Here is a 55,655-nt window from a genome sequence, read left to right on the forward strand (position 1 = left end):
ACGACCTCCGAGCCGGAAACGCCCAGCCCGTTGACCCGCGCGCTGATGATCTGCTGCGCCTGCGCCAGCGCCTCCCGCGTGGGCGGCGAGCCGTCGGGGGTGCGCGCGGTCAACGTGACCCGGGTACCGCCCTGAAGGTCGATACCGAGCTTGGGATCGGCGCGCTTGTCACCGGTCAAAAACACCAGCAGGTAAACGCCGATCAGCAGGGCCGCGAACACCGACAGATAGCGGGTGGGATGCGCGGCCGAAGGCGATGCCACGGTGTCTCAGTCTCCTCCCTCATGCGCTCCGCCGGCGGCGGTTGGTGTGCCATCCCCGGTGCGTCCGGCGCCGGGCACCCTGCACCCGCGCACCCGGGCACCCGCAAAGATTACGTGCCCGGGGGCGGCCCCCGCCCGGCTTAAGTCTCCGGTTCGACCTCGGTGGTCCCGGAATCGCCGTCGGCGAGGTCGACGCCGGGGGCCCCATCCGCAGCCGGCTCGGCGGTTTCCGGCTCGATGCGCTCCTTGATGGCCAGCTTCATCCAGGTGGTCACCACACCCGGCGCGATCTCCAGGTCCACCGTCTCATCGGTGACCGCGGTGATGACCCCCTGCAATCCCGAGGTGGTGAGCACCCGGTCGCCGACATCCAGCGATGCCTGCAGGTTCAGGGTGGCCTGCATCGCCCGCTTTTGCCGCCGCGACGCGTACATGATGGACGCGATCACGATGAGCAGCAGGACTAAGAAGACAATTGGGTCCATGGCGACGGTGATCTTTCCTAATGGGTCACGGGTTTTTCTCGGTCTTTCGGTGGGTCTCTTGCGGGACGGGGGTGTCACCGGACCAGCTCAGGTCGGAAGTTTCGTAGCTGTCAGTCTGCCATTGCCGCGCCGGTAAGCCCGCGGCGCGTCCGGCCGGCGGGTTGGGCGGCAAGCCGCGACACCCGGGAACACCGGGCCCGGGCACGGCCGCGCGCCGTAAGGTGATCAACGTGCCCGCTCTCGAACAGCGCCGACACCTGGTCACCGACATCCCCGGGCCCGCATCACGGGAGCTGGCCAACCGGCGGGCGGCCGCGGTGGCCCGCGGTGTCGCCAGTGCTATGCCCGTGTACGCCGCGCGCGCCGAAGGCGGCATCGTCGAGGACGTGGACGGCAACCGGCTCATCGACCTGGCTTCGGGCATTGCGGTCACCACGATCGGCAACGCCGCGCCGCGGGTGATCGACGCCGTGCGCGCCCAAGTGGCGTGTTTCACCCACACCTGCTTCATGGTGACGCCCTACGAGGGCTATGTCGCGGTTGCCGAGCAGCTCAACCGCATCACCCCGGGCGGCGGGGACAAGCGTTCGGTGTTGTTCAACTCCGGTGCCGAGGCGGTGGAGAACGCCATCAAGATCGCCCGCTCGTACACCCGCAGGACCGCGGTGGTCGCGTTCGGCCACGCCTACCACGGCCGCACCAACCTGACGATGGCGCTGACCGCCCAGTCGATGCCCTACAAGAGCGGCTTCGGTCCGTTTGCCCCGGAGATCTACCGGGCGCCGCTGTCCTACCCATATCGCGACGCGCTGGTCGACAAGCGGCTCGCCACCGACGGCCGGTTGGCGGCCGAACGCGCGCTGGAGGTCATCGACAAGCAGGTCGGCGCCACCAACCTGGCGGCGCTGGTCATCGAACCGATCCAGGGGGAAGGCGGGTTCATCGTCCCCGCCGACGGGTTTCTGCCCGCACTGCGGGCGTGGTGCGCCGACAACGACGTGGTGTTCGTCGCCGACGAGGTGCAGACCGGTTTCGCTCGCACCGGCGCGATGTTCGCCTGCGAACACGAGGGCGTCGAACCCGACCTGATCTGCACCGCCAAAGGGATCGCCGACGGTCTGCCGCTCTCGGCGGTGACGGGGCGCGCCGAGGTCATCGACGCCGTGCACGTCGGGGGTCTGGGCGGCACGTTCGGCGGCAACCCGATCGCGTGCGCGGCCGCGCTGGCCACCATCGAGACCATTGAACGTGACGGGCTGATCGAGCGGGCCCGCCAGATTGAAACGCTGATGAAAGACCGGCTGGGCCGGCTGCAGGAGGCCGACGAGCGCATCGGCGACATCCGCGGCCGCGGTGCCATGATCGCCGTCGAGCTGGTGCGGCCCCCGACCGCCGACCCGGACCCCGAGCTCACCGCGGCGCTGGCCCACGCCGCCCGTGCCGCCGGGGTCATCGTGTTGACCGCGGGCACGTTCCGCAACGTGCTGCGGTTCCTGCCGCCGCTGACCATCAGCGATGAGCTGCTCACCGAGGGCCTCGACGTGCTGGCCTCGATCCTGGCGCAGCTGTAGCGACCCCGGCCACCCCATACCGTTTAGTCGAACAGGCCGGGTTGTCCCAGGCCGCCGACCCCGGCGGGAGGCACCATGCCCAGGTGGGTCCAGGCCTGCGGGGTCGCCACCCGGCCTCGCGGAGTTCGCGCGATCATGCCGGTGCGCACCAAAAACGGCTCGCACACCTCCTCCACGGTGGCGGCCTCCTCTCCCACCGCGACCGCCAGGGTCGACACCCCGACCGGCCCGCCGCCGAAGCTGCGGGTCAGCGCCGAGAGCACGGCGCGGTCCAGCCGGTCCAGGCCGAGTTCGTCAACGTCGTAGACCTCCAAGGCGGACTTGGCGACGTCACGGGTGATGACGCCGTCGGCCCGCACCTCCGCGAAGTCACGCACCCGGCGCAGCAGCCGGTTGGCGATCCGCGGGGTGCCCCGCGAGCGCCGGGCGATCTCCTCGCCGGCCTCGGCGCCCAGCTCGATGCCCAGGATTCCCGCCGAGCGGGCCAGCACCCGCTCCAGTTCGGCCGGCTCATAGAAATCCAGGTGGGCGGTGAAGCCGAACCGGTCGCGCAGCGGGCCGGTCAGCGCGCCGGAGCGGGTGGTGGCGCCGACCAGGGTGAACGGGGCAACCTCCAGCGGAATCGAGGTCGCCCCGGGGCCCTTGCCCACGACGACGTCGACCCGGAAATCCTCCATCGCCAAATAGAGCATCTCTTCGGCCGGCCGCGCGATGCGATGGATTTCGTCGATGAACAGCACATCGTGCTCGGCAAGGTTGGACAACATGGCGGCGAGATCGCCGGCGCGTTCCAGCGCGGGCCCCGAGGTGACCCGCAGCGATGATCCGAGTTCGGCGGCGATGATCATCGCCAGCGACGTCTTGCCCAGCCCGGGCGGCCCGGAGAGCAGAATGTGATCCGGTGCGCTGCCCCGATTCTTGGCGCCCTCGATGACCAGTTGCAGCTGCTCCCGCACCCGTGCCTGGCCGATGAACTCCCGCAGCGAGCGCGGCCGCAGCCCGGCGTCGGCGTCGGTTTCCCCGACCCGCAGCGCCGCCGACACCTCCCGCTCGGTGGCCTGCGGCTCCCCGAGGCGACTCACTTCGTCTTCCCCAGCAGCGACAGCGCCGCCCGCAGTGCGCTCGACGTGCTGACCCCCTCGTGGTGACCGCTGAGGGAAGCCAGCACCCGGTCGGTGGCCTCCTCCGCCTGCTTGGCCGCAAACCCAAGTCCCACAAGGGCGTCCACGACGGGTCCGCGCACCGCGTGACCGTTGACCGTCGCTGTTGCCGTGGCCGAGGGTGCCACCTTGTCACGCAACTCCAACACCATCCGCTCGGCGCCGCGCCTGCCGATCCCGGGTACCCGGGTCAGTGCCGTCACATCGCCGTCGGCGAGCGCCTGGCGCAACGCCGGCGTGTCGTAGACCGCCAGTGCGGCCAGTGCGGTCTTCGGCCCGACACCGGAGACCCCGAGCAAGGTCAGAAACAGGTCCCGGGTGTCGGTGTCGGTGAAGCCATACAGCGTCATCGAATCTTCGCGGACGACCATCGCGGTGATAAGCCGGGCCTCGCTGCCCCGGCGCAGCGTTGCCAGCGTGGCCGGCGTGGCCATGATCGTGTAACCCACACCGGCGGCTTCGATGACGGCGTGATCCAGCGCGACATCGAGCACTTCCCCGCGAACCGAGGCGATCATCGGGCGGCCCGGGCTTTCGCGGTGAACTTCGCGCGCTGCTCGGCCGCCAGCGCCTCGGCGGCCGCCATCCGGGCGAGCATCGGCGCGCGCCAGCAGTGACAAATCGCCAAAGCCAGGGCGTCAGCCGCATCGGGTGGCGTCGGTTTAGCTTGCAGCGCAAGGATTTTGGTAACCATCGTGGTGACTTGCCCCTTGCCGGCCGCACCGTTTCCGGTGACCGCGGCTTTGACCTCGCTGGGGGTGTGGAAGTGCACGTCGATGCCGCGTTTGGCGGCCGCCAACGCGATCACGCCGCCGGCCTGGGCGGTGCCCATCACCGTGGACACGTTTAGCTGGGAAAACACCCGCTCGATAGCGAGCACGTCGGGATGATGGGTGTCCAGCCAGTGCTCGACGGCGTCGCTGATGACCATCAGCCGCCGTGACACCGGCACGTCTGCGGGCGTGTAGACCACGTCGACGTCCAGGGCGATGACCTGGCGGCCGCGCCCGGACTCGACCACCGACAGCCCGCAGCGTGTCAAGCCGGGGTCGACTCCCATCACCCGCACGTCAACCTCCCATGATGCCGAACTCTTGTTCGAGAGCCTAGCGTGCGGGGCCGACGCCGGCCGGCAGGACACGCGCCGGTGTTCACATTCGATGGTGTGTCGAGCCGGTGCGCTCAGTCCTCCTCCAGCGCGGCCAGCACCTCGTCGGACACCTCGACATTGGTCCACACGTTTTGCACGTCGTCGCTGTCTTCGAGCGCTTCGACGAGCCGGAACACCTTTCGGGCTCCCTCGAGGTCCACGGGCACACTGACCGACGGCTGAAAGCTCGCCTCCGCCGACTCGTAGTCGATCCCGGCGTTTTGCAGCGCGGTCCGCACGGCGACCAGATCACCCGGCTCGGAAATGATTTCGAAGCTGTCCCCCAGATCGTTGACTTCCTCGGCACCGGCATCCAGCACCGCTGCCAGCACGTCGTCCTCGGTCAGGCCGTTCTTTTCCAAGACGACCACGCCCTTGCGGGCGAACAGGTACGACACCGACCCGGGATCGGCCATCGTGCCGCCGTTGCGGGTCATCGCCACCCGCACCTCGCTTGCGGCCCGGTTGCGGTTGTCGGTCAGGCACTCGATGAGCACCGCCACCCCGTTGGGGGCGTAGCCCTCGTAGATGATGGTCTGATAGTCGGCGCCGCCGGCCTCTTCGCCGGCGCCCCGCCGACGGGCCCGCTCGATGTTCTCGTTGGGCACCGAACTCTTCTTGGCCTTTTGGATGGCGTCGTACAGTGTCGGGTTGCCCGCCGGGTCACCGCCACCGACACGGGCCGCGACCTCGATGTTCTTGATCAGCCGGGCGAACATCTTCCCGCGGCGAGCGTCGATGACGGCCTTCTTGTGCTTGGTGGTGGCCCACTTGGAATGGCCGCTCATCGCCGTCCTATCTCACATCCCTGTGCGTATCCCTGGCCAGACGAGTCTACGTGGGGGGCAGGGCAGCGGTTGTCGGGCCGTGAGCCGGGCGCGCCGCTACGCCTTGCCGGTGACGATGTCGACGAACAGCCGGTGAATGCGCCGATCACCGGTCATCTCCGGGTGAAAGGCGGTGGCCAGCATCGGGCCCTGCCGCACCGCAACGATGTGCCCGCCGGCACGGGCCAGCACCCGTACCTGTGGGCCGACGCGTTCGACCCATGGTGCGCGGATGAACACCGCCCGCACCGGGGCCGATAGCCCCGCGAACGTGATATCGCCTTCAAACGAGTCGACCTGCCGTCCGAAGGCGTTGCGCCGCACCGTCATGTCGATGGCGTGCAGCGGCACCGCCTCCCGGCCGGCCGCGCCCGCGTCGAGGATCTCGTCGGCCAGCAGGATCATCCCGGCGCACACCCCGAACGCGGGTAACCCGTCGGCCAGCCGGTCCCGCAGCGGCTCCAGCAGGCCGAGCTCTCGCAGCAGATGGCTCATCGTCGTCGACTCCCCACCGGGGATCACCAGCGCATCCACGGTGTCGATCTCACCGCGGCGGCGCACCGGCGTCGGCTGCGCACCGGCTTCCCCGAGTGCCGCCAGATGCTCCCGGGTGTCCCCCTGCAGGGCCAGCACCCCGATCCGCGGTGTGCTCACGGCGCGCTCACCGCGTCGGGGGCCGGTAATCCCGCGGGTAGCGGGTCAGGCCCTCCTGCATCACCGCCGCGACCAGCTGGCCGTGCGGGTTGAAGATCGTGCCCTGGGTGAGCGCACGGCCACCGCAGGCCGACGGCGAAGACTGGTCGTAGAGCAGCCATTCGTCGGCCCGGAACGGGCGCATGAACCACATCGCGTGATCCAGCGACGCCACCTGCAGGTGGTGTCGCTCCTCCAGGTGGTTGACCTGCGCCGATCCCAGCAATGTCAGGTCGCTCATGTAGGCGAGCGCGCAGATGTGCAGCACCGGGTCGTCGGGCAAGCGATCGCGGTGCCGGAACCACACCTGCTGCTGGGAGGCTTTTCCGGGCAACCTCACCAGGCGCGGCTGCGGCACGATCCGGACATCCCATTCGTCGAACTGGCTCAAGCCCGCGCCGTTGAACACCTTCATAGAACTCAATCCCGGCAGGTCGTCCGGTGGTGGCGCCGCGGGCATCGCATCCTGGTGCTCGATGCCGCGCTGTTCGGTCTGAAACGACGCCGACATCGAGAAAACGCTCTGCCCGTGCTGGATCGCATTGACCCGCCGAGTGCAAAACGACGCGCCGTCGCGGATGCGTTCGATAAGAAAAACCGTGGGCGCCTTGGCATCTCCGGGGCGCAGAAAGTAACCGTGCAGCGAGTGGACGTGATAGCGAGGATCAACGGTGCGAACCGCGGAGACCAGCGCCTGGCCGGCGACGTGCCCGCCGAAGGTGCGTTGCCAATTATCCGACTCCGGGCTGAACACCCGCCCGCGGTAGATGTTGACCTCGAGTTGCTCGAGATCAAGAATCTCCTCGATCGACATGCAGGGTGTCTACCAGCCACGCTCGGCGAGCCGCTGGCCCGTGGCGATCTCGGCCACGTTCGTGCCCACCATGGGCTCGCCCAGCCCGCGCGACACCTTCGCCAGCACCTCCGGGTCGTCGTAGAAGGTGGTGGCCTTGACGATGGCGGCGGCCCGCGCCGCCGGATCGCCGGACTTGAAGATTCCGGAGCCGACGAAGACACCCTCGGCGCCCAGTTGCATCATCATGGCAGCGTCGGCGGGAGTGGCGATGCCGCCCGCGCAGAACAGCGTGACCGGCAGCTTCCCGGCCCGGGCCACTTCGACGACCAGCTCATGGGGGGCTTGCAATTCCTTAGCGGCCGCGAACAACTCGTCTTCGGATAGCGAGGTCAGGCGGCGGATTTCACCGCTGATGGCCCGCATGTGCCTGGTCGCGTTGGAGATGTCGCCGGTTCCGGCCTCACCCTTGGAGCGAATCATCGCCGCACCCTCGCTGATCCGGCGCAGCGCCTCACCGAGGTTGGTCGCGCCGCAGACGAACGGCACCGTGAACTTCCACTTGTCGATGTGATGCGTGTAGTCGGCGGGAGTCAGCACCTCGGATTCGTCGATGTAGTCCACGCCCAGGGTTTGCAGAATCTGCGCCTCAACGAAGTGACCGATACGCACCTTGGCCATCACCGGGATGGTGACGGCGTTGATGATGCCTTCGATCAGATCCGGGTCGCTCATCCGGGCGACGCCCCCCTGGGCGCGGATATCGGCGGGTACCCGTTCCAGCGCCATCACCGCCACCGCGCCGGCGCCCTCGGCGATGCGGGCCTGCTCGGGGGTGACGACGTCCATGATCACGCCGCCCTTGAGCATTTCGGCCATGCCACGCTTGACCCGCGCGGTTCCTATTTGCCCGGCGCCGGTTGCGGAAGCGGCGGTGTCCACTGCTGGCTCTCCTTCAATTTGGTCCCGATCAAGTTTAGTGGTGAGCGGGAAAACGAGTTTTCCGGCCGCTCCCGAAGCGATGGTGGCGCACTCGCGCCGCGGCTCGCACCGGGCAGCCGGGCCGGTCCCGGAACCCCGCTGTCTTTGCCGATTTCGGTGAAAGCCGGGCTGGTGTGGTGCTAAATCTCTATTGGGCTGTCTTGGGCTCTATTGGGCTGAGCGGCAGCCCGGGGTGTCGGTGTGCGCCGTCGGGTGACCACCCAAGCCGCGAAGCGGCGGGACCAACCCGGTTGAGGAGGGATCGGGATGTTGGCGGATTTCGCGCTGTTGCCGCCGGAGATCAACTCCGGCCTGATGTACACCGGTCCGGGTGCCGGTCCGATGCTGGCCGCCGCGGCCGCCTGGCAGGGGTTGGCCGCCGAGCTGGGGTGGGCGGCGTCCTCGTTTGCCGCGGTGGTCGCGGGACTGACCGGCGGTCCGTGGCTGGGTCCGGCGTCGGTAGCGATGGCGGCCGCGGCCAGCCCCTACGTGACGTGGTTGACGACGACCGCGATCCAGGCCGAGCAGGCATCCGCCCAGATCATGGCCGCGGCGGCCGCCTACGAGGCGGCGTTCGCGATGACGGTTCCCCCGGCGGTGATCGCGGCCAACCGCGCGCAATTGCTGGCGCTGACCGCCACCAACTTTTTCGGCCAGAACACCCCGGCGATAATGGCCACCGAGGCCCAGTACCTGCAGATGTGGGCCCAGGACGCCGCCGCGATGTCGGGCTACAACGCCGGCACGTTGGCGGCGACCGCCCGGTTGACGCCGTTCGATGAGCCTCCCGACGGGCCGGCCGGGACGGCGGCCCGCGGCGCCGCGCAGGCCGCGGCGGCGGTGGCATCGACCCGGGCGCAATCCGTCCTGTCAACCGCGTCGCAGCCGCTCAGCGCGGTGCCCCAGCCGCTGGAGTTCGCCTCGTCACCGACGTCCGGGCTGTCCTCACTGGGCATGCTCTCGACGCCCGCCGAGTTTGCGATGTCCCCGATGAGCATGCTCATGAGCCCGCTGGCAAGCGGTTCCAACCCGCTGACGAGCGCCGCCGGCGCCGGTGTCCCCGGCATTGGCGCGGCCCTGGCCTCCGAGACCGGCCCGAGTTGGAGCGCATTGGGCCCGACGCGGCTGGGCGCCCCCGCGGTGTCGGCGGGTCTGGGTCGGGCGGGCTCGATCGGAGCGCTGTCGGTGCCACCGAGTTGGACCGGCGCCCCCGCACCCGCGGCGACGCCGGCTCCCCCGGCCGCCGGGCCGCCCGGTGCCGGGGTGGGCCAGGTTGCCACCGGCTTGCCGAGAATGCCGCTTCAGCCCCCGACCGGTCCGGCCGCCCGGGGGGCCCCGGCGGTCGCGGCCCCCCGGGGTCCGGGTGTGATACCGCGGGTGGTGGTCGGCTAGTCAAGCGGAGCAGGCGATGTCGTTCGTTCTCACCACCCCGGAGTTGCTCACCGCGGCCGCCGGTGATGTGCAGGGGATCGGCGCGGCGATCGCCGCCGCGAACGCGGCCGCGGCCGCCCCCACAACCGGGGTGCTGCCCCCGGCTGCGGATCCGGTGTCGGCGCGCACCGCGGCGCTGTTTTCCGCCTACGCCCAGCGTTATCAGGCGCTCAGCGCCCGCGCGGCGGCGTTTCATCATCGGTTCGCGCAAACCTTGGCCGCCGGAGGGGAGTCGTACGCGGAATCCGAGGCCGCCAACACGGCCGCGACCCGACTGACGTCTCCACTCCCGTCGCAGCACCTCGCTTCCCCGGGATCGTTGGGTCATCCGGGCAGCGGCACCCCCACCACCGCAACCTTGGGCAACAGCACCGGGGCCAATCAAATCCTGGCCCGCGCCACCGTCGGCGGTCAAAATCCCGGGACGGCAAACCCCGCCGGGCGACCCGTCACCGGCGGCGTTCCCGGCGGCCAGAACATCGGCGTCCAGGCGGCTCACCCGGGTACCCTCGCGGGCCGGGTGCACGGGTTCAATTCGGCCGCCGGCAACGGAAGCACCCCAGACCCTGGAACCGCCCACGCCGCGGCCCGGACCACGGCGACCTCGACAACCTCGACTGCCTCGACGGGGACCTCGACGTCACCGGACGACGTTGCGCTGATCATGGGCGGCACCGGTAACCCGCAACCCAGCCCCGGCTACGTCAACGCCGTCTACGTGCGCTACATCCAACCCTATTATCCCGGCTACACCCCGGAGGGGCTGTACACCCCCGAGCAGTTCTGGCCGGTTACCGGCCTCACCAGCGAGACCTTCGGTCAGTCGGTCCGCCAGGGCGTCCAGCTGCTGAACAACGCGATCATGACGCAGATCGGCGAGGGCCATCACGTCATCGTGGTGGGCTATTCCCAGAGCGCCACGATAGCCACCATCGAGATGCGTCATCTCGACGCCCTGCCGGCCAACCTGCGGCCGAGTCCCAGCATGCTGCGATTTGTGTTGCTGGCCGACCCGAACAATCCCAATGGCGGCGTCCTCGAACGTTTCCATGGCCTCTACATCCCGGTCCTCAATGTGCATTTCAATGGCGCTACGCCGCCGAATACGCCTTATCCGACAACAATCTACACATTCCAATACGATCCTTTCGCCGACTTCCCGCAGTACCCGATCGATATCCCGGCGGACCTGAACGCACTTTTAGGCGTCTATTCTGTGCACACCGCATATCCGAGCCTTTCTCCCGCAGAAATTGCTTCCGCCATTAAAGAAACTTTCGATATGACTACCTATTACCTGATTCCCAACCCGAACCCGCCGCTGGTACAGCTGCTGCGCCAGATCGGTGTGCCCTCACCGATCGTCGACCTGATCCAGCCCTTCCTTCGGGGGATCATCGACCTGGGCTACGGGACCGGGCCCGCCTATGTTCCCACCCCGGCCCAGTTGTTCCCGTTGCCCCCGCACCTCGGCCTGTTCAATGCGGCCGGCGGTCTCAGCGTTGGCGCCGCGGTGGGAATACCGGACCCGCTGGCCGCGGGATTGTCCCCGTCGGCCGAACTTCCGCACGTCCTGGAGCCGGGTTTGGTGTAGCTCAGGTTTACCTCCGGTCCTGGCGGGCGGCGGCGTCAGCGGATGGACTGCAACTCGCGCGGCGGACCGGGTATCTCCCGATCGGCCAGCGCGTTCGCGTCGGCAAGCAGTTCGGAGAGCTGCAGCGGATACACGGTTTCCCCGGCAGCGACCAGTTCGGCGATGTCGGCGGCGTGGCACCAGCGCGAGCCGTGGATGTAGTGGCGCTCCAGATCGGTGCGCCCCGCCGGCGACGGCTCGAACCGCCGGGTGCGGTACACGAAGAAGAACTCCCGGCTGTCCAGCACCGAGCCGTTGAACTCGAAGACCGCGTCGCGCCGCCAGATCGGCCCGATCATCTCGGTGGGCTCGACCCGTAAACCGGTCTCTTCGGCCAACTCTCGCGCAGCGGCTTGGGCCAGCCGCTCGCCGGGCCGCACCCGCCCGCCGACGGTGAACCACCATCTGGGCGCGGCGCCATCGGTCACCGAGGGATCCGAACCGCACAGCAACAGCACCGCGCCCGTCTCGTCGAGCAACACCACGCGCGCAGAGGTGCGCTGGCTGGACACGCCATGGTCCGCGTGCGCCAGCGCATATGATCGTTCGGCGATCTCGAAATAGCTTGGCAGCGCGGCGGTTCCACCCAACCGCAAGAGGCGCACCAGGGGTCGTTCGCGCAGGGCCAGGGTGTCGCGGACGGCGTCGTTGTGGAATCGGCGGGCCAGCAGCACCCGCGCTTCGGCGTCGGCCAGCTCGGCGACCAGCGCCGACGGCAGCGTCGCCGGGTCGATCATCGCCAGGGCGCCCGACAGCTCGTTTTCCGCCGCCTCCCGCGCCTGCCGGGGGGCGCGCTCGGCGGCGTCGGCCAGCGCCACCAACCGTCTGCCTTGCGGGCTGGAGTGTCCGGTGCCGTAGACATCGGCCGCTATCGCCCGGGCCACGACGGCGCGCCGCGCCAGCGCGGCGTCCAGCGCCTGCCAGGACAGGTCATAGCGAACGTGCAGCCGGTCCAGGCGGTTGGCCGTCTGATACACCCAGGCGACCATCACCGCCAGCACGGCGACCAGCACGATGATCCCGAAGACGGCGAGGTCCAGCCACGTCATCAGCCCGCCACCCGCACCTTGCTGCCCGACCGGGCGACGGTCTCATACACCCGGATGATCTGGCCGGCCACCACCGACCAGTCGTAGTGGCGCACCGCGACGGCACCGGCCCGGACGTAACGCTCCCGCAGGATGTCGTTTTCCAGCACCTCGATCAGCCCGGCGGCCAACGCGGCGCTGTCGTCGACCGCTACCAGCTTTCCCGCCGCGCCGTCACACAACACCCGCCGGAAGGCGTGCAGATCGCTGGCCACCACGGCGGTTCCGGCCGCCATCGCCTCGACCAGCACGATGCCGAAGCTCTCCCCGCCGGTGTTGGGCGCACAGTAGACGTCGGCGCTGCGCATCGCCGACGCCTTGCCGGCATCGTCGATTTGCCCGAGGAAGCGCAGGTGGCCCCTCAATCGTCCGGCCTGGCTGCGTAATTGATCCTGGTCGCCACGACCGACGATCAGCAGTTCCAGATCGGGAAAACGCTCTACCACGCGGGGCAGGGCGGCCAGCAGCACGGCCATGCCTTTGCGGGGCTCATCGTAGCGGCCCAAAAACAGCACCGTCTTGCCCGGCCGGGGGTATCCGGCCAGCCGGGGGGCCGAGGAGAAAAAGGCGACGTCGACCCCGTTGGGTATCTCCACCGCGTCGGAGCCCAGGGCCTCCATCTGCCAGCGCCGGGCCAAGTCGGACACCGCGATCCGGCCGACGATCTTTTCATGCCAGGGCCGCAGCACCCCCTGGAACACCGACAGCGTCAGCGATTTGGTGGTCGAGGTGTGAAATGTCGCCACGATCGGACCCTCGGCCACCCGCAGGGCCCACATGGACAGGCTGGGAGCATTCGGCTCATGCAGGTGCAGCACGTCGAAATCGCCGTCGGCCAGCCAGCGCCTCACCTTGCGGTGGACCGCCGGGCTGAACTGCAGCCGGGCCACCGAGCCGTTGTAGGGAATCGGGACGGCCTTGCCCGCCGAGACGACGTAGTCGGGGAGCTTCACATGCGGCGACGAGGGTGCCAGCACGCTGACGCTGTGCCCGCGAGCGCGCATCACCTCGGCCAACTGCAGCACGTGCGACTGCACCCCGCCCGGCACGTCGAACGAGTACGGACACACCATGCCGATGCGCATCAGCCGTCCCCTAACCCGGCCCGCCCCTCATCCGGCCCGCTCGCCCCATCCCTTCCCGGGCCGTTGCCGCCCGCGTCGTCGCGCGGCTGGGCTAGATCGGCCAGCCACTGCGGCTGCAGCATATGCCAGTCGGCCGGGTGGGCGGCGATGTTCTTCGCGAACCGGTCCGCCAGCGCCTGCGTGATGACGGCGACGTCACCGCTGGCGCAGTCCAGCGCCGGAAACACCTCGAACCCCCAGCCCTCGTGGTGCCGCGAATCCTCGAACCAGCAATGCACCGGGAGCAACGCCGCCCCGGTTTCGATCGCCAGTTTCGCCGGCCCAGCCGGCATCCTGGTGGGCTCGCCGAAGAAATCGACTCGCACCCCGCTGCGGGTGAGGTCGCGCTCGGCCATCAGGCAGACCACCCGGTTCTCGCGCAGTCGCTCGCTCAGCAGCTCGAACGGCGGTCGCTTGCCGCCGGAGAGCGGTAACACCTCGAAACCCAGGCCCTCACGGTAGGCGATGAAACGCCGGTACAGCGACTCGGGTTTGAGCCGCTCGGCGACGGTGGTCGTGGGGCCGTGGGTCTGCACCAGCCACACCCCGGCCATATCCCAGTTGCCGCTGTGCGGCAATGCCAGCACCGCGCCGCGGCCGGCCGCCAGCGCGCCATCCAGGTGCTCCTTCCCGGCGACCGAGTCGTGCAGCTGCCGGGCCAGCTTGCGGTGGTCCATCGCCGGCAACCGGAACACCTCCCGCCAGTAGCGGGCGTAGGAGGCCAGCGAGGCCCGGATCAGCGTGTCGGGCACCTCCGTCGGTGCCACGCCGAGGACCCGGGCGAGGTTCTTGCGCAGCTGAATCGGGCCGCCGTTGCGGGCCGCGTAGCGGGCACCGGCGTTAAAGACACCGCGGGCAACGGATTCCGGCATGGCGCGCACCAGCATCCAGCCGGCCGCATACCCCCAATCGGTCACCGTGCCGCGCCACCGGAAGCCGCCGGCAGCGGGCATGGTCAGACCCGCCGGCATCGAGATCACCGCTCGGCCTTTCGCTGTTGCGCCCGATCGCCGTCCCGGCAGAGGGGATCGGCGGCCCCGGGTGAGATCCGCACGGTGTGCAGCCGCTGGATGACGGTGATCACGCTGGTCACCGCGAGCAGCCACATCGCCACGGGCAGCGCCCACGGCAGCGGAACGACCGGCAGATCCGACACCCCGGCACCGACCAGCACGATAATCAACCGTTCCGGGCGTTCGATCAGGCCGCGGTCGCCGGCGAGCCCGCTGGCTTCCGCCCGGGCCTTGATGTAGGAGATCACCTGCGAGGTGACCAGGCAGATCAACGTCGCCGCCACCAGCGAGGTGTGGTGCAGCCCGAACGCCGCCCACCACGCCAGTCCGCTGAACACCGCGCCGTCGCTGATGCGGTCGCAAGTGGCGTCCAGCACCGCGCCGAAACGGCTGCCGCCACCGCTTTCCCGGGCCATCGCCCCGTCGAGCATGTCGAAATGCACAAAAAACCACACCACCAGCGTGCCGGCGAACAGCCGGCCGGTCGGAAACAGCGTCAGCGCGGCCAGCACGCCCGCCGCGGTGCCGACGATGGTGACACCGTCCGCGGTGAAGCCGGCCCGCAGCAACGCCCGCGCCACCGGTGCGGTGACACCGCTGAAGGCGGTCCGGGCCAGCCGCAGCTTGCTCACGGTTGCCGCTCCCATTCGGCGGCCAGCAGCCGGCGGGTGTCCCGCAGCAACTGCGGCAGGACCTTGGAGTCGCCGATGATGGTGATGAAGTTGGCGTCGCCACCCCACCGCGGGACGACGTGCACGTGCAGGTGTTCGGCCAGCGAACCGCCCGCCGACGTCCCCAGGTTCAGGCCGACGTTGAAGCCGTGCGGCCGCGACACCGCCTTGATCACGCGGATCGCCTTCTGGATGAACGCCATCAGCTCGGCACTCTCCTTGTCGGTGAGATCCTCTAGTTCGGATACCCGCCGGTACGGCACGATCATCAGGTGGCCGGGGTTATACGGATAAAGGTTGAGCACCGCGTAGACCTGCTCGCCCCGGGCCACCACCAGACCGTCCTCGTCGGGGAGCTGCGGGATGTCGGTGAACGGCTGTGCGGGGGAGGCGTTGTCGCGCCGCAACGGGGCCTCGGCCAGATAGCTCATTCGATACGGTGTCCACAGTCGCTGCAGGTGATCGGGTTCGCCGACACCCCGGTCGATGATGCTCGCCGACTCTCCGGCGGCGCATTGCCCGTGCCGGCGCTGCCCGCCGCCACCGCTGCCGGAGTCCGTGATCGTCTCCGGGTTGCGATCCGCGGCTGCGAGTTCCTCGTCATTCACGACTGGCTACTTTCACCAGATCGGCTGTGGGGGCTGCATTTTGGCGCTCGGCTATCCACTTCACGATGGCTGCGACCGCCTCATCGCAGGCCACGCCGTTGATCTGGGTACGGTCGGGAAACCTAAAGCTCACCGCGCCGGCACGGATGTCGCGGTCACCGGCCAGCAGCATGAACGGCACCTTCTGGTTGGTATGGTGCACGATCTTTTTGGCCATCCGATCGTCGCTGGTGTCGACCTCGACCCGCACACCGTGCGACTTCAGCTGTGCGGCTACGTTTTCCAGATACGGCACGTGATCATCGGCGACCGGAATACCGACCACCTGCACCGGCGCTAACCACGCGGGGAACGCTCCGGCGTAATGCTCGGTGAGGATGCCGAAGAACCGCTCGATCGAGCCGAACAGCGCGCGGTGGATCATCACCGGCCGCCGCCGGCTGCCGTCGGCGGCGGTGTACTCCAGCTCGAAACGCTCCGGGGTGTTGAAGTCCAACTGGATGGTCGACATCTGCCAGTTGCGCCCCAGCGCGTCGCGGGTCTGCACGGAGATCTTCGGGCCGTAGAACGCCGCCCCGCCCGGATCGGAAACCAGCTCCAGCCCGGACGCCTGCGCGACTTCCGCCAGGGTGCTGGTGGCCGCGTCCCAAACCTCTTCGGACCCCACGAACTTCTGCGGGTCCCTCGTGGAAAGCTCCAGATAAAAGTCGGTGAGCCCGTAGTCGCCGAGCAACTCGAGCACGAACCGCAGCAGTGACGCCAGCTCGTCGCGCATCTGTTCGCGGGTGCAGAAAATGTGCGAGTCGTCCATGGTGAACCCGCGGGCCCTGGTCAATCCGTGCACCACGCCGGATTTCTCGTAGCGGTAGACGGTGCCGAACTCGAAGAGCCGCAGCGGAAGCTCCCGATAGGACCGACCGCGGGCCCGATAGATCAGGCAGTGCATCGGGCAGTTCATCGGCTTGAGGTAGTAGTCCTGCCCGGGTTTGCGCAGGCTGCCGTCGTCGTTGTATTCGGCATCGAGGTGCATCGGGGGGAACATGCCCTCGGCGTACCAGCTCAGGTGCCCGGAGGTGCGGAACAGCCGCGCCTTGGTGATGTGCGGGGTGTTGACGAATTCGTAGCCCGCCTCGATGTGCTTGCGCCGCGAGTACTCCTCCAGTTCCCGCCGGATGATACCGCCCTTCGGATGGAAAACCGGTAGACCGGAACCGATTTCATCCGGAAAGCTGAACAGGTCCAGCTCCAGGCCCAGTTTGCGATGGTCGCGGCGCTGGGCTTCTTCGATCAGCTTCAGGTGACGCTCGAGCGCCTCCTGCGACTCCCAGGCTGTGCCGTAAATGCGTTGCAGGCTGGGATTGTTCTGATCCCCCCGCCAGTAGGCGGCGGAACTGCGGGTGAGCTTGAAGGCCGGAATATAGCGGGTTGTGGGGATGTGCGGTCCGCGACACAAGTCGCTCCACACCCGTTCGCGGGTGCGGGGATTGAGGTTGTCGTAAGCGGTGAGCACGTCACCGCCGACCTCCATGATCTCGGCGTCACCGGACTTGTCGTCGATCAGCTGCAGCTTGTACGGCTCGTTGGCCAGCTCGGCACGGGCCTGCTCTGTGGATTGGTAAACCCGCCGGGAGAACAGCTGACCCTCCTTGACGATCTGGCGCATCCGCTTTTCCAGCGCCGCCAAGTCCTCCTCGGTGAACGGCTCCGCCACGTCGAAGTCGTAGTAGAACCCGTCGGTGATCGGCGGGCCGATCCCCAGCTTGGCCCCCGGGAACAGGTCCTGGACGGCCTGGGCCAGCACGTGCGCGCACGAGTGCCGGATGACGCTGCGGCCCTCCTCGGTGTTGGCGGCCACCGGGGCGACCTCGACGTCGCGCTCGGGCGCCCAGCTCAAGTCGTGCAACGCACCGTGAGCGTCACGCACCACGACGACCGCGTCGGGCGCTCCCCGGCCCGGCAACCCCGCCGCCCGCACCGCCTCGGCCGCGGTGGTACCCGCGGGCACCCGGATCAGGGCTGCGGCGGCGGGTTGTGCGGGGGCACTCATCGGGATCGTCTCCAACGCGTCGGGGGCATCTGGTCAGTGTCTTGGGCTGCGTCTTCCGGTATCCGGGAATTTGCGTCAACCGTTGTCATGCTATCGGTGCCGGGCGGCTCCGGGCCCGGGCACCGGCGGCCGCCGGGCGAAGGCGACGGCCGCGCCGCCGGCAAGACTCACCTGCCGTCTTGCCGATCGGTGCGCCGCGCGCGGCGCGTCAGGCGTTCTGCTCTCCGATCGCCGCTAGCATCTCGATCTCTTCGTCGGAGAGCGTGATCTCGGCGGCGGCGACGTTCTCCTCCAGATGCTCCACCTTGGAGGTTCCCGGAATCGGCAGCATCACCGGCGATCGGTGCAACAGCCACGCCAGGGCCATTTGCGCGGGGGTCGCATCGTGCTCGGCGGCAATCCGCCGCAGCGGGCCGTCCGTCGCCGCCAGTGACCCGGCGGCCAGCGGGAACCATGGGATGAAGCCGATGCCCTGCTCGGCACAGGCGTTCAACACCGGCTCGGCGCGGCGGTTGGTCAGGTGGTAGAGGTTTTGCACCGAGGCGATCGGCGCGATCTGCTGAGCGGCTCGAAGCTGCTCGACGGTGACCTCCGACAGGCCGATGTGGCGGATTTTGCCCTCCTCCTTGAACTTGAGCAATTCACCGACCTGGTCCGCCAGCGGGAAGTCGGGGTCGATGCGGTGCAGCTGAAACAGGTCGATGGTGTCGACGCCCAAGCGGCGCAGGCTCATCTCGACTTCCTGGCGCAGATAGCTCGGATTGCCCAACGGGATCCACACATCCGGCCCGGTGCGCAGCAGCCCGGCCTTGGTCGCGATCACCAATCCCGGATAGGGGTGCAGCGCCTCCCGGATGATCTCCTCGGAGATGTAGGGGCCGTACGAGTCGGCGGTGTCAATGAAATTGACGCCGAGTTCTACCGCCCGGCGCAACACCCGAACGGCCTGGTCGCGGTCGGCGGGCGGCCCCCAAACCCCCGGCCCGGTCAGGCGCATCGCGCCGAAACCGAGCCGGTTGACCGTCAGGTCACCACCGAGGGGGAAGGTGCCGGATGCCTGGGCGATGCGATATGCGGTCACGGCTATGACGGTACGCCAAGGCTGCGGCGCCCCGCACGCGACTCGGCCGTCGAACCGGTGCTTCCTTCCCCGGTGCCGGCCCGGCTATCACCGCGTGCACCAAGCCAATTCCCAAACCGTTGCTACCCGCTGCGACCTCAGCCGGATAGCAGCAGAGCCCCGGCCACCAGCAAAGCGATCACCTTGATCACCTCCAGCCCGACGTAGACGTGGTGGCTGCGAGAGCGGCGCGTGCCCAGCCCGGCCAGCACCGTGTCGGAGCGGCGGTTCAAAAAGGGCCGCACCGCCCCCAACTGGAGGGCCAGCGCGGCGAACGCGACAATGAACGCCGCCGTGGCGCCCGCAGGTGGCATCCGGGCCACGCTGGCCAGCAGGATGACGATGACGAACCCGACCTCCACGCCGTTGAGCGCACGGAAAACCAGACGGCCGATGCCAAGGCCGATCTGCACTGTCACGTTGGGCGCCCGGAATTTGAGCGGCGCCTCCAGAAACGAGATGGCCAGCACCATGCCCAGCCAGACAAAGGTGATAGCCACCGTAACCGCCGATGACGCGCTCATGCCGTGGCTCCGTGCAATCTTTTCTGCGATCTTTCCTGCGATCTGAGGTGCGCCACACACAGATCGGGTTCGGCGAACGCGTCCAGCCGATCAACCAGGATTGGTGCCTTCCAGGTTTCCAGGGCGCCCTGCATGAGCCCGAGGTGAACCGGGCAGATCACGGTCCCCCGGGTTTCGGCGAGCTCAAGGAACGGGCAGTGCCGCAGGCCAATCTGTTTCTCCCCGTCGGCGTCGCGGCGCTCGGGAGCGAAACCGAGCTCGTCAAGGACCGCGATCAGCCGAGTGATTGAGCCCTCCACGCCGATCCGTCTCGCGCGCCGACCCGGTGCTTCCAGCCGCCGGCCCCAGGCTCGGCCCGCGGCCACCGCTTTGGCCCGTGGATTCGGGTCGGCGGCGAACCCGTTCGCCAGGATCTCGGCGAGCAGCCGGTAGCGGCGCGGTCCGCCACGATCCATCTGCCGGATCGCCTGAAACAGCAGCGCCGGGCGTCCCGGACCTCCCCGACCGGGCGGCACGCGCTCCACCTGTCCGTCACCGACCAGGGTGTCCAAATGGAAGCGGACGGTGTTGGGATGCACACCCAGCTCATCGGCGATCGCGGCGATGCTCATGGGCGTGCCGGCCGCCTTCAGCACGCGGAGCACCTCACGACGACGGCCGGCAGGCTCCCCGGATGACCTGGAGATGACGTTCACGCTCCCTGGGACTCGCTTACCCTCGGCAGGCTAGCCACCAACGGAGCGTCGACGCCCAGTGGGCCGAGTTTGGCGGCTCCGCCCGGTGATCCGAGCGGCCCGTCGCGGCCCGGCAGGGTCTGGTAGAAAAACGCCGCGTTGTCCGCTTGGTAGGGCTGCAGCTCTTCCGGCAGGTCGTCCTCATAGTAGATCGCCTGAACCGGACACACCGGTTCGCAGGCTCCGCAATCCACGCACTCATCCGGGTGGATGTAGAGCGCGCGAGCGCCCTCATAGATGCAGTCCACCGGGCACTCCTCCACGCAGGCCCGGTCCATCACGTCCACACAGGGCTCCCCGATCACATACGTCATGTCCGCGGAGTTTACACAACCTGGTTTGTGAAAACTAGGAAGGCTAGGTTACCCTTTTCAAAACCATAGGAAGGCACCCGAATCCATGGCCGACACCGAACTCGACGTCCGGCAGCTGCGCAAGCCCGACAAACACCCGAAGATCTTCGCCGCCTACGCGGCGCTATCGGCCGGTCAGTCCTTGGTGCTAGTCACCAACCACGACCCCAAGCACCTGCGCCAGGAATTCGCCGCCGGCCATGCCGGCAGTTACCGCTGGGAGTACCTGGAGAGCGGCCCCACGGTCTGGCGGTGCCGCATCACCAAGCTCACCGCCACCCCACTACCCCGGATCCTGGTGAACACCGCCGAGGCCACCGCCATGGAGCCGGACCGGCGAGGCGCGGTGTGGAAGCTCGACGTCCCGGACCGAGACCTGGACTGCAACATCATCGCGCTGCCACCCGGTGGCGGGATCGACACCCACGCCGGTGCCGAGGTCGACGTCGTAATCCACGTGCTGGCCGGCAGCGGGCAACTCGTCACCGAGGGGGGAACGATCGACCTGGCCCCTGGCGCGCTGTTGTGGCTGCCTCGACGCTCCCAGCGGCAGTTCCGCGCCGGCCGCGACGGGCTGCGCTACCTGACGGTGCACCGCAAGCGCGAGATCGTGCCGCTGACCCCCGCGGTGCGGGAGGCGGGCTGATGATCGGTCGACGAGACGCCTCGCGAGCGGCACTGCCGGCCGCACGCCGCGCCGATACCACCGTGCAAGGGCATTGGCTGTTGGCACGGTTGGGCAAACGGGTGCTCCGACCGGGGGGTCGTGGGCTCACCCGCACCCTGCTGGCCCACGCCGGGGTGTCCGGGGCCGACGTGCTCGAGCTGGCCCCGGGGCTGGGCCGCACGGCCACCGAGATCCTGGCCCATCACCCCCGTTCCTATCTGGGTGCCGAGCAGGATCCCGACGCCGCGCATTCGGTCCGCGGCCTGGTCGCCGGGCACGGCGATGTGCGGGTCACCGACGCGGCCGATACCGGCCTGCCCGACGGCAGCGCCGACGTCGTCATCGGCGAGGCGATGCTCACCATGCAGGGCGACCCGGCAAAGCACGCCATCGTCGCCGAGGCGGTGCGGGTGCTGCGCCCACAGGGCCGTTACGCCATCCACGAACTCGCGCTGACACCGGACACCGTCGCCGAGACCGTCAAGACCGACGTCCGGCAGTCGCTGGCCCGCGCGATCAAGGTCAACGCCCGCCCGCTGACCATCGCCGAGTGGCGGCGGCTGTTGACCGATCACGGGCTGGTCGTCGACCACGTCGCCACCGCCCCGATGGCGTTGCTTGAATGGCGGCGGCTCATCGCCGACGAGGGTCTCCTCGGTGCACTGCGGTTCACCAAGAACCTGCTCACCCACCACGACGCCCGTCGGCGCGTGCTTCAGATGCGCCGCACCTTCCGCAACCACCGGGAACGGTTGACCGCCGTGGCGATCGTTGCCCACAAGCCCGGCCCGCCGGTCCGATGATCGCTGCGCCGGGCGGAGCCGCCCGGCCGCGTGGGGCGCGCCGGGCGGCGCCGATCGCGCCTGAAGGTCACTCGTCGGCGAACACTGTGACCACACACACTTCGGGCTCGACGAACGGCTCGAGTTCGACCCGTGGCACCGGCCGCGATCTCACCGTCGAGGAGCCTTCGGCCCTAGCGGTATTGGCGAGCATCCCCTGCAACAAGCCCCGGTGCAGCGCACAGCCAACCTCCGGATAGGCGCGAGCCAACTCTCGCACCGGACAGGCGTGCAGCCGAATGTTACGCCGCATGGTGCCGTCCGGTGGCTCGGCGGCCGGGGTCAACTCGGGGCAAAACCCCATCCGTTGCAGCAGGTCCGCCGTCATTGCGGCCCGGCGATCGAGGGCTGTGCGCGCCGAGGAAGAATTCGATTCACCTTGTGTCGCACCATCTTCCCCCAGTGCACCCGCAAGCCGAGCGGCCCATCGCCACCCCGCCCGCTCAGCGCGTCGCCGGCGTGTTTCCGCGGTGTCGCCCAGCTCGAGCGCCAGCAGCTCGGCGAAACTCCGATAGTCAAGGCGTCCGTGCACCGCCAGGTAGCCGGTGCGGGGGCGACCGACCCCGGTCCGCTTCATGCGGGTTCGCGTGATAAACCCTTGGTCGCACAAGGTGTCCAGGTGAAACCGCGCGGTGGAGACATGCAGCCCCAGCCGCGCCGCCAGCTGGGCCGCGTCGACCGGACCGTATTCACGGACCAGTTGCAGCACCCGGTCGCGTTGCCGTGGCACCGGTTGCGGCGGCCGGTCCCCGCGCCTGGGCTGAACCGCCATCCCGGTGCCCCCTCCGTCGGTCTACCACTCGTGACATTTAGCGGATATTATTCGTTGATATTAGCGGAGCTTTGCCGTTCGTCACTATAGGAGACGAACAGATGGGTGCCGGAGCCGACCAACCGTGTGCGGCCGGTGCGACACGAGGCGGCGGGGACATAGCGGCGGCAGGCCGCGCGATGAGAGCCTGAAACGCGATGGCCGACGCATCCGTTCAGCCGCACCCGGGATCGGCAAGCCCCGCTCCCAGGCCGGGCAGCCGGGTGAGGCCCCCAACGTTCCCGCTGGGCGAGCTTGAGGCCCGCCGGCCGTTTCCGCCACGGCTGGGACCGAAGGGCACCCTGCTCTACCGGCTGATCAGCACCACCGATCACAAGACGATCGGCATCATGTACTGCGTCGCCTGCTTTGCGTTCTTTTTCATCGGCGGGCTGCTGGCGCTGCTGATGCGCACGGAGTTGGCCGCGCCGGGACTGCAGTTCCTGTCGACCGAGCAGTACAACCAGCTGTTCACCATGCACGGCACCATCATGCTGCTGTTTTATGCCACCCCGATCGTGTTCGGCTTCGCCAACCTGGTGCTGCCGCTGCAGATCGGCGCCCCCGACGTGGCGTTTCCCCGGCTGAATGCGCTGTCGTTCTGGCTGTTCGTGTTCGGCGCGCTGATTGCCATCGCCGGGTTCATCACCCCCGGCGGGGCCGCCGACTTCGGCTGGACCGCCTACACCCCGCTGTCCGACGCCGTCCATAACCCGGGCGCTGGTGCTGACCTGTGGATCATGGGGCTCGCGGTCGCGGGTTTGGGCACCATTTTGGGTGCGGTCAACATGATCACCACCGTGGTGTGCCTGCGCGCACCCGGGATGACGATGTTTCGGATGCCGATCTTCACCTGGAACATCCTGATCACCTCGATCATGGTGTTGATCGTGTTCCCGGTGCTGACCGCCGCGCTGTTCGGGCTGGCCGCCGACCGACACCTGGGTGCCCACATCTACGACCCGGCCAACGGCGGCCCGATCCTCTGGCAGCACCTGTTCTGGTATTTCGGGCATCCCGAGGTCTACATCGTGGCGCTGCCGTTCTTCGGCATCATCACCGAAGTTATCCCGGTGTTTTCCCGCAAGCCCATCTTCGGCTACACCACCATGGTCTACGCCACCATGAGCATCGCCGGCCTGTCGACGGCGGTATGGGCGCACCACATGTTCGCCACCGGCGCGGTGCTGCTGCCGTTCTTCTCGTTCATGTCGTATCTGATCGCGGTGCCCACCGGGATCAAGTTCTTCAACTGGATCGGCACCATGTGGAAGGGCCAGCTGACCTTCGAGACACCGATGCTGTTTTCGGTCGGCTTCCTGGTCACCTTCCTGCTGGGCGGTCTGACCGGGGTGCTGCTGGCCAGCCCGCCGCTGGACTTTCACGTCACCGACAGCTATTTCGTGGTCGCGCACTTTCACTACACCCTGTTCGGCACCATCGTGTTCGCCACCTTCGCCGGGATCTATTTCTGGTTTCCGAAGATGACCGGCCGCCTGCTCGACGAGCGGCTGGGCAAACTGCACTTCTGGTTGACCCTGATCGGCTTTCACACCACGTTTTTGGTGCAGCACTGGCTCGGGGACATGGGCATGCCGCGCCGCTACGCCGACTACCTGCCCAGCGACGGGTTTCAGCCGCTCAACGTCGTCTCCACCACCGGCGCGTTCATCCTGGGGGTCTCGATGCTGCCGTTCGCCTGGAACGTGTTTCGCAGCTGGCGCTACGGTGAGCCGGTGACCGTCGACGACCCGTGGGGGTACGGCAACTCGCTGGAGTGGGCCACCAGCTGCCCGCCGCCGCGGCACAACTTCACCGAGCTGCCCCGGATCCGCTCGGCCCGCCCGGCGTTCGAGCTGCACTACCCGCACATGGTGCCGCGGATGCGCGCCGAAGCCCACATCGGCGGGCCTCGTCGGCGGCTCGGGGGTGCCGCCGTGCGGGCACCTGCGACAACACCGGCACGGCGCTGACGGCGAGACGCGCGTGACAAGCCAAGAAAGGCGGCTAAATGTCAGGTTGGGTCGAAAAGCGGAGCCCCTACCCGGTGCCGGACACCCTGGACCGCCTGGAAAATAGCCTCGTCGAACGGGACTGTACCGTGATGGCGCGGATCGATCACGCCGCCAATGCAGCTGCGGTCGGCATGGATTTGCGACCCACCCAGGTGCTGTTGTTCGGCAAGCCCCGTTTGGGTACCCGGCTGATGCAGGCCGAGCAGACCCTTGGCATCGATTTACCCTCGAAAGTTTTGGCGTGGCAAGACACTTCCGGTGAAGTCCGGCTCGGCTACCGGGATCTACGGGCAATCGTCGCGAAACACGATGACCTGGATAACGCTAAGGCGGCGGCCGAGGAACTCGCGAGCCTCATCGACCAGGCCACCGATGCGGCGATCGCGCCGCCACCATCGCCGCCTCACCCGCCGGGGCCCGCGAAACCTCGGTGAAACACGCCCTGCCCGACGTCGCCGCCCGATCGGCTACCGTAAGGCGCGTCACCATCCTGGCGGAGTCTAGAGGGTTTGATGGCGGCCGAAGAACTTGTGGTCCTCGCTGTATCCGCCGTGCCCACTGCCGATTTCGGAGTAGTGAGCGAGGAACTCGATCCCTTTGATCCACTTGACTTGCTTGAAGCCGTGCTGAAGCTCGTTGCGCAGCCGCAGCGGTGCCCCATGACCGTAGCTCAACGGCTCGTCGTTCATGTTGTAGGCCAGCATGGTCAGGTGGTGGCTCATCTGTTTGATGGGGTGCACGTTGTAGTAAATACCGCCGGTGGCACCGAGCCCCATCGAATAAAACGCCACCCACTTGGCCTCTGGCAGCGGTTTGACGATGTCCATGATCGTCTGCATGGAGACCCCACCCCATTTGGCGACACCCGACCATGCCTGGATGCAAAAATGCTGGGTGATCTGCTCGTGGTAGGGCAGCGCCTTCAATTCGTCCAGTGAGAACTCGGTGGGGTTTTCCACCAGTCCATAGACCCGCAGCCGCCAATCACGAAAGCCGTTTTTCTCCAGCTCTTTATACTCAACACTGTCGGGCAGGCGGCCATTGTGCCAGAAGTAGGGCGAGATGTCTTTTTCGGTGAAGGCGCCCGGCTCGGGATTGAGGTGTTCTAGCAGGCGCTGCACCGGGCCGATCAGTTTGTCGCCCACCCGCTGCACCACCCGAGGGTGCCGAATCGTAAACGGGGTGGCCGCCACCCAGCCCACGGCCGTCACCGCCATGGCCAGCGAGAAAATCCCGAAACCCACCCAACTGTTGTCGTCGCGGGCGGCGAACATGTGGTTGAGGTTGCGCAGCGCGCTGGTGGCGAACACCAGCGTGACGTGCACGATGATGAAGAAGATGAAATAGACCAGCACCAAAAAGTGCAGCGAGCGTGCGTGCTGGATGCTCAGCCGCTTGCTGATCACGGTGAAGCGCATCGACAGCGCCGGCGACATTCCCAGACCGGTGATCAGCGCCGCCGGCGCCGCGATGAAGATCGTGGTGAAATAAGCCAGCAACTGCAAACCGTTGTAGGCGACCCACCCGTTGTCGGTCGGCCAATCCAGCGACAGGTACTGAATCGCCACCGACGCCGCGTTGGGGAACACGTCCCAGCTGGTGGGCACCACGTGGCGCCACTGGCCGGTGGCGAAGAGCAGCACGTAGAACACCAGCCCGTTGAGCAGCCACAGCACATCGGCGCCCAAATGCCACCAGCGGGCCAACCCAATGGAGTGCCGGAAGCCGGGCAGCCCGAATTGCGACGGCAGCGCGACCGTGTCGTCGTTGGCGGTCCAGTAGCCCTCCGGCACCGGCGGACCGACCCGCAGCCACTCATCCTTACCCGGTGTGCAATTGCGGCTGAAGTACAACCGCGGATGGTCGCAGAGGATCTGAATCCCGGAGCGGATGATAAACACCATCAAAAACAGGTTGAAAAAATGCGTCCACCCTTCCCAGGGGTGGATGCCCGCCGGCACACCACGCGTGTCGGTGCCCGGGTAACGCTGAATAAACGCCTGCACGGCCGGCATGTTGTGTAGGCCTTTGCCGATCGCCACCGCCGCGACCAGCAACGCGTAACCGATCGGGATCAGCCACAGCAGGTTAAACCACTTGTCGCGGCCCACCCGCAGCTTGGGCGCGCTGGCCCGCCGGGAAAGGTCGAAACCGCCGCCGTAAGTCTGCAGATCGATGTGATCATCGGCGGGATGGATCTCCTCGCTATAGGACTCCAGCTCCACCTCGACGAGCTCCGCATCACCGTGCAGTTCGTGGTGGGCCGAAACGTCAAGAGTTCCGGGCCAATTAACCTGCTGGACCCCGTCGGTATGTTCGCTTTCCTGGCTTTTCACGCGCATCTCCCTACGACACTCGGCGCACCGGCGAGCCGGCACGCAGATGTCACGACCGTGTCCTTCCCGGGGCCGACCATCCCGCTAAGACTCGACGGCCTGCCGCGAGCATGGCCGGATAATATAAGCGGAATAGTATCCGCTAAATAAGGTGAACGGAAGTCCGACCGTGACGGCCGGTCTCAACCGGCGAGGGCGGTGAATTCCCCTATCAGGGCGCCGTAGGCGATGTGGGCCAGGATGCTTACCACGGGTGTGCCGATGCCGTAGTTGAGCATCAGAAACCCGGGTGGCTCCAGCATGGCCACCGCGGGCGCACTGGTGGTGGGCTTTCCCATGCGGGGATGCACCACCGGCAGCAGGATATTCACGATGGCGGTGGCAGCGAACACGCCGTGCAGCAGGCCCAGCAGCGCCCCGAGCACGGCGTCGCCGTGGTGTACCGCGGCGAACACGGCATAATAGCCCAGCCCGAAGATTTGCCCGTTGACGAAATGAGCCAGATAGCCAATCGCTTTGGCCCGCCCCCGTCGTGCGGTGAACACGGTGCCGAGCAGAAACGGCAGGTCCATCCGTGTCAGCCGGAATTCGGTGGCCGCGCGCTGCACGGTGGTGAGCACCAGCGTGCCCACGAACGCTCCGGCCAGGGTGGCCCCCAAACTCACCGGGCCGCCGTCTCGGCCCGGGCCGCGATGGTGCACGCGGCGTTGATCAACGCCAGGTGGGTCAGCGCCTGCGGCATATTGCCCAGAAACGCGCCACTGCCTGGATCGACTTCCTCGCTGTACAGGCCGACATCGTTGGCCAGCCCGACCAACTCGTCCATTAAGGTGACCGCCTCCTCGATGCGCCCGGTGCGGGCCAGGGCCTCCGCGAGCCAGAACGAACACGGCAAAAACGCCCCCTCGAACCCGTGCAGCCCGTCCTCGCCCTGATAGCGGTGCACGTAGGGGCCGGTTCGCAGCCGTGCGCCGACCGCTTCGACGGTCGCCCGCATCACCGGGTCGGTGCCGTCGCAATACCCCTCGAGCAGCCCCAGCAGCGTGGCGGCGTCGAGCTCATCGCTTCCGGCAGCCCGCGTGTAATACCCCCCGCGGCGCGACACGCACTCGCTGTGCACGAACTGGCGGATCCGCGCCTGGGTGGACCGCCAATGCGTCAGCCGCTTGCGCGGGATCAGGCCCCGCTCGGCCAGCCGCGCCGCGCGGTCCAGCGCCACCCAGCACATCATCTTCGAATGAGTGAAATGCCGCCGTCCGCTGCGTACTTCCCAGATGCCAGCGTCGGGGTGGTGCCAGCTGGCGCAAACGAAATCGGCGACCCGCGCCAGCCGGCGGGCCACATCGGTGTCCAGCTCACCGGCGGCGTCGGCGTATAAGCTGCTGGTGGCCAACAGTTCGCCGTAACTGTCTAGCTGCAGTTGGTCGGCCGCGCCGTTTCCCACGCGGACCGGCCGTGAACCGCGATATCCGCCCAGCGGGAGGGTGCGCTCGCGGGTGCGCACCCCGCCGTCGAGCCGGTACAGCACCCGCAGGCGCGGGTAGGTCAGCTGGCTGGCGTGCATCAGCCACCAGTAGTAGCTGCGCGCCTCGGCGATACAGCCCAGCCGCAAAAAAGCATCCAGGGTAAACACCGAGTCCCGAATCCACGAGTAGCGGTAGTCCCAGTTTCGTTCCCCGCCAACGCATTCTGGTAACGACGAGGTGGCCGCGGCGGCGATCGCCCCGGAAGGCGCGAACACCAGCAACTTGATCGCCAGCGCGCTGCGCAGCACCGCGTCTCGCCAGCGCTCCGGGGCGTCGCGGCGCATGGTCCACTCCCGCCACGCCGCCACGGTGGCAGCCAGGCGAGCGTCGCACTCGGTGCGCGAGGGCAGGATCAGCGGCTCCTGGTCGGCGAACGTCATCACCAGCAGCGCCTCCTTGCCCTCGGACGCGGTGAACCGGCCCGTGACGGTGGCCGTGCCCAACGTCGGTTGGCCGGCGTCGAAGCTGCAAACGCCCACCGCGGCCGAACCGTGGGCGGCGATCGCAACCCCCGCCCGCCAGGCCAGCCTCGGGGACTGGCTGCCGTAACCGAATCGGGGCTGCACCGCCCAGCTCATCGGAACGCTGCCGCTGAGCGCGTCGATGCGGCGCTGCAATTCGCGCAACGGGCACAACACCGCATCGTCGTACACCGTCAGGGCATCGGTCACCCGCACCACCCCGGCGTCGGTGACGAAGGTGGTTTCCAACACGTTGGTGCCCGGCAGGTAGCGCCGGCTCACCCGAAACGGCACTGCCGGTTGCAGCGCAAAGCGACCTCCCTGCCCTGCATCCAGTACGGCGGCGAACACGGTGGACGAATCCAGATTCGGCAGCGCCAGCCAATCCACCGCGCCATCGCGACCCACCAAAGCGGCCGTGCGCCCATCACCGATCACCGCGTAATCACGCAACGCAAGAAAGCCGTCCGTGCGGATCACGGGCTCGGCGGGTTCATCGAGACGAGCTAAATCAACCATGCTCGGGATGCTCGCGGCGCCGCTGGAGCCAGCACATGCTTATGCTACTGCGCTAGTCCGGCCGCATTGGCCGGTCTCGGCATTCCCGGCTACCCCTGCTCCAGCGGACAGCCCGCACGTCGAACGTCATTGTCGGGCGCGGCTTCCGGCCCGGAGTCGCGCAGGGTAGTCTGTAGCCGGCATCGGTGCCGCAGCGCTGCCCGACTGGCAGCAATCGGCTTACGCTTTCGCATCACGGAACGGAGCAGCCGTCATGTCAAGTCTTTCAACGTTCGTCATCGTCGGCGGCGGCCTGGCCGGTGCTAAAGCAGCAGAAGCCTTGCGCAACAACGACTTCGATGGACAAATTGTCCTCATCGGCGAGGAGGAGCAGCTGCCCTATGAGCGGCCCGCGCTATCGAAGGAATTCCTCGCCGGCAAGAAGACGCTCGCCGACATAACCGTGCACGACGCTGATTGGTACCGTGGGCACAATGTCGACCTGCGGCTCGGTGTGCCCGTCACATCCGTGGATCCGTCCGCCCACCTGGTCGGCCTCGCCGACGACACAACCGTCCGCTATGACAAGCTGCTGCTGGCCACCGGCTCCCGGCCCCGGCGTCCACCGATCCGGGGGTCCGATGCCGAACGGGTCCACTACCTGCGGACAATCGGTGACGCGTCGGCACTGGATGCCGCGCTGACCCGGGGCTCTTCGCTCGCGGTGGTGGGGGCCGGCTGGATCGGGCTCGAGGTCGCTGCCAGTGCCCGGCAGCGCGGTGTCACGGTGAGCGTGGTCGAGCAGGCCAAACTGCCGCTTTTGGCCGCGCTCGGCGAAGAAGTCGGCGAGGTGTTCGCTACGCTGCACCGCGAGCACGACGTCGACCTGCGGCTGCAGGCACAGGTCGCCGAGATCAGCACCGCCGGGGGCAAAGCCACCGGTCTTCGACTCACCGACGGATCGCAGATCAGCGCCGACGCCGTGCTGGTGGCCGTGGGCGCACAACCCAACGTCGAACTCGCCGCGCAGGCGGGACTGGCGATCGGCGACGGGGGTGTGCTGGTTGACGCGTCGCTGTGCAGCAGCGACCCCGACATCTACGCGGTCGGCGATATCGCCGCAGCCCAGCACCCCTTGCTACACACCCGGATCCGCACCGAGCACTGGGCCAACGCACTCAAACAGCCCGCGGTGGCGGCGGCCGGGATGCTCGGCAAGCCAGCCGAATACAGCGAACTCCCCTATTTTTTCACCGATCAGTACGATCTCGGCATGGAATACGTCGGCCACGCACCCGACTACCGGCGGGTGGTGTTCCGTGGCGACGTCGCCGCCCGCGAGTTCGTCGCGTTTTGGCTCGACGCCGACGATCGGGTGTTGGCCGGCATGAACGTCAACATCTGGGACGTCATCGATGACGTGAAAAGCCTGATCCGGGCGCACACGCCGGTCAATCCCGACCGGCTGGCCGACCCGAACAGCCCGCTGAATGAGCTGATTGGCTGACGGTCACCGACCGATGCCGGCCTGGATACCCGCGAGGGCAAAGAATTCGTTTCGGCACCGGGCGTCGGTACGCAAGGTGCCGAGCATGGCCGAGGTGAGGGTGGTCGAGCCGGTCGCCTGGATGCCGCGCAACGTCATGCAGGTGTGCTCGGCGCGGATCACCACACCGACAGCACGCGGATGAAGGTGCTCGGTGAGCCAGTCGGCGATCTGTTTGGTCAGCCGCTCCTGCACCTGAGGGCGGCAGGCGAAATGCTCGACGACGCGGGCAAGTTTCGATAACCCGAGGATGCGATCGCCGGGAAGATACCCGACGCAAGCGGTCCCGGTGAACGGCAGCATATGGTGCTCGCAGAGCGAGCGAAGCGGAATGTCGCGTGCCAACACCAGCTCGTCATACCCCTCGTCGTTGGGGAAACTAGTGGCCTCGAACGGTTCGGCGGTGAACAGTTCCGCATAGGCCGATGCCATCCGCCGTGGGGTAGCGCGCAGGTGCTCGCCATCCACCGCCACCCCAAGCGCTCGAAGGAACTCCGCCGCCGCCCGTTCTGCGGCGGCGAGGTTCGGAAGCGGGCGGTCTGCCCGACTCGGGACGGGATAGGGAGTTTCGTGGTTGTTTCTTTGCTCCAGCGTGGTCACGTGTTATCGCTATCCGCGCGGCGCTCCGGACAGCCCCGGGCGGTCATAGGCGGCACCGAGCAATGCCAGCGCCAGCGCTGCGACCAACAGCCCGAAGTCACGCAGTGCGATGTCATAGCAGCACGGGTATGTCAGTAAATTGACGATGATGCCGCCCAGCCATGCGGCGACGACGTAGGCCGCATAGCGCGGCTTGATCGCCACGGCAATACCCGCGACGATCTCGATGACGCCGACGATGTACATCACACCCTGCGCGGTCAGGCCGAGGCCTTTGGCGAGATCGACGATCCACGGAGCCAGGGCTTCCGGCCACCGGGGGTAAAGAACTTGCATGAACTTATCGAGGCCCATCCAGATCGGCAGCACCACAAAACCGATGCGCAAGAGCCAGAACGCCGCGTAGGCGGGATCATGGCGGGCCCGCTGCCAGATGTCGGCGGCGCCGGGTGTTCGGGTGCTGGGCGTGTTGGCGGCGGTCATGGCACCTCCTCGAATACTTCTATTGCTAAATTCTATATGTGTTAGACTGCGACGCACCAGCCCACTTGTCAACGCCAAACGGCATGACGGACAGGCATTACATTGAGGGGGTGAAGATCGGTGCCGGTGCTGACCTTGACGCCGTGGCCCGGCTGAGCAGTCTGGCCGACCCACTGCGGCGCCGACTCTATGAATATGTGGCATCCCGTGACGAACCGGTGGCCCGCGACGACGTGGCGGCGGCGGCCGGCATCAGCCACAAGCTTGCCGCCTACCATCTCGACAAACTGGCCGATGCGGGGATTCTCACCGTCAGTTATGCCCGACCGCCCGGTCGGTCGGGTCCGGGGGCGGGGCGCCCCGCCAAGCGGTATCTGCGCGCCCAGCAGGAGCTGTTGGCCGGCGTGCCGCCGCGCAATTACGGGTTGCTGGCCGAGCTGCTCGCCGACGCAATTGCCGCCGGTGACTCGGACTCGGTGCGCGACGCGGTGGCAGTCGCCGCCCAGCGGGCCGGGCGCGCCACCAGGGCGGGCCGGGGAGTGCTCGCCGCGTTGCGCGGGTGTGGCTATGAGCCCGTCGAAACACCCGACGGCGGTATCGAATTGCGCAACTGTCCGTTCGGCTCGCTGGCGCGTGAGCACACCGAGTTGGTCTGTGGGCTCAACCTGCAGCTCATCCGGGGAATACTCGAGGCCGTCGGTGATCAGCCCGACCGGGCGGCACTGGCGCCTCGTAACGGCCGCTGCTGTGTTGTGGTGCGCGCCCCCGGGCACCCCCGCGCCCCCGGGCGCCCCCGGAAGAAACCGCCGCGCCGCGCCGCCAGGGTGCCGCGGTCGGCTGATTGAGCCTCCCACAGCCGAAATCGCCACTGTGGCGATGGTGACAGCCGCCCGGCGGTACACTCAAACCGACCCGGGGAGACTGTGTCACCGGCGAACTCACGAACGACGGGTCTGGTAGATGAAGAAGTTCTCACTGACGGCTTTGGCTCGCGAGCAGCTGGATCGCGCCGCAACCGAACGCAGCGGGCGCAGCGCGTCCACGGTCTTCGGCGGTCACGAGCAAGTCCTGCGCCAGACCGTCATCGCGTTGCGTGAAGGACACGCACTCACCGACCACGACAACCCGGGTGAGGCGACCCTACAGGTGCTGGCCGGCCGTGTTCGCCTCACCGCCGGTGACAGCGAATGGATCGGTCGAGCGGGAGACCTCCTGGTGATTCCCAACGCCAAACACCGCCTCGATGCTTTCGAGGACTCGGCCGTCCTGCTGACCGTGGCCAAAAGGCCGTAGGCGACGGGTCGGCGCGGGAATCCCGAGACCGCCCGGCGCACGACAGCCACTGAGACACGTGCGAACAGACACGCCCGGCGGCAGCGGTTACCCGGTGAAAGGTTTGCCATGGTTTCAAAGACGGACCCGATGGCCGCGCACGGCCGCGAGATCGCCTACACCCCGGCCCGGGTGCTGATGCAGGACTTCACCGGGGTGCCGTGCGTGGTGGACCTGGTCGCGATGCGTGACGCCATCGGCGAACTCGGTGGTGACACCCGGCGAATGGGATCCCGGGTCGACGTATGTGCGTAAACCACCCTACTTCGACGCCATGAGCCGTCGGCATGAGCCGGTCGCCGACATCGTCGGCGCCCGCGTGCTGGTCAAGCTGGGCGACTCGGTGACCACCGACCACATCAGTCCGGCCGGATCCATCGCAAGCGACTCCCCCGCCGGAAAGTACCTGTTGGAACGCGGTATTGAGCGCAAGGATTTCAATTCCTATGGTTCACGTCGCGGTAACCATGAGGTGATGATCCGCGGCACCTTCGCCAACATCCGGTTGCGCAACCGGCTGGCCCCGGGCACCGAAGGCGGGTGGACACGCGATTTCACCGAGCCGAAGGGCCCGATCGCGACGATCTACGACGCGGCGGTGCACTACGCCCACGCCGGCACGCCGCTGGTGATTCTCGCCGGTAAAGAATACGGCTCCGGGTCCTCGCGCGACTGGGCCGCCAAAGGCACTGCCCTGCTGGGGGTGCGCGCGGTGATCGCCGAATCCTATGAGCGCATCCACCGCTCGAACCTGATCGGCATGGGGGTGTTGCCGCTGCAATTCCCCGAGGGACAAAACGCGGACGCCCTCGGGCTCACCGGGGAGGAGATCTTCCACATCACCGGTGTCAGCGCGCTCAACGGCTCGGTGCCGCACACCGTGCACGTGCATGCCGGCGACGTGGAATTCGACGCGGTGGTGCGTATCGATACCCCCGGCGAAGCCGACTACTATCGCCACGGCGGAATCATGCCCTACGTGCTGCGCAAAGTGCTCGAAGGGCGCTAAGGTGCCGCGTCACTTCCCGGCATCGCTTCCCAACCGCAGGCGCTGTGCGGTAGAATTTTTCTAATAACCATTGTGCAAACACTTGGTGCAAAAACACTTGGTACAAAACATGATGGCCAGAGACCATTCACCACGAATGGGCTGATGACACTGCATGTTCTTGACGACGTTCCCGCCAGTGCGCCGGTGACCGAGAGGAGCCGATCAGCCACAGGTGTGTAAACGATGCCTGACAACCCCTATCGGCCCGTATTGGCCTCTATATCGGCAAGGAAGGAGCCGTACTCATGGCCGATGCCCTGAAAGCCCTCACCGCCGCCGGCGTTTCCGTCTGGCTGGACGATCTGAGCCGAGAGCGGCTGTTCTCCGGCAGCCTTGCCGCGTTGGTCCGCCGCCAACACGTGAGCGGGGTGACGACAAACCCCGCGATTTTCGCCAAGGCGATCTCCCATGGGATCGCCTATCGGGAGCAGATCCGTGATTTGGCGGTGCGCGGTGTTGACGTCGGCGAGGCACTGCGCGCGCTGACCACCTTCGACGTGCGCTGGGCGTGTGACGTGTTGCGGCCGGTGTATGACGCCACCGGCGGCGTCGACGGACGGGTATCGATCGAGGTGGACCCGCGCCTGGCGCACGATACCGACGCGACGATCGCGGAAGCCCAGGCGCTGTGGTGGATGGTGGACCGCCCGAACCTGTTCATCAAGATTCCAGCCGCGCGCCAGGGGCTGCCGGCGATCACGGCCTGTCTGGCCGAAGGGATCAGCGTCAACGTCACGCTCATCTTCTCCCTCGCTCGCTACCAGCAGGTGATGACGGCATTCCTCGATGGCATGGAACAAGCCCGGAACGAGGGTCAAGATTTACGTGAAATCTGTTCTGTCGCTTCGTTTTTCGTATCTCGAGTGGATACCGAGGTCGATAACCGGCTAGCCGAGATCGGCACCGGGGAGGCCGCCGCGCTGCGCGGCAAGGCCGCCATCGCCAATGCGCGGTTAGCATACCAGCACTACCAGCAGATGATCACCACCGACCGCTGGCGGGCGCTGCAGGCTCTCGGTGCGCGCCCGCAGCGGCCGCTGTGGGCCTCCACATCCACCAAAAATCCTGCCTACCCCGATACCCGCTACGTGGTCGAGCTGGTCGCCCCCGGTGTCGTGACCACCATGCCGGAGTCAACACTGCGTGCGGTCGCTGATCACGCCGTGATCCCCGCCGACTCGATACGCGAGCACTACGCGGAAGCCCGGGAGGTACTCGAGCGGCTCGCCGCCGTCGGAGTCGACTACGACGACGTGGTCACCCGTCTCGAAGAGGACGGTGTTGCCAAATTCGACGATGCCTACACTCAGCTGGCCGACCAACTGGCGCGCGCCTTGCACAAAACCCGCGATCCGGCCGCTGCCCGATGACTATCCCCCGCGACCGCAATCCATGCGCCGGCCACCGGCTTCCGGTCGATTCGATTTCGGTCAGCGCGGCCCGACCGGCCAACACAGAACACCGATAAGCAAACACCGAACACAGATGAAAAACACAGATGAGGAGAAATCTCATGGCCGAGGGGATGTATCACCCCACCACCCCGGAGGTTCATCAACGCCGCAAGGAACTCGCCCCACACACCCACGACGCGTTCGAGGCGTTCAGCCGCACGGTGTTCGCCGAGGGTGCCCTACCGGAGAAAACCAAACAACTCATCGCCGTCGCCGTCGCTCACACTACCCAATGCCCCTACTGCATTCGGGGCCACACCCGCCTCGCCCGCCGGAAAGGTAACAGCGACCAAGAGATCATGGAGGCCATCTGGGTCGCCTCCGAGATGCGGGCCGGCGCCGCCTACGCTCACGCCACGCTGGCCTTAGAAGAACTCGCCAGATGCGAAGCCAGCGAAAGGAGTTGATGGGTGTCCGACCACGCTCTAGCTGCCATTCTGGAACATGAACATCGCGAAATCGATGGCGGGATAGAGGCTTTCATCCAAAGTCTCGACTGTGACACCGTCCAGCCGGAACACCTGACTGCAGCACTTGAGGCGTTGCGTCGTCACATCTACCTCGAAGAGGTCTTCCTGTTTCCGCCGATCCGCGAGGCCGGCATGGTCATGCCGATCTTGGTGATGCTGCGTGAGCACGGCGAAATGTGGCAGAGCATGGACATTCTCGACGATCTGCTCGCTGACGGGGCCGACGGTGACCAGCTGCGGGATGCCTGCCGTCGGCTGCTGGAGCAGCTTTATCAGCACAACTCGAAAGAAGAGCCCGTCATCTATCCCCACGCCGATACCGCCGTACCGGCGGCTACGCGCGCGGAATTAGCCCGCTTCCTCGAAACCGGCCGCGTCCCCGACGGCTGGGTGTGCCAGCAGGCGGGCTGACGCGCCCTGACACCGTTCGCGACGCTCAGTCGAGCCTGGCGTCGACGCTGACTTGCGCACCCGCGAACAACCGCGACACCGGACACAACGCGGCGGCCTGATCCACCGCGGCGGCGAACCCCTCGTCGTCGAGACCCGCCACCTGGGCTCTGACGGTCAGCCGGGACGTCGTGATCGTCGGGAGGCCGTCGACCTCGTCGAGGGTCACCGTGGAGGTCACCGTCATCCGCTGCGGCGGCGTGTTGTTCTCACCTAATTTCAGCGCCAACGCCATTGCGAAGCACGACGAATGCGCCGCCGCCAACAGTTCCTCCGGACTGGTCTTTCCGCCGGGATCTTCGGTCCGGGCGGCCCAGGTCACCTCCAGGCCATCCAGCGCACCACTGCTCCCCTCCGACAGCTTTCCCAGGCCCGAGGCCAGGGTGCCCTCCCAGGTGACCTTCATGGTCCGCTCCGCGATGCTCATCACCGTCTCCTCAACCGATCTTCGGGCGCGCCGACCGGCGCCGCTCCACTATAACGTTTCTACAATGTCGTTTGTATAAAAATCTAGGCTGCGCAGGATCCGCGGCCCGGAAAAGCGGGTCGGAAAAGCAAGGCGCCGACCGGCAGGGTTCAACTCCAGGTGCCATGCGACCGGCAACGCTGTTGGTAATCACGACAGCCTGTGACGCAGTGACTTTCATCATTAGGCGGCCAATACAGCTGGCTCGATAGCCGTCGGGGATGCTTTCGCGTCGCCGGCGCTACGAATCGCCTTCTGCCACGGCATCATCTGGGGCGATTGGCTCACTGCCAGCCGGCCACTCCACAACGTCGGAGAGCCTGCGTCGCGATGTCGGCGATCTCCGGCGGCTCGGTCACCGGCCCGGCCACCTTCCATTGGCCCTCACCCCGGTGCAGTGTGCCCGACGGGCCGGCGCCCCCATGCGCGGGCGGGAACCTGGCGACCGTTGGCCGGCGAGGCAATTACGATCATGGACATGGACACGGCGGGCAGCCCGGATGGCCGCTGGGGGCCGTGCACGCGGGCCGCCGGCGACGGCATGGCGGCGCCCACCGACCGGGGAGCGGCCCGGTGAAGGTGAAGGAGATCATGACCACCCCGGTTGTGACCGTCCCCGCGGAGGCACCCCCGCCGGTAGTGGCCGCGGTCTTGCGGGAGCACCGGATCAGCGGAGTGCCGGTGGTCGACACCTCCGGCGCAGTGGTCGGGCTGCTCAGCGAGTACGACCTGCTTGCCCGCCGGGGCGCCACCGCCGCCGAGATGATGTCCTCGACGGTGATCAGCGTCACCGAGGACACCGACGTCGACGATGTGCGGCACCTGCTCGTCGAACGGCGGATCCATCGGGTTCCGGTGCTGGCCGGCACCCGCCTGGTCGGCATCGTCAGCCGCGGCGACGTGGTGGCTTTGCTGGTCCCCGAGTGGGTCTGCCAGGTGTGCGGGGAGGCGGTGCGCGGTCCGCACCCGCCGCAGTCCTGCCCCAAATGCGGTGCCGGGGCCGAGCGGTTCGCGCTCCACGAGCCCTCTCCCGGTAGCTAGTCACACGGGGTCGAACAGTAGGAGACATGCGCATGGTGGAGACCTCACCGACAGCGAGCCCACCGGTCACGGCCGGTGGGCGGCCGCTGACCGAGGACCCGGCGGTGCTGCGGGGCTACTACCGGCAGATGATGCTGATCCGCGTCTTCGAGCAACGCGCCGCGGAGATGTACACCAAAGCCAAGATCGGCGGCTACTGCCACCTCAACCTCGGTGAGGAAGCCACCGTGGTCGGGCTGATGGCGGCGCTGCGGCCGACCGATTACCTGTTCGCCACCTATCGCGACCACGGCTATGCGCTGGCTCGCGGTGCCGACCCGGCCCGCGTCATGGCCGAGCTCTTCGGGCGCGCCACCGGTCTGTCCGGCGGGCGGGGAGGTTCCATGCACCTGTTCGACCCGGAGCACCGGCTGTTGGGCGGTTACGCGATCGTCGGCGGTCAGATCCCGCCGGCCACCGGGGCCGCGCTGGCGCTGGCCTACCGCACCGACCCCGGCCCGGCTTGTGACGCCGTGATGTGCGTGCTCGGCGACGGCGCGACCAATATCGGCGCCTTCCACGAGTGCCTCAACCTCGCCGCCGTGTGGCGGCTGCCGATCGTGTACGTCATCGTCAACAACGGCCTGGGCATGGGCACGCCGGTTGAGGCCGCCTCCGGTGAACCCGAGCTGTTCAAGCGCGGCTGCTCCTACCGCATTCCCGGGCAGCGGGTGGACGGCAACGACGTGCTGGCCGTGCGGGACGCCGCCCGCCACGCGCTGGACCGCGCCCGCGGCGAGCACCAGCCGATGCTGCTGGAAACCGTCTGCGAACGCCTCCGCGGGCACTCGGTGGTCGACCCGGACCGCTACCGCAGCGAGGACGAAAAACAACGGCTGCGGGCCGCCGACCCGGTGCCGGCGTTGCGGGCGCGGCTCATCGACGCCGGCGTGCTCGATGCCGACAGCGCGGCGGGTATCGACGCCGAGATCGAGCGGACCGTCGCCGAGGCCGTCGACGCCGCCGACCGCGCCCCGGCCCCCCCGGTGGAATCGCTGTTCGACGACCTGTACGCCACCCCGGTGGCCAACACCTACCGGGGCCGGCCGGGCGACCCGGTGGTGTCGGCATGACGGTGATCAGCTACCGGCAGGCGCTGCACGACACGCTGCGCGCGGAGCTGCTGCGCGACGAGAACGTGCTGCTCATCGGCGAGGAAATCGGGGTGTTCGAGGGCTCCTACAAGATCACCGCCGGGCTGCTGGCCGAGTTCGGCCCGCGCCGGGTGCGCGACACCCCCATCTGTGAGGAGGGCTTCGTCGGCGCGGCGATCGGCGCGGCCATGCTGGGCCTGCGCCCGGTTGTGGAGATCATGACGATCAACTTCAGCCTGCTGGCCATCGACCAGATCGTCAACCACGCCGCCAAGATGCACGCGATGTTCGCCGGGCAAACGCGGGTGCCGCTGGTGATCCGCACCCCCGGCGGCGGTGGCCAGCAACTGGCCGCCACGCACTCGCAGAACCTCGAGGTCTGGTACGCCCACGTGCCAGGATTAAAGGTGGTGGCGCCGGCCACCCCGGCCGACGCCAAGGGGCTGCTCACCGCGGCCATCCGCGACGACGACCCGGTGCTGGTGGTGGAGAACCTCGCGTTGTACAACACCACCGGCGAGGTGCCCGAGGGCGAGCACGTCGTCGATATCGGCACCGCCGCGGTGATGAAACCCGGCACCGACATCACCGTCGTCGCCTATTCCCGCGCCGCCGTCGTCGCCCTGGGTGTGGCCGAGCGGCTCCGGGCCGAGGGCATCTCGGTGGAGGTGATCGACCTGCGCAGCCTGCGCCCGCTGGACCGGGACACCGTCTGCGCCTCGGTGCGCAAAACCAGCCGGGCCGTGGTGCTCGAAGACGATTGGCTGTCCTACGGTGTGGGTGCCGAGGTCGCCGCCACCATCGCCGAGGGTGCCTTCGACTACCTGGACGCCCCGATCCGGCGGGTGGCGGCGGCCGAAGTACCGCTGCCCTATGCCAAACCGCTGGAATTGGCCGCGCTGCCCGACGCCGCCGCGCTGACCCGCGTCATCCGCGAAACCCTTGACGCCAGCGGGTTTTCCACACCGGAGGTGACCCATGCCTGAGGTGCTGATGCCCCGGTTGTCGGACACCATGCAAGAGGGGGTCATCGGCAGCTGGCTCAAGCACGAGGGCGATCCGGTGCACAAGGGCGACGTGCTGGCCGAGATCGAAACCGACAAGGCCACCATGGAGCTGGAGGCCTACGACGAGGGAATCCTCACCCGGATCCTGGTGGCGGAGGGCACCACCGTGCCGATCGGCACCCCGATCGCGGTGATCGACTCGGCCCCGAGCGCACCCGGGGCCGCCGTCGCAACCCCGCCGACCCCCACCGCACCGGGTGCACCCGCCGCACCGGCCCCGCCCGCGCCGGTTGCGCCTCCCCCCGGCCCCGCGCCCGCCGACACCGCGGTGCGTGCGACCCCGCTGGTGCGCCGGCTGGCCCGCGAGCACGGGATCGACCTGGCCACCCTCACCGGAAGCGGCCCCGGGGGGCGGATCATCCGGGCCGATATCGACAAAGCGATCGCGGCGTCCGCCGCTGCGCCGGCGCCCGGGCGGGCACCGTCGCCGGTGACACCCGCCCCGGTGGGCGCGGACACCGAGGAGATCCCGCTGACCCGGGTGCGCCGGATCACCGCGCAGCGCCTCGCCGAAAGCGCCCGGCAGGCACCGCATTTCTACCTCACCCGGGTGGTGCACGCCGACGCGCTGCTGGCCTTGCGTTCCCAGGTCAACACCGAGCTGGCGGCCGCCGGCATCAAGGTCAGCGTCACCGATCTGCTGGTCAAAGCGTGCGCGCAGGCGCTTAGCACGCATCCCGAGGTCAACTCCTCCTGGGATGAGACCCGACTGCTGCGGCATCGCCGCATCCACATCGGCGTGGCCGTCGCCGTGGCGGACGGGCTGGTGGTGCCCGTCTTACACGACGCCGACCGCAAGACGCTCTCCCAGCTCAGCCGGGAGGCTCACACCCTGGCGGAACGCGCCCGCAACGGCCGGCTGTCGCTCGAGGAGATCAGCGGCGCGACCTTCACCATCAGCAATCTCGGCATGTACGGCGTTGACCAGTTCACCGCCGTCATCAATCCGCCGCAGGCAGCCATCCTCGCGGTGGGCGCGGCAACCCAGAGCCCGATCGTCCGCGACGGCCGGCTGACCGTGGGCACCACCATGGCCCTCACCCTGGCCATCGACCATCGCGTCCTCGATGGCGCCGCCGGCGCGCAGTTTCTCGCCGACCTGGCCACGCTGCTGCAGCACCCCACCCGCATGCTGCTGTGAGCGGCCGTCACTGCTGCACCCGCAGCACCTCGTCGAGCGGCCGCCGCGACGTCGCCGGTGGCGGCACTTCGGTGGCGGGGGCCACGCCCACGCGGATGAAAACCTGGGGCATGATCTCGCCCCCCAGGCACTCCGCGACCATCTCCCGGGTGACCTGGAGTTCGGTGATGTGGGTGACCGGGCAGGTGGCCAAGCCGGCCATCGTGCATTCCAGCAGCACGCCGGAGAGGGCCTCGCCGGTTGCCAATGCGGCGGCGCGACTGTCATCGCGGGTGGAGAGCAGCAGGATCGTCGAGTTGTCCTCGGCGATTTCGGTGCGCCGCTCGGGGTTGTGCGTGACCGGGAACGCCCGGGCGACGTCGACCCGCCTACTCTCGGCCGCCGACACCAGCGTACTGTAGGGAATGCCCTCCGATGCCTCGAACGGCGTTGTCCACCAGGCTAGTTCGTCATGATAGGCGGAGTCGTAGCGGCGCAGCGAATCGGCGAGGCGGGAGGCGTCCGCCAGGCATGACCGCATCTCCTCGGGCAGCACGTCGAGCCGAACGGTATCGCCGTCAACGGCGTTGCGCAGCGCCGGCTCCACGGACTCCCAGTCGGTGGGCGCCATGAACGGCAACCGGTCGGTGCGGCGGGTCGCAATCGCGTCGGCGCGGCGGCGGTCAGCGGCGGTCACCGCCCGCGCCGGGCTGAAACGAATCGACGCCAGATGATTGGGATCCCCGGGATCGGGGAACCGCTCGACCTCAGCCTGCCAGCCGGCCGCGGCCATCGCCACCCGAAGGTGGTCTAGCGCCGCGCCGCAGCCGATCACCGCCTCCCGGCCCGACCGGTCGGAGGTCATCACCCGGCTGGGGTCTAAAAACAGGTGCACGACGGCTCTCGCCAGGACCCACTGCCACGGCTGGGCGTTGTAGTGCGACGGCGCTCGGCAAGCTAACCGCACCGCGTCCTTGATGACGTCAATGGGCGGGGTCGTAGCAGCCATCCGGACCTCCGATTCTCGCCTGCCGTAAGTCTCCCCCGGAAACCGCCGACGCCGGCAGGGCACTTGGTCCTCGGTGTACTGCCATTGGACCCTGTGCGGCTGAGGGCCCGGCCACGCCTCAGCGGCGCTCGATTATCGCACCGGCGATGTCGTGTAACACCTCGGGGTGTCTCAAAAACGGGGTGATGATATCCACCGGCAGCGGAAACACCACGGTCGAGTTCTGGTCGGCGCCCAGCTCCAGAAGGGTTTGCAAATAGCGCAGTTGCAGTGACGCCGGGTTTTTCGACAACGTCTCGGCGGCTTCGCGCAGCTCCTCGGAGGCCTGCAGTTCCCCGCGGGCGTTGATGACTTTAGCCCGGCGTTCCCGCTCAGCCTCGGCTTCGCGGGCCATCGCCCGCTGCATCGACTCGGGGATCTCGACGTCTTTGATCTCGACAACCCGCACTTGCACACCCCAGGGCTCGGTCTGCTTTTCGATGACCGCCCGCAGGTCGGTGTTGAGGTCTTCTCGATGCGCCAGCAGGGTGTCCAGATCGGCGCGACCGAGTAGCGACCGCAACGTCGTCTGGGCTATCTGTGAGGTAGCGACCGCGTAATTCTCCACCGCGAGAATCGCTTTCAGCGGATCCACCACCTGAAACATCACCACGGCGTTCACCCGTGCCGGCACGTTGTCGCGGGTGATCACCTCCTGCGGCGGGATGGTCAGCGTGACGAGCCGTTGGTCAACGCGGATCATTTTGTCCACCAATGGAATCAGGAACCGCAGGCCGGGCCGGTACAGCGGCCTGATGTGACCCATCCGAAACACCACGCCACGCTCGTACTCGCGCAGCACCACCAGCGAGACGAACGACAACGCGGCCACCACCGCCACCACCACGGCGGCCACGCCGATCACCACGGCGCTCACCGGCGATCTTTCGGTTCCGCCCACCCGCCGCCCCAGCGAGTGGAGTACCGGTCGATCGCAGCGGCGGCCTGATCCTCCAGGCCGCAGCGATGCGGCAGATGCTCGGGCGCGTTCGACGGCGTGTTCCACAGGTGACGCGCCAGCGGCAGCCCTGCGATCACCACCACCACGACGGTGACGAGCAGCAACAGCGTGTCGGTGGCCGCGTGGTGGCCGATCAGCATCCCCAGCGGCATGAGCACACCCAGCCCCGCCACCGAGCAGGCGATGCCGCGGTGGAACCGGCCGGCGTCCGAATGCGGCCACGGATCGATCTCACGGGTGATCTCCCGCCCGTGATCCGATGTGGTGCAGGCGGGCTTCACCGGGCAACTGTTGCACACCACCGGCGACGCCCGATACCGCAGCACCCGGTGGATCGGATCGAACGATGTCGGCCACAGCCAGTGGTCTTGCGGGCACACCCACGCGTCATGATCCGGTCGATAGCTGAAACCTCCGGTGCGCCACCGCGCGGCGCGCCGCGATACCCGCCGCGCCATCTCGTCGAAACCCCACCCCAGCGCGACCAGGACCAGTGCGTACCCGCTGACCAGCCACACCGACACCTCGGGTGCGCTCATCGCTCACTCCTTGGCCGGGGTCGTCGGGCCGGCCGGCGCCCCGGCCTCGATGTAGAGCGGATGCTCGGGCAACTCCTGGGCGGTGGATCCCGAGCGGAAATTCCGCAGGGCCGTCCATGCGATCCACATGAACGGCACCACCCCGCCGACAATGAAGATCACGTCGCCGGGTAAGCGCATCCACTCCAGCAGCGCGTTCCCCGGCCGGGTGATGTAGCCCAGGGAGCGCGCCTCGAAGTAGCCGTCGTTGACCGAGTGATACAGCTGCAGCACCCCCAGTGGCAGCAGGGTGGCGAACACCATCCAGGCCAAACCGATGTTCAACGACCAGAAACACAGTCGTGCCCACTTCTCCGGCCACTTGTCGGGCGGGATCACATAGCGGAACGCGAACATCGCCAGCCCCACGGCGAGCATGCCGTAAACCCCCATCATCGCCGCGTGCCCGTGGTTCGCCGTCAGCGCGGTGCCGATCTGGTAGTACGACACCACCGGCAAGTTGATCAGGAACCCGAAGATGCCGGCACCCAGAAAATTCCAGAACCCGACCGCGACCAGGAACATCACCGCCCAGCGGTGCGGGAACGGCCTGGCGTCACCGGCCTGCTGACGCGAGCCCAGCTGCAGAAACGCCCACGCCTCCACCGTCAGGAACGTCAACGGAATCACCTCGGCGGCCGAGAAGAACGCCCCCAGCGCCATGTGCTCCACCGGGGTGCCGGAGAAGTACAGGTGATGCATGGTGCCGATCACCCCGCCGGCCGAGTACAAGATGATGTCCAGGTAGATCACCCCCAGGGCGACCCGTTCGCGCACCACCCCCAGCAGCACGAAGATGTAGGCCACCATCACCGTGGTGAACAGCTCCAAGAAGTCCTCCACCCACAGGTGCACCACCCAGAACCGCCAGAAATCGGCGGCCGTGTAGTGGGTGGCGCTGCCGGCCAAAAGCCCGATCGTGTAGAACGTCGGGATCGCCAACCCGGCGAAGAAAAACATCCACGGCAGGTTCGTCTTCGATTCCCCGCGCAAGCGGGCCCGCATTCCCCGCCAGATGATCGCGATCCACAAAAACATCCCGATGATCAGCAAGATCTGCCATAGCCGCGGCAGATCCAGATACTCCCACTGCTGGGAGAACAACGTTCCCGCCGGAATCACCCCGTAGATCGACAGCGCCTCGCTGATCAGCGAGCCGAACACCACCACCGCGACCGCGCCCAGCAACCCGTAGGCCAGCCAGGACTGCCGCCGCGGCTCACGACGCGCGATGAAGGGCACCAGAAAGATGCCGCCGGCCAGATACGACGCCGCGGTCCAAAACAGCGTCAGCTGCACATGCCAGGTGCGCGCCAGGTTGAACGGCAACAGCCGGGCCAGGTCCAGCCCGAAGAAACTGCTCAAGTCCGCCCGGTAGTGCTCGGCGGCCGCGCCCAGTAGGGTCTGCGCGAAAAACAGCACCGACACGATCGCGAAGAACCACACCGTGGCCCGCTGCGCCGGGGTCAGGCTCACCTCTCCGGGCTCGCGAAACGACAGCGTGGTCGCCTCGGCGCTGTGCCAGCCCACCTGCTGGCTCCAGCGGCCGTAAACGGCGAGCATCACACCGATGCCGCCCAGCAGCGCGACCAGCGACAGCGCCGACCAGACGATCAGCTGCGCGGTCGGGCCGTTGTCCACCCGCTGCTCGGGCGGCCAGTTGTTGGTGTAGCTGTAGTCATGGCCGGGCCGCAGCGCCGCCGACGCCCAGGCCGTCCACGCGAAAAATGCCGTCAAGTCATGGATTTGCGCCTTATCGGTGATCGCTCCCGGCAGCAGCCCGTATTTGCTGGAGTCCTCACCGAAGTACGCCGCGTAGTGGTGTTGAATGTCGTCGAACGCCCGGGCCTGCTTGTCGGTGAACACCAGCGTTTTGGTTCCCGGGTGGTAGCGGTTGGTGCGAAATTCACTGACCACCAGGTCACGGGGGTCGGCCACGCCTTCCGCGCGCCATTGATTGGCCACATCGTCGGTGGCCAGGCGCAGATACTCCGCGGTGTAGTCGGGCCCGAGGTAGGCGCCGTGCCCGAGCACCGACCCGTACTCCATCAGGCCGTGGGCCTGGTAGATCTGCTGCCCGCGGGTGATCTGCGCTCCGGTGAACAGCAGTCGGCCGGACTCGCTGACCACCTTGTCGGGCAACGGCATCGAGGCACTGTAGGTGCGGTAGACCAGGACACCCAACACCAGGAAACCGAAGATCAGCACCAGGGCCACCGCCTGGATCCAGCCCTTGCCGATCAATGGCGCAGAGGTCACCGCCCGGGGGTGCTGCGTCGCCGCCGCCTGATGCTCCATCTGGTGTCCCTTCGCCGACGTGGGGCCCAGTGCCCCGCTACTATTCCCGGCTATTTAACGTAAACCAGTCCCCGCTATTTAACTCGTGCCAACCCCTCGACACGTGGAATTCCACGGGCGCGGTATCGGCCGCCGGCCGCAGCGGCATAGCGTGGACACCGTCGCAACGCTGTCGCAGACCCGTGAGCCGAGGAACCGCACACAGATGAGCAACGCACATACCCGCAGGTCGGTGGTCGTCGGGATCGACGGCTCACAAGCGGCTCTGGCCGCAGCAGCGTGGGCCGTCGATGAAGCCGTAAGCCGGGGCGTCCCGCTGCGGCTGATCCATGTGCTCCCCGACCGGGCCGAATCGGATACGGTTTCGGCTGCGCAGGGCAAGCACCTGGAACTCGAATACGGGGAAGCAGCGCTGCGCAGTGCGGCTGCCGCGGTGGCGGCGCTGGGGCACCCCGTCACGGTTGAGACCGTGCTTGAGCGCGGCAGTCCGGTGGCCGTGCTCGTCGCCGAATCCCGCCACGCCGACATGGTGTGCGTCGGCTCGGTGGGCATCGGGCGGTTCGCCCGCGGTCCGCTGGGTTCCACCGCCGCCGCGCTGGCGGAGTCGGCCCGGTGTCCGGTCGCCATCATCCGCGAAAACCGGCAGCAAGACTCGGATGGCGGCTGGATCGTGGTCTCGGTCCCGGCCCTCTCCGACCAGGGTTCCCCCGACGTCGACGACGTCATCGCCCACGCGATGGAGGAAGCCCAGCGGCGTCATGCGCCGGTGCTGGCCATCGGCGCGCCGCCGGGTGACGGGGCGCCCGACGAGCTGAACAGCCGGGTGCAGGCCTGGAGCCGGCGCTATCCGGGGGTGCACGTTTACCCCGTTGGTGCTCGCACCGGGATCACCGAGTTCCTGGCCGGCAACGAAGAGCGAATCCAGCTTGCCGTGATCGGCAGTTCCGAGGCGGATCGGGTCGCCGAGCTAATCGGCCAGGCCATCCTCGGACGCCCGGAGTGCTCGGTGCTCGTCGTCCGTTCCTGACCGGACGACCCAGTCGACCACGTCCGCCAGCGGGCGCCGCGGAGTCGCCGGCAACGGGGCGGCGTTGACGGGCGCCCAACCCACACGCAGCAGCATTTGGGGGAACCCGCTCGTCCCGAAGACCTCGGCCCGCACGGCCTCGCGTGTGTCCGGGATCTGCAGGGGTTCGGTGACCGGGCAAGTCGCCAAGCCGAGCGCGGTCGCGCTCAGCAGCACCAGGCTGGTGGCCTCGCCGGCGCGCAGCCGCGCCAGCGCGGTGTCGTCTTTGGTGCCCAGCGCCAACACCACCGCATTGTCGTCGGCGGGGTCGGTACCCGATGGCTGTGCCAGCGTGGGACCGGCGAACAGCCGCGGCGGTAGCGGCGCGGCCGGGTCGGGTGCCGGCGTGTTGCGGGCCGGCACCCCCGCCAGGGACGCGTACCGCCCACTCCAGGCGGTCAGCTCCGTCAGATAGTCGTAATCCCTCGCGTGCTGCCAAACAGCCTGCGCCACAATGCTTTGCAACCGTGGCAATGATTCGATTTGGCGTAGCATCACACCGGCGCGCGCCGCGCGCGCCCCCATCAGGGCGATGTAGTTGGCGGGCACGGGCCAGGAGCTGTAACGGCGCCGGTCGGTGCGTCGCCGCGGGATCGCTGCCGCCAGCGTGATGTCCAGCTCATTGGCGGGATGGCGGTAGACCTCCACGGCGGCAAGGTATTCCGGCTCATCGGGATTGGGTAGCCGATGGATCTTGGCCTGCCAGCCCAGCGCCGCCAACGCGACCACGCAATGGTGCAGGGCGATACCGCAACTCAGCATCAGATCCCGGCAGTCGGGATCGGTGCGAGGTAACCGCCGGCCCGGATCGGCGTAGAGGTGCAGGCTTGCTTGGTCCACCCGCCACCGCCATGGCTGGGTGTTATGCACCGAAGGTGCCCGGATCGCCAGCGATAAGGCCTCCGTGACCGTTTCCCGGTCCGGAAACGGGGCGCTCATTAGCGTGACCGCTTTCTGTAGTCCGACAAACACTCTTGAACTCACTCTTGATCCAGGATCCTGCGGCCGCTGCGCGACCCCTAGAGCAGAAAGACCTCACTTGATGAGGACTTCTTGACTCCCGCGGGCCATCATTGGCCATCGTTGGATAGACCGTGGGATGGGGCCCAATGGCCGCCCGGGCAGTGACGAACGCCCCTGATCCGGCGCCTTTGGCTGCGATACGCTCGGGAAGTTGCAACCGAATTACCCCGCCAACGCAATCGATCTAAGCAAAACGGGATAAACAACAACGGGATAAAAACGCGAGAACACGGGAGCAAAGATGCCGTCGGAAAACGCGGATGTGGGCATCGTCGTCGGAGTCGACGACTCGCCGGCGGCCAAGGTGGCGGTGTATTGGGCGGCACGCGACGCCGAATTGCGACATCGTCCGCTGACGCTGGTGCACGCGGTTTCTGCGAACTTGGCGGCCTGGCTGGATGTCCCGTTGCCCCCCGGATTGGCGCAGTGGCAGCAAGACCATGGGCGCCGCTTGCTCGACGACGCGGTCAAGGTTGTTGCCGAGGCTTGCCGGTCAGGAGGACCGGCCGGCGTTCGTACCGAACTGTTGTCGTCCCCCGCCGTACCCGCATTGCTCGACCTGTCCAAAGACGCCGAGATGGTGGTGACGGGATGTCGCGGCAGCACCAGATGGCCGGGCCGGCTGTTGGGTTCGGTCAGCTCCGCGCTGATCCGCCACGCGGCCTGCCCGGTCGGGATCATCCACGATGAGGATCCGTTGATGGCCTACCCCGCTCAAGCGCCGGTATTGGTCGGAATTGACGGCTCGTCGGCATCCGAGCTGGCCACCGCGATCGCGTTCGATGAGGCCTCGCGCCGGAACGTGGGGCTGATCGCCCTGCACGCATGGAGCGACACCGATGTCACCGAATGGCCTGGCATCGACTGGCCGGCAACACAGCCGATGGCCGAAGAGGTGCTCGCGGAGCGCCTGGCCGGTTGGCGGGAACGCTACCCGGATGTCCCGGTGCGCCGGGTCGTGGTGCGCGATCAGCCGGCCCGCCAGCTCGTCGACCGTTCCGAGGAAGCCCAGCTGGTCGTGGTCGGCAGCCGCGGCCGGGGCGGCTTCGCCGGGATGCTGGTGGGTTCGGTCAGCGAAACGGTGGCCCAGTTCGCGCGGATGCCGGTGATCGTGGCACGTGACTCGCACACCTAGGCCGTCGCTAGGCGGGCGCGCAATCCGGCTGGGGAAACTCCGTTTAGGGCGGGTTTAGGGCAGGTTTAGGGCAACGGCGCCGACCATCGCACCACGGTGCCTCCGGTTGGCGGACTCTCGATCGTGAAGCTGCCGCCCACCTGTTGGGCGCGCTGCAACAGGTTGGCCAAGCCGCTGCCGGTGATGTTCTCCGGAATCCCCCGGCCATCGTCGGCCACTTCGATGGTCAACTCGTCATCGACTTTGACGGTGACGGTGAGCGTGGTCGCATGGGAGTGTCGCACGGCGTTGCTCACCGCTTCGCGCACCACGGCTTCGGCGTGATCGGCCAAAGTGGCGTCGACCACCGAGAGCGGCCCGACGAACTGCGTCGTGATGCGCAGCGCCCCGTCCGAGAATTGGGCGATGGCCTCATCGAGCCGCTGGCGCAGCCGGGTCATCCCCGAAACCGGTCCGTGCAGGTCGAAGATCGTCGTCCGGATTTCCTGGATGACGGCTTGCAAGTCGTCGACGTACTCCGACAGCCGTTGCCGCACTTCGGGTGAGCGCGCCCGCGGGATGGTTCCCTGCAGCCCCAGACCGACGGCGAACAACCGTTGGATGACGTGATCATGCAGGTCTCGGGCGATCCGATCGCGGTCGGCGAGCACATCACGTTCGCGCGCCAGGCGCTGGGTGGTGGCCAGCTGCCAGGCCAACGCCGCCCGGTCGGCGAAATCGGCCATCATCTCCTCGTCGTCGGGGCCGAATGGCTTTGCGCCGCAGTGGCGCAGCGCACCCAACACACCGGCGACCCGGTCTCGGGCGCGAAGAGGCACCACCAGGGCGGGACACGGCCACGGTTCCCCGGCGCCGATCTCCAGGGTGTCGACCCGCCGCGGTGTGCGGTCCCGGAAAGCCTGCCCCACCGGCGTTGCGCCGACCGGTATCGACCCGATCTGGGTCAGCGCACCCGGCTCGCCGGCCGTTTCAACCACTACCAGTTCATCGACGTCGGCGGGCGCCGCCTCGTCATCGGCCGGCACCGCGACGAAGGTTGCTTGAGCGCCAGACAGTTTCAGCGCGGCGTCGGCGATGAGGCGGAACACGGCCGCCGGGTCGGTGCCGGACAGCAGCCGGGTTGCGATATCACGGGTCGCCTCGATCCAGGATTGCTGGGCCCGGGATTGCTCGTAGAGGCGCGCATTGTCGATCGCGATCCCGGCGGCGGCGGCCAGGGCCTCGACGAGCACCTCGTCGTCTCGGCTGAACGGCTGCCCGCCGGCCGCCTTCGTCAAATACAGGTTGCCGAACACCGTGTCCCGGATCCGCACCGGAACGCCGAGGAAAGCCCGCATCGGCGGGTGGTGCGGCGGAAACCCCACCGCCGCCGGGTGCGCCGTGATGTCGTCCAACCGGATGGGTTTAGCGTCATCGATCAGCAGCCCGAGCACCCCGCGGCCTTCGGGCAGCTGGCCGATGAGCTGGCGAGTCTTCTCGTCAATCCCCTCGTAGACGAACTCGACCAGCTTGTGCCCGTCCTCCTCCCGCACCCCCAGCGCGCCGTACTGGGCGTCGACGAGCTTCATGGCGTTGCGCACGACGGCGCGCAGCGTGGCACCCAGCTCCAGGCCCGAGGCGATCACCAGCATGGCCTCGATAAACCCGTCGAGCCGATCGCGCTCCTCGATGAGCTGCTCGATTCGGTCTTGAACTTCGATCAGCAGCTCGCGCAGCCGCAGCTGCGACAGCGTCTCCCGCATGGCGTGCGCCTCACCGCCGGGATCAGCCACGCTCGCCACCCGACCATGATCGCACCATCTCAGTGGCTCGGCGCCCCGAATTGTAGAGCTGTCTAACTGCCTAACTTCCTAACCGTCCGCCCGGTGCGCCGTGTTCAGCCTGGATGCGAAGACCGCCGCCTGGGTCCGGCGTTCCATGCCGAGCTTGGCCAGCAACCGCGACACGTAGTTTTTGACCGTCTTTTCCGCCAGGAACATCCGCGCCGCGATCTGCTTGTTGGTCAGCCCCTCGCTGAGCAGGCCGAGCAGGGTGCGCTCCTGGTCGGTCAGCCCCAGCAACGGATCGGTGCGTTCGGCGGCACCGCGCAGCCTGGCCATCAGCGCCGCCGCCGCCCTGTTGTCCAGCAGCGATTTGCCGGCGCCGACGTCCTTGATCGCCTGCGCCAGCTCCATGCCCTTGATGTCTTTGACCACATAGCCGCTGGCCCCGGCCAGGATCGCGTCGAGCATCGCCTCATCGGAGGTGAACGAGGTCAACATCAGGCAGCGCAGGTCGGGTATGTCTGACAGCAAATCCCGGCACAATTCGATTCCGCTGCCGTCGGGCAGCCGGACGTCGAGCACCGCGACGTCGGGCCGGGCCGCGGGTATCCGCGCCATCGCCTCGGAGACCGATCCGGCTTCACCGACCACCTCCAGCTGCGGATCCGATTCCAGCAGGTCGACAATCCCACGGCGGACCACCTCGTGATCGTCGACCAGAAAAACCCTCACCATGGCAAGTCCTCCGCACGATGCCGTTAACCACCCGCAGCCGGCGGGTACGCCCCTATCATGCTCCCCTGCCGCACGCCCCCTGCGTCACAGGTGCCGGCGATTGACGACCAACACCACGCAGTCGGAGTCACCCAACGCGGCGTTGCCTGCCGGCCCGACAATCTCCGCCACGTGTTGCGGGTCGTGGGCGCCCACCACCAGCACCTGCACGCCCGCGGCGTTTTTCGCCAGGTAGTCGAGGATGGTGCCATGCACCACGATCGCCTCGACCCGCAGGTCGGGGTGGCGTCGCCGCCACAGGGCCAGGGTGCGGGTCAGTCGCGCCCGGATCCGCCCGTCGCCCTCGATGACCGCCTCCTGGTCGGCCGGCGGCGCCTGCCAGCAGCCGATCGCCCGCAGCGGAGCGTGGCGCAGCCGCGCTTCGCTCACCGCGGCCGCCAACACGGCCTCGGTGTCGGGGGCCTCCTCGGCTTCGACGGCAATCCAGCGCCCGCGCGGCTCAAACGCCCGGGTGTCCCCGCGAACAATCGCGATCGGGCAGTGCGCCGACACCGCCAGGGCGGCGGCGGTCGAGCCCACCCGGCCGGTGTCGAAGTGACCGAACCCGACGGCCCCCACGCAGAGCAGCACCGCCGAGCGGGAGGCTCGGACCAGCACGCCGACCGTGGGCCCGGCGGTGATGTCGGCCTCGATCGTCACCGGCTTGCCGCCGGCCTCGACGGCGGCGGACACCTCGCGCACGGCGCGTTCGGCGTGCGCCCTGCGCCGGGTCACGGCGGCGGCAGCCGCCTCGTCGACGGCGCACAGCAGGCGGAGCGGGAGCCCGCGATCAACGGCCTCGTCAACGGCCCACAACGCGGCCCGCAGGGCCGCTTTCGACCCGTCGACGCCGACGACGACGGCCGGGCGGGCGGGCGAATCGTTCATCGTGGACTCCGGGTGTCACCTTCGCCTGCGCGGTGTGCATGGCCAGGCGTGCACACCCTACCGATCCGGCGGGGGCGTCTTCAGGGTCGTTGGTCCTCGGTGGGCCCGCCGTTGGTCCCGATCTGGTGCCCGCCGATCGGCGGGCGCGGGCTGCGCCGTCGGGGCGGCGACGATCCCAGGGTCTTTCGACCCTGGTGGATGCGCGGGCTAAAAGAGGATGCTCGTCGATGGCGTCGGCTGCAGCGGCCGCAACCGGCGAGAGCCAAGGAAGTCAGGGAAGTCGGGGATGAGTGCACGCGGCGAGTCCGGGGAAGCGCCGTCCGGAACGGTTGCGCACCCGGCGGCGATCCTCGACGCCGCCGGCCTGGGCCGCCTCGTCGGGGCGCTGATCGAACGGGGTTATCGGGTGGTCGGCCCGACGGTGCGCGACAACGCCATCGTGCTCGCCGAGATCGAGTCGGCCGAAGATCTGCCCCGCGGCTGGGGTGTTGACGTCGGGCCCGGGCATTATCGGTTGCTGCGCCGCGACGACGACGCGGTGTTCGCCCACTCGGCGGGTCCGCAGTCCTGGAAGCAGTTTCTGCACCCACCGCGGCGGCGGCTGTGGTCCGCGGACCGCGACGGGGAAGTCCGCGACGACTCCCCGGGGGAAGCCCCGCGCTACGCCTTCATCGGGGTGCACGGCTGCGACCTGGCGGCGATCGCGACCCTGGATCGGGTGCTAGGCCAAGGGCCCTACCCGGACGGGTCGTTCGCCGACCGGCGCCGCCGGCTCTTCGTCGTCGCGGTCAACTGCACCGAGCCGGGCGGACTGTGCTTCTGCGCGTCGATGGGCACCGGGCCCGCCGCCGGACCCGGCTACGACCTGGCTTTGACGGAACACCTTGGCGACGGCCGGCGCTACCTGGTCGACGTGGGCTCCCGGGAAGGCGCCGCGGTGCTTGCCGCGGTGCCGCATCGCGCCGCCGCCGTCGAGGAGATCGGCCGCGCGCGAGCGGAAGTCGACGCGGCGTCGCACCGGATGGGCCGGCAGATGCCGCGGGGCGACCACCGCGGGCTGCTGATCCGCTCCCGCGAGTCGCCGCAGTGGGAGGAGGTGGCCGGGCGCTGCCTGACCTGCGGGAACTGCACCATGGTGTGCCCGACGTGTTTTTGCACCAGCACCGAAGACGTCACCGATCTGACCGGTGAGCACGCCGAACGCTGGCAGCACTGGGCGTCCTGCTTTGAGTTCGACTTCACCTACATCCACGGCGGCAGTGTCCGCCGGTCCGGCGCGTCCCGCTACCGGCATTGGCTGACCCACAAGCTGGGTAGCTGGCACGACCAGTTCGGGATGTCGGGCTGCGTGGGCTGCGGGCGCTGCATCGCCTGGTGCCCCACCGGTATCGACATCACCGCGGAAATGAACAAGCTGGCCGACGCGGACGGCGCCGATGGATGACCCGCGCGCGCTGCCGCCGTCGACCCACTCCCCCATGACACCGGTTCCCTACCGGGTCCGCAGCCGCGTGCAGGAGAACCGCGATACCGCGACGTTGTGCCTGGAACCGCTGCAAAACCCGGTCCGGGCGCCGCAGCCGGGCGAGTTCATGATGCTCTACGCGTTCGGTGTCGGCGAAGTGGCGATCTCCATCAGCGGGGATCCCGGCGCCGCCGACGGCACGCTCACCCACACCGTCCGCGCGGTGGGCGCGGTCAGCCGCGCCCTGCACGACGCGCCGGTGGGCACCGTGGTCGGTGTGCGCGGGCCGTTCGGCACCGCCTGGGGGCTGGCGGAGGCCGCCGGCCGGGACGTGGTCATGGTCGCCGGCGGGGTGGGGCTCTGCCCGCTGCGTCCGGCGGTGCTGGGGGCGCTGGCCCACCGGGAGAACTACGGCCGGATGGTGCTGATCGCCGGGGCCCGCTCCCGGGCGGACTTCGTGTTCGCCGGCGAGCTCGATCGGTGGGCGGCCGACCCCCGTATCGAGGTGCACCTTACCGTCGACGTCCCGGTGCAGGGCTGGACCGGCGAGATCGGCTTTGTCACCGAACCGCTGCACCGGCTGGCGCTGAACCCCGATCGCACCACGGCGTTTCTGTGCGGCCCGGAGCCGATGCTGCGGTTCGCCGCCGAGGCGCTGCTGCACAAGGGCGTGGCGGCCCGAGACATCCGGGTCTCCCTGGAACGCAACATGCAGTGCGGGATCGGCTGGTGCGGCCACTGCCAGCTCGGCCCGCTGCTGCTGTGTCGGGACGGTCCGGTGGTCGGCTACGACGTCGCCCGCCCGCTGCTTGCGGTAAAGGAGCTGTAGATGAGCACACCCACCTTGGCGGTGTGGAAGTTCGCCTCCTGCGACGGCTGCCAGCTGACCTTGCTGGACTGTGAGGATGAGTTGCTCACCCTGGCCGCGCGGGTGCAGATCGCGACCTTCCTGGAGGCCTCCAGCACGATCATCGGCGGACCCTACGACGTGTCGCTGGTGGAGGGATCGATCACCACC

The 55,655-nt window shown here is 68.0% G+C and carries 57 protein-coding genes and 1 pseudogene (2 of these 58 cut by a window edge); 24 read left to right on the forward strand and 34 right to left on the reverse strand.

The window, feature by feature from the left end:
• Together secD and yajC are read right to left on the reverse strand one after the other, a co-directional pair.
• On the reverse strand, window positions 1-263 hold the 5' end (the start) of the coding sequence (secD, locus tag QJR12_RS13070; RefSeq protein WP_300582918.1) for a protein translocase subunit SecD. Its footprint begins 1,474 nt before the window's first position; the window shows 263 of its 1,737 coding nt (coding positions 1-263); it begins with the start codon at window positions 261-263; the stop codon falls past the left edge of the window.
• A 140-nt stretch (window positions 264-403) separates the two neighbouring features.
• Window positions 404-748 carry a preprotein translocase subunit YajC gene (yajC, locus tag QJR12_RS13075; RefSeq protein ID WP_300582921.1) on the reverse strand — a complete coding sequence of 115 codons (345 nt, stop codon included), beginning with the start codon at window positions 746-748 and terminating at the stop codon, window positions 404-406.
• 230 nt (window positions 749-978) lie between these two features.
• On the opposite strand from yajC, the gene gabT reads away from it, so the two are divergent.
• Window positions 979-2,319, forward strand: a complete 1,341-nt coding sequence (gene gabT, locus QJR12_RS13080; protein ID WP_300582923.1) for a 4-aminobutyrate--2-oxoglutarate transaminase — start codon at window positions 979-981, stop codon at window positions 2,317-2,319.
• 23 nt (window positions 2,320-2,342) lie between these two features.
• On the opposite strand, the gene ruvB is transcribed toward gabT, so the two are convergent.
• The 7 genes from ruvB to pdxS form a co-directional block, all read right to left on the reverse strand.
• Window positions 2,343-3,401 (reverse strand): Holliday junction branch migration DNA helicase RuvB, encoded by a 1,059-nt coding sequence (gene ruvB / locus QJR12_RS13085; protein WP_300582926.1) that lies wholly within the window; start codon window positions 3,399-3,401, stop codon window positions 2,343-2,345.
• Complete coding sequence (ruvA, locus tag QJR12_RS13090) at window positions 3,398-3,997, reverse strand: Holliday junction branch migration protein RuvA (protein ID WP_300582929.1); 600 nt, start codon at window positions 3,995-3,997, stop codon at window positions 3,398-3,400. The genes ruvB and ruvA overlap by 4 nt, the downstream gene beginning before the upstream one ends.
• Entirely contained in the window at window positions 3,994-4,548 is a 555-nt protein-coding gene (locus QJR12_RS13095; protein WP_300582931.1) for a crossover junction endodeoxyribonuclease RuvC, read from the reverse strand. The genes ruvA and QJR12_RS13095 overlap by 4 nt, the downstream gene beginning before the upstream one ends.
• Window positions 4,549-4,661: 113 nt before the next feature.
• Window positions 4,662-5,417 carry a YebC/PmpR family DNA-binding transcriptional regulator gene (locus QJR12_RS13100; protein ID WP_300582934.1) on the reverse strand — a complete coding sequence of 252 codons (756 nt, stop codon included), beginning with the start codon at window positions 5,415-5,417 and terminating at the stop codon, window positions 4,662-4,664.
• A 96-nt stretch (window positions 5,418-5,513) separates the two neighbouring features.
• A complete protein-coding gene (gene pdxT, locus QJR12_RS13105; RefSeq protein ID WP_300582937.1) occupies window positions 5,514-6,110 on the reverse strand; it encodes a pyridoxal 5'-phosphate synthase glutaminase subunit PdxT in 597 nt (198 codons plus the stop codon).
• 7 nt (window positions 6,111-6,117) lie between these two features.
• Window positions 6,118-6,963 carry an acyl-CoA thioesterase II gene (gene tesB, locus QJR12_RS13110; protein ID WP_300582940.1) on the reverse strand — a complete coding sequence of 282 codons (846 nt, stop codon included), beginning with the start codon at window positions 6,961-6,963 and terminating at the stop codon, window positions 6,118-6,120.
• Between the two features lie 9 nt (window positions 6,964-6,972).
• On the reverse strand, window positions 6,973-7,884 hold the full coding sequence (pdxS, locus tag QJR12_RS13115) for a pyridoxal 5'-phosphate synthase lyase subunit PdxS (protein ID WP_300582943.1): 912 nt from the start codon (window positions 7,882-7,884) through the stop codon (window positions 6,973-6,975).
• A gap of 306 nt (window positions 7,885-8,190) precedes the next feature.
• On the opposite strand from pdxS, the gene QJR12_RS13120 reads away from it, so the two are divergent.
• A complete protein-coding gene (locus tag QJR12_RS13120; protein ID WP_300582946.1) occupies window positions 8,191-9,315 on the forward strand; it encodes a PPE family protein in 1,125 nt (374 codons plus the stop codon).
• A gap of 16 nt (window positions 9,316-9,331) precedes the next feature.
• On the forward strand, window positions 9,332-10,948 hold the full coding sequence (locus QJR12_RS13125) for a PE-PPE domain-containing protein (RefSeq protein WP_300582948.1): 1,617 nt from the start codon (window positions 9,332-9,334) through the stop codon (window positions 10,946-10,948).
• 35 nt (window positions 10,949-10,983) lie between these two features.
• Here the strand turns inward: QJR12_RS13125 and QJR12_RS13130 are convergent, their stop codons facing one another.
• The 10 genes from QJR12_RS13130 to fdxA form a co-directional block, all read right to left on the reverse strand.
• Window positions 10,984-12,036: an NUDIX domain-containing protein gene (locus tag QJR12_RS13130; protein WP_300582950.1), complete on the reverse strand. Its 1,053-nt coding sequence runs from the start codon at window positions 12,034-12,036 to the stop codon at window positions 10,984-10,986.
• A complete protein-coding gene (locus QJR12_RS13135) occupies window positions 12,036-13,160 on the reverse strand; it encodes a glycosyltransferase family 4 protein (protein ID WP_300582953.1) in 1,125 nt (374 codons plus the stop codon). The genes QJR12_RS13130 and QJR12_RS13135 overlap by 1 nt, the downstream gene beginning before the upstream one ends.
• Window positions 13,160-14,170, reverse strand: a complete 1,011-nt coding sequence (locus QJR12_RS13140; protein WP_300582956.1) for a phosphatidylinositol mannoside acyltransferase — start codon at window positions 14,168-14,170, stop codon at window positions 13,160-13,162. The genes QJR12_RS13135 and QJR12_RS13140 overlap by 1 nt, the downstream gene beginning before the upstream one ends.
• A gap of 5 nt (window positions 14,171-14,175) precedes the next feature.
• On the reverse strand, window positions 14,176-14,844 hold the full coding sequence (gene pgsA / locus QJR12_RS13145) for a phosphatidylinositol phosphate synthase (protein ID WP_300582959.1): 669 nt from the start codon (window positions 14,842-14,844) through the stop codon (window positions 14,176-14,178).
• Window positions 14,841-15,374, reverse strand: a complete 534-nt coding sequence (locus QJR12_RS13150) for an HIT domain-containing protein (protein WP_300583436.1) — start codon at window positions 15,372-15,374, stop codon at window positions 14,841-14,843. Before QJR12_RS13150 ends, pgsA begins: the two co-directional genes overlap by 4 nt.
• Window positions 15,375-15,483: 109 nt before the next feature.
• Window positions 15,484-17,538: a threonine--tRNA ligase gene (gene thrS / locus QJR12_RS13155; RefSeq protein ID WP_300582962.1), complete on the reverse strand. Its 2,055-nt coding sequence runs from the start codon at window positions 17,536-17,538 to the stop codon at window positions 15,484-15,486.
• Between the two features lie 208 nt (window positions 17,539-17,746).
• Window positions 17,747-18,604: an aldo/keto reductase gene (locus QJR12_RS13160; RefSeq protein ID WP_300583438.1), complete on the reverse strand. Its 858-nt coding sequence runs from the start codon at window positions 18,602-18,604 to the stop codon at window positions 17,747-17,749.
• A gap of 152 nt (window positions 18,605-18,756) precedes the next feature.
• Window positions 18,757-19,182, reverse strand: coding sequence for a hypothetical protein (locus QJR12_RS13165; RefSeq protein WP_300582964.1), 426 nt, complete (start codon window positions 19,180-19,182; stop codon window positions 18,757-18,759).
• The gene (locus tag QJR12_RS13170; RefSeq protein ID WP_300582967.1) at window positions 19,179-19,877 is read right to left on the reverse strand and encodes a helix-turn-helix domain-containing protein; all 699 of its coding nucleotides are present in this window, start codon (window positions 19,875-19,877) and stop codon (window positions 19,179-19,181) included. Before QJR12_RS13170 ends, QJR12_RS13165 begins: the two co-directional genes overlap by 4 nt.
• Window positions 19,874-20,230 (reverse strand): ferredoxin, encoded by a 357-nt coding sequence (fdxA, locus tag QJR12_RS13175; protein WP_300582969.1) that lies wholly within the window; start codon window positions 20,228-20,230, stop codon window positions 19,874-19,876. The genes QJR12_RS13170 and fdxA overlap by 4 nt, the downstream gene beginning before the upstream one ends.
• An 85-nt stretch (window positions 20,231-20,315) precedes the next feature.
• Here fdxA and QJR12_RS13180 point away from each other — a divergent pair, with 85 nt between their 5' ends.
• Window positions 20,316-20,915: a DUF2249 domain-containing protein gene (locus QJR12_RS13180; protein ID WP_300582971.1), complete on the forward strand. Its 600-nt coding sequence runs from the start codon at window positions 20,316-20,318 to the stop codon at window positions 20,913-20,915.
• The gene (locus tag QJR12_RS13185) at window positions 20,915-21,739 is read left to right on the forward strand and encodes a methyltransferase domain-containing protein (RefSeq protein WP_300582974.1); all 825 of its coding nucleotides are present in this window, start codon (window positions 20,915-20,917) and stop codon (window positions 21,737-21,739) included. Before QJR12_RS13180 ends, QJR12_RS13185 begins: the two co-directional genes overlap by 1 nt.
• A 67-nt stretch (window positions 21,740-21,806) precedes the next feature.
• On the opposite strand, the gene QJR12_RS13190 is transcribed toward QJR12_RS13185, so the two are convergent.
• Window positions 21,807-22,550 (reverse strand): MarR family transcriptional regulator, encoded by a 744-nt coding sequence (locus tag QJR12_RS13190; protein ID WP_300582977.1) that lies wholly within the window; start codon window positions 22,548-22,550, stop codon window positions 21,807-21,809.
• Between the two features lie 263 nt (window positions 22,551-22,813).
• Here QJR12_RS13190 and ctaD point away from each other — a divergent pair, with 263 nt between their 5' ends.
• Window positions 22,814-24,562: a cytochrome c oxidase subunit I gene (gene ctaD, locus QJR12_RS13195; protein ID WP_300582980.1), complete on the forward strand. Its 1,749-nt coding sequence runs from the start codon at window positions 22,814-22,816 to the stop codon at window positions 24,560-24,562.
• Between the two features lie 38 nt (window positions 24,563-24,600).
• Window positions 24,601-25,038: a DUF302 domain-containing protein gene (locus tag QJR12_RS13200; RefSeq protein ID WP_300582982.1), complete on the forward strand. Its 438-nt coding sequence runs from the start codon at window positions 24,601-24,603 to the stop codon at window positions 25,036-25,038.
• Window positions 25,039-25,104: 66 nt separating this feature from the next.
• Here QJR12_RS13200 and QJR12_RS13205 read toward each other — a convergent pair whose 3' ends face one another.
• The 3 genes from QJR12_RS13205 to QJR12_RS13215 all read right to left on the reverse strand — a co-directional run bounded on the left by QJR12_RS13205 (window position 25,105) and on the right by QJR12_RS13215 (window position 29,446).
• A complete protein-coding gene (locus QJR12_RS13205) occupies window positions 25,105-26,829 on the reverse strand; it encodes a molybdopterin-dependent oxidoreductase (RefSeq protein ID WP_300583440.1) in 1,725 nt (574 codons plus the stop codon).
• Window positions 26,830-27,122: 293 nt separating this feature from the next.
• Window positions 27,123-27,605, reverse strand: coding sequence for a hypothetical protein (locus QJR12_RS13210; RefSeq protein WP_300582984.1), 483 nt, complete (start codon window positions 27,603-27,605; stop codon window positions 27,123-27,125).
• Window positions 27,602-29,446, reverse strand: a complete 1,845-nt coding sequence (locus QJR12_RS13215) for a glycoside hydrolase family 15 protein (protein ID WP_300582986.1) — start codon at window positions 29,444-29,446, stop codon at window positions 27,602-27,604. The genes QJR12_RS13210 and QJR12_RS13215 overlap by 4 nt, the downstream gene beginning before the upstream one ends.
• A gap of 253 nt (window positions 29,447-29,699) precedes the next feature.
• Here QJR12_RS13215 and QJR12_RS13220 point away from each other — a divergent pair, with 253 nt between their 5' ends.
• Window positions 29,700-30,932: an FAD-dependent oxidoreductase gene (locus tag QJR12_RS13220; RefSeq protein ID WP_300582989.1), complete on the forward strand. Its 1,233-nt coding sequence runs from the start codon at window positions 29,700-29,702 to the stop codon at window positions 30,930-30,932.
• A gap of 3 nt (window positions 30,933-30,935) precedes the next feature.
• Here QJR12_RS13220 and folE read toward each other — a convergent pair whose 3' ends face one another.
• Both folE and QJR12_RS13230 read right to left on the reverse strand, forming a co-directional pair.
• Complete coding sequence (folE, locus tag QJR12_RS13225) at window positions 30,936-31,571, reverse strand: GTP cyclohydrolase I FolE (RefSeq protein ID WP_300582992.1); 636 nt, start codon at window positions 31,569-31,571, stop codon at window positions 30,936-30,938.
• 9 nt (window positions 31,572-31,580) lie between these two features.
• Entirely contained in the window at window positions 31,581-32,054 is a 474-nt protein-coding gene (locus QJR12_RS13230) for a hypothetical protein (protein ID WP_300582995.1), read from the reverse strand.
• 83 nt (window positions 32,055-32,137) lie between these two features.
• On the opposite strand from QJR12_RS13230, the gene QJR12_RS13235 reads away from it, so the two are divergent.
• The 7 genes and pseudogenes from QJR12_RS13235 to QJR12_RS13265 all read left to right on the forward strand — a co-directional run bounded on the left by QJR12_RS13235 (window position 32,138) and on the right by QJR12_RS13265 (window position 36,772).
• Window positions 32,138-32,899, forward strand: a complete 762-nt coding sequence (locus QJR12_RS13235) for a helix-turn-helix domain-containing protein (protein ID WP_300582998.1) — start codon at window positions 32,138-32,140, stop codon at window positions 32,897-32,899.
• Between the two features lie 115 nt (window positions 32,900-33,014).
• A complete protein-coding gene (locus QJR12_RS13240) occupies window positions 33,015-33,347 on the forward strand; it encodes a cupin domain-containing protein (protein WP_300583001.1) in 333 nt (110 codons plus the stop codon).
• A 108-nt stretch (window positions 33,348-33,455) separates the two neighbouring features.
• Window positions 33,456-33,641, forward strand: coding sequence for an aconitase family protein (locus tag QJR12_RS17765; protein WP_366526313.1), 186 nt, complete (start codon window positions 33,456-33,458; stop codon window positions 33,639-33,641).
• Window positions 33,610-34,395 (forward strand): annotated as a pseudogene (acnA, locus tag QJR12_RS13250) (aconitate hydratase); the annotation flags it as partial. The gene QJR12_RS17765 and the pseudogene acnA, both read left to right, overlap by 32 nt.
• Before the next feature lie 287 nt (window positions 34,396-34,682).
• Window positions 34,683-35,807, forward strand: coding sequence for a transaldolase (gene tal, locus QJR12_RS13255; RefSeq protein ID WP_300583004.1), 1,125 nt, complete (start codon window positions 34,683-34,685; stop codon window positions 35,805-35,807).
• Between the two features lie 143 nt (window positions 35,808-35,950).
• Window positions 35,951-36,298 (forward strand): carboxymuconolactone decarboxylase family protein, encoded by a 348-nt coding sequence (locus QJR12_RS13260; protein WP_300583007.1) that lies wholly within the window; start codon window positions 35,951-35,953, stop codon window positions 36,296-36,298.
• A gap of 3 nt (window positions 36,299-36,301) precedes the next feature.
• Complete coding sequence (locus QJR12_RS13265; protein WP_300583010.1) at window positions 36,302-36,772, forward strand: hemerythrin domain-containing protein; 471 nt, start codon at window positions 36,302-36,304, stop codon at window positions 36,770-36,772.
• 25 nt (window positions 36,773-36,797) lie between these two features.
• On the opposite strand, the gene QJR12_RS13270 is transcribed toward QJR12_RS13265, so the two are convergent.
• Entirely contained in the window at window positions 36,798-37,238 is a 441-nt protein-coding gene (locus tag QJR12_RS13270) for an OsmC family peroxiredoxin (RefSeq protein ID WP_300583013.1), read from the reverse strand.
• A gap of 630 nt (window positions 37,239-37,868) precedes the next feature.
• Between QJR12_RS13270 and QJR12_RS13275 the strand changes: the two genes are divergently transcribed.
• Genes QJR12_RS13275 through QJR12_RS13290 form a run of 4 tightly spaced genes read left to right on the forward strand, consistent with a single transcriptional unit; the run spans window position 37,869 to window position 41,659 of the window.
• Complete coding sequence (locus QJR12_RS13275) at window positions 37,869-38,318, forward strand: CBS domain-containing protein (RefSeq protein ID WP_300583016.1); 450 nt, start codon at window positions 37,869-37,871, stop codon at window positions 38,316-38,318.
• A gap of 32 nt (window positions 38,319-38,350) precedes the next feature.
• Complete coding sequence (gene pdhA, locus QJR12_RS13280; RefSeq protein ID WP_300583018.1) at window positions 38,351-39,430, forward strand: pyruvate dehydrogenase (acetyl-transferring) E1 component subunit alpha; 1,080 nt, start codon at window positions 38,351-38,353, stop codon at window positions 39,428-39,430.
• Window positions 39,427-40,437 (forward strand): alpha-ketoacid dehydrogenase subunit beta, encoded by a 1,011-nt coding sequence (locus QJR12_RS13285; protein WP_300583020.1) that lies wholly within the window; start codon window positions 39,427-39,429, stop codon window positions 40,435-40,437. The genes pdhA and QJR12_RS13285 overlap by 4 nt, the downstream gene beginning before the upstream one ends.
• Window positions 40,430-41,659, forward strand: a complete 1,230-nt coding sequence (locus QJR12_RS13290; protein WP_300583023.1) for a dihydrolipoamide acetyltransferase family protein — start codon at window positions 40,430-40,432, stop codon at window positions 41,657-41,659. The genes QJR12_RS13285 and QJR12_RS13290 overlap by 8 nt, the downstream gene beginning before the upstream one ends.
• 7 nt (window positions 41,660-41,666) lie before the next feature.
• Here the strand turns inward: QJR12_RS13290 and QJR12_RS13295 are convergent, their stop codons facing one another.
• The 4 genes from QJR12_RS13295 to QJR12_RS13310 form a co-directional block, all read right to left on the reverse strand.
• Window positions 41,667-42,647, reverse strand: coding sequence for an NAD(P)H nitroreductase (locus QJR12_RS13295; protein ID WP_300583025.1), 981 nt, complete (start codon window positions 42,645-42,647; stop codon window positions 41,667-41,669).
• Window positions 42,648-42,765: 118 nt separating this feature from the next.
• The gene (locus QJR12_RS13300; protein WP_300583028.1) at window positions 42,766-43,563 is read right to left on the reverse strand and encodes a slipin family protein; all 798 of its coding nucleotides are present in this window, start codon (window positions 43,561-43,563) and stop codon (window positions 42,766-42,768) included.
• Entirely contained in the window at window positions 43,560-44,186 is a 627-nt protein-coding gene (locus QJR12_RS13305) for a hypothetical protein (protein WP_300583031.1), read from the reverse strand. The genes QJR12_RS13300 and QJR12_RS13305 overlap by 4 nt, the downstream gene beginning before the upstream one ends.
• A 3-nt stretch (window positions 44,187-44,189) precedes the next feature.
• Window positions 44,190-46,523, reverse strand: coding sequence for a cbb3-type cytochrome c oxidase subunit I (locus tag QJR12_RS13310; protein ID WP_300583033.1), 2,334 nt, complete (start codon window positions 46,521-46,523; stop codon window positions 44,190-44,192).
• Between the two features lie 205 nt (window positions 46,524-46,728).
• Between QJR12_RS13310 and QJR12_RS13315 the strand changes: the two genes are divergently transcribed.
• Window positions 46,729-47,550, forward strand: a complete 822-nt coding sequence (locus QJR12_RS13315; protein WP_300583036.1) for a universal stress protein — start codon at window positions 46,729-46,731, stop codon at window positions 47,548-47,550.
• On the opposite strand, the gene QJR12_RS13320 is transcribed toward QJR12_RS13315, so the two are convergent.
• Entirely contained in the window at window positions 47,491-48,528 is a 1,038-nt protein-coding gene (locus QJR12_RS13320; protein ID WP_300583039.1) for an NAD(P)H nitroreductase, read from the reverse strand. The genes QJR12_RS13315 and QJR12_RS13320 overlap by 60 nt on opposite strands.
• 325 nt (window positions 48,529-48,853) lie before the next feature.
• On the opposite strand from QJR12_RS13320, the gene QJR12_RS13325 reads away from it, so the two are divergent.
• Window positions 48,854-49,747, forward strand: a complete 894-nt coding sequence (locus QJR12_RS13325; RefSeq protein ID WP_300583042.1) for a universal stress protein — start codon at window positions 48,854-48,856, stop codon at window positions 49,745-49,747.
• Between the two features lie 65 nt (window positions 49,748-49,812).
• Here the strand turns inward: QJR12_RS13325 and QJR12_RS13330 are convergent, their stop codons facing one another.
• From QJR12_RS13330 to QJR12_RS13340, 3 genes are all read right to left on the reverse strand, one after another.
• Window positions 49,813-51,489, reverse strand: coding sequence for a GAF domain-containing sensor histidine kinase (locus QJR12_RS13330; RefSeq protein ID WP_300583443.1), 1,677 nt, complete (start codon window positions 51,487-51,489; stop codon window positions 49,813-49,815).
• A 108-nt stretch (window positions 51,490-51,597) separates the two neighbouring features.
• On the reverse strand, window positions 51,598-52,245 hold the full coding sequence (locus QJR12_RS13335) for a response regulator transcription factor (protein WP_300583044.1): 648 nt from the start codon (window positions 52,243-52,245) through the stop codon (window positions 51,598-51,600).
• A gap of 84 nt (window positions 52,246-52,329) precedes the next feature.
• Window positions 52,330-53,172 carry a universal stress protein gene (locus QJR12_RS13340; protein ID WP_300583047.1) on the reverse strand — a complete coding sequence of 281 codons (843 nt, stop codon included), beginning with the start codon at window positions 53,170-53,172 and terminating at the stop codon, window positions 52,330-52,332.
• A 286-nt stretch (window positions 53,173-53,458) separates the two neighbouring features.
• On the opposite strand from QJR12_RS13340, the gene QJR12_RS13345 reads away from it, so the two are divergent.
• The 3 genes in view from QJR12_RS13345 to QJR12_RS13355 are tightly spaced (at most 34 nt apart) and all read left to right on the forward strand, a layout consistent with a single transcriptional unit that may run on beyond the window.
• The gene (locus tag QJR12_RS13345) at window positions 53,459-54,616 is read left to right on the forward strand and encodes a 4Fe-4S dicluster domain-containing protein (protein ID WP_300583050.1); all 1,158 of its coding nucleotides are present in this window, start codon (window positions 53,459-53,461) and stop codon (window positions 54,614-54,616) included.
• Window positions 54,617-54,650: 34 nt separating this feature from the next.
• Window positions 54,651-55,466, forward strand: a complete 816-nt coding sequence (locus tag QJR12_RS13350) for an FAD/NAD(P)-binding protein (protein ID WP_300583445.1) — start codon at window positions 54,651-54,653, stop codon at window positions 55,464-55,466.
• A protein-coding gene (locus tag QJR12_RS13355) for an oxidoreductase (RefSeq protein ID WP_300583052.1) crosses the window boundary here: on the forward strand, window positions 55,467-55,655 show its 5' end (the start). The gene runs 570 nt beyond the window's last position; only the first 189 of its 759 coding nucleotides appear in the window; the start codon lies at window positions 55,467-55,469; the stop codon falls past the right edge of the window.

It is taken from the genome of Mycobacterium sp. (genome assembly GCF_029961025.1).
Taxonomy (GTDB): Bacteria; Actinomycetota; Actinomycetes; order Mycobacteriales; family Mycobacteriaceae; genus Mycobacterium.

What these genes read in the sequence shown, in the direction of transcription:
- yajC (WP_300582921.1), bottom strand. Translation starts at nt 748, where the DNA reads ATGGACCCAATTGTCTTCTTAGTCCTGCTGCTCATCGTGATCGCGTCC.
- ruvA (WP_300582929.1), bottom strand. Translation starts at nt 3,997, where the DNA reads ATGATCGCCTCGGTTCGCGGGGAAGTGCTCGATGTCGCGCTGGATCAC.
- QJR12_RS13100 (WP_300582934.1), bottom strand. Translation starts at nt 5,417, where the DNA reads ATGAGCGGCCATTCCAAGTGGGCCACCACCAAGCACAAGAAGGCCGTC.
- tesB (WP_300582940.1), bottom strand. Translation starts at nt 6,963, where the DNA reads ATGTCGATCGAGGAGATTCTTGATCTCGAGCAACTCGAGGTCAACATC.
- QJR12_RS13120 (WP_300582946.1), top strand. Translation starts at nt 8,191, where the DNA reads ATGTTGGCGGATTTCGCGCTGTTGCCGCCGGAGATCAACTCCGGCCTG.
- QJR12_RS13125 (WP_300582948.1), top strand. Translation starts at nt 9,332, where the DNA reads ATGTCGTTCGTTCTCACCACCCCGGAGTTGCTCACCGCGGCCGCCGGT.
- QJR12_RS13130 (WP_300582950.1), bottom strand. Translation starts at nt 12,036, where the DNA reads ATGACGTGGCTGGACCTCGCCGTCTTCGGGATCATCGTGCTGGTCGCC.
- QJR12_RS13135 (WP_300582953.1), bottom strand. Translation starts at nt 13,160, where the DNA reads ATGCGCATCGGCATGGTGTGTCCGTACTCGTTCGACGTGCCGGGCGGG.
- QJR12_RS13140 (WP_300582956.1), bottom strand. Translation starts at nt 14,170, where the DNA reads ATGCCGGCGGGTCTGACCATGCCCGCTGCCGGCGGCTTCCGGTGGCGC.
- thrS (WP_300582962.1), bottom strand. Translation starts at nt 17,538, where the DNA reads ATGAGTGCCCCCGCACAACCCGCCGCCGCAGCCCTGATCCGGGTGCCC.
- QJR12_RS13165 (WP_300582964.1), bottom strand. Translation starts at nt 19,182, where the DNA reads ATGAGCGCGTCATCGGCGGTTACGGTGGCTATCACCTTTGTCTGGCTG.
- fdxA (WP_300582969.1), bottom strand. Translation starts at nt 20,230, where the DNA reads ATGACGTATGTGATCGGGGAGCCCTGTGTGGACGTGATGGACCGGGCC.
- QJR12_RS13180 (WP_300582971.1), top strand. Translation starts at nt 20,316, where the DNA reads ATGGCCGACACCGAACTCGACGTCCGGCAGCTGCGCAAGCCCGACAAA.
- QJR12_RS13185 (WP_300582974.1), top strand. Translation starts at nt 20,915, where the DNA reads ATGATCGGTCGACGAGACGCCTCGCGAGCGGCACTGCCGGCCGCACGC.
- QJR12_RS13190 (WP_300582977.1), bottom strand. Translation starts at nt 22,550, where the DNA reads ATGGCGGTTCAGCCCAGGCGCGGGGACCGGCCGCCGCAACCGGTGCCA.
- QJR12_RS13200 (WP_300582982.1), top strand. Translation starts at nt 24,601, where the DNA reads ATGTCAGGTTGGGTCGAAAAGCGGAGCCCCTACCCGGTGCCGGACACC.
- QJR12_RS13215 (WP_300582986.1), bottom strand. Translation starts at nt 29,446, where the DNA reads ATGGTTGATTTAGCTCGTCTCGATGAACCCGCCGAGCCCGTGATCCGC.
- QJR12_RS13220 (WP_300582989.1), top strand. Translation starts at nt 29,700, where the DNA reads ATGTCAAGTCTTTCAACGTTCGTCATCGTCGGCGGCGGCCTGGCCGGT.
- QJR12_RS13230 (WP_300582995.1), bottom strand. Translation starts at nt 32,054, where the DNA reads ATGACCGCCGCCAACACGCCCAGCACCCGAACACCCGGCGCCGCCGAC.
- QJR12_RS13235 (WP_300582998.1), top strand. Translation starts at nt 32,138, where the DNA reads ATGACGGACAGGCATTACATTGAGGGGGTGAAGATCGGTGCCGGTGCT.
- QJR12_RS13240 (WP_300583001.1), top strand. Translation starts at nt 33,015, where the DNA reads ATGAAGAAGTTCTCACTGACGGCTTTGGCTCGCGAGCAGCTGGATCGC.
- QJR12_RS17765 (WP_366526313.1), top strand. Translation starts at nt 33,456, where the DNA reads ATGGTTTCAAAGACGGACCCGATGGCCGCGCACGGCCGCGAGATCGCC.
- tal (WP_300583004.1), top strand. Translation starts at nt 34,683, where the DNA reads ATGGCCGATGCCCTGAAAGCCCTCACCGCCGCCGGCGTTTCCGTCTGG.
- QJR12_RS13260 (WP_300583007.1), top strand. Translation starts at nt 35,951, where the DNA reads ATGGCCGAGGGGATGTATCACCCCACCACCCCGGAGGTTCATCAACGC.
- QJR12_RS13270 (WP_300583013.1), bottom strand. Translation starts at nt 37,238, where the DNA reads ATGAGCATCGCGGAGCGGACCATGAAGGTCACCTGGGAGGGCACCCTG.
- QJR12_RS13275 (WP_300583016.1), top strand. Translation starts at nt 37,869, where the DNA reads ATGACCACCCCGGTTGTGACCGTCCCCGCGGAGGCACCCCCGCCGGTA.
- pdhA (WP_300583018.1), top strand. Translation starts at nt 38,351, where the DNA reads ATGGTGGAGACCTCACCGACAGCGAGCCCACCGGTCACGGCCGGTGGG.
- QJR12_RS13285 (WP_300583020.1), top strand. Translation starts at nt 39,427, where the DNA reads ATGACGGTGATCAGCTACCGGCAGGCGCTGCACGACACGCTGCGCGCG.
- QJR12_RS13290 (WP_300583023.1), top strand. Translation starts at nt 40,430, where the DNA reads ATGCCTGAGGTGCTGATGCCCCGGTTGTCGGACACCATGCAAGAGGGG.
- QJR12_RS13295 (WP_300583025.1), bottom strand. Translation starts at nt 42,647, where the DNA reads ATGGCTGCTACGACCCCGCCCATTGACGTCATCAAGGACGCGGTGCGG.
- QJR12_RS13305 (WP_300583031.1), bottom strand. Translation starts at nt 44,186, where the DNA reads ATGAGCGCACCCGAGGTGTCGGTGTGGCTGGTCAGCGGGTACGCACTG.
- QJR12_RS13310 (WP_300583033.1), bottom strand. Translation starts at nt 46,523, where the DNA reads ATGGAGCATCAGGCGGCGGCGACGCAGCACCCCCGGGCGGTGACCTCT.
- QJR12_RS13315 (WP_300583036.1), top strand. Translation starts at nt 46,729, where the DNA reads ATGAGCAACGCACATACCCGCAGGTCGGTGGTCGTCGGGATCGACGGC.
- QJR12_RS13320 (WP_300583039.1), bottom strand. Translation starts at nt 48,528, where the DNA reads ATGAGCGCCCCGTTTCCGGACCGGGAAACGGTCACGGAGGCCTTATCG.
- QJR12_RS13325 (WP_300583042.1), top strand. Translation starts at nt 48,854, where the DNA reads ATGCCGTCGGAAAACGCGGATGTGGGCATCGTCGTCGGAGTCGACGAC.
- QJR12_RS13330 (WP_300583443.1), bottom strand. Translation starts at nt 51,489, where the DNA reads ATGCGGGAGACGCTGTCGCAGCTGCGGCTGCGCGAGCTGCTGATCGAA.
- QJR12_RS13335 (WP_300583044.1), bottom strand. Translation starts at nt 52,245, where the DNA reads ATGGTGAGGGTTTTTCTGGTCGACGATCACGAGGTGGTCCGCCGTGGG.
- QJR12_RS13340 (WP_300583047.1), bottom strand. Translation starts at nt 53,172, where the DNA reads ATGAACGATTCGCCCGCCCGCCCGGCCGTCGTCGTCGGCGTCGACGGG.
- QJR12_RS13345 (WP_300583050.1), top strand. Translation starts at nt 53,459, where the DNA reads ATGAGTGCACGCGGCGAGTCCGGGGAAGCGCCGTCCGGAACGGTTGCG.
- QJR12_RS13350 (WP_300583445.1), top strand. Translation starts at nt 54,651, where the DNA reads ATGACACCGGTTCCCTACCGGGTCCGCAGCCGCGTGCAGGAGAACCGC.